The sequence below is a fragment of the Paenibacillus sp. FSL H7-0703 genome, from assembly GCF_038003485.1.
GTDB classification, from domain to species: Bacteria; Bacillota; Bacilli; order Paenibacillales; family Paenibacillaceae; genus Paenibacillus; species Paenibacillus polymyxa_B.
This window is the reverse complement of record NZ_JBBOPF010000001.1, coordinates 4,743,988-4,799,496: the sequence shown is the minus strand read 5'-3', so window position 1 is coordinate 4,799,496 and position 55,509 is coordinate 4,743,988. Positions and strand designations below refer to the sequence as shown.

The window sequence follows — 55,509 nt, the reverse complement described above, 5'->3', positions numbered from 1 at the left end:
CCGTCAATGTTCGCAACTTTCTGCAAGTCCATTTCTCGGCCCTCAACCAAAGTCCGAACATTGAAGCTAGAAGGCGTATCGATGTCAGCCTGAATTACAATTGAAATATCATTACCTCTCACGCCTCCGTACTTCGCTGTAGCAACAAGATTGCCGCTTGTGACTGTAGCTTTTGTCCCTTCGTTTAATCGGTACACCAGTAGCGTTTTGGCGCGCTTAAGAGCCTCCTTAACCAGCAGAAGGCTTGTGTGTGTAACATCGTATCCCAATGCTTTTGAGATATCGTCGCCAGCATCGATAGTAATGATCTGTTTTGCTGGCCCCCAGCTTAATGTCAACGGCAGGGTGACGGTACCACGATCACTTAACGTGCCTAGCGGCTTAGGCTCAGAAACAACGTTGGTATATACGCCAGGCAGCTCCTTGTTCTGTGTAACCCAAGTACCGGCCATTATTTAACCTCCTTCACTAACCATTCGGTAAGAACACGTTTAGCTTCACCGATGGTGTAATTCTGTCCGTCTTCAAGTAGGACGCTTAGTGTATCTTTTTCAATTTGCGTAAATTGCTGCGAATCTTGAAATTGCTCTTTGGCAAAACGGGGTTCTACCGAAGCTGCAGACGTTGCCGTCTCTTTCTTCGTAGGTGCCACAACAGGCGTTGCCCCGGTTTCTGTTTCTTGGTTATCAGCCACGTATACCAGCCTCCTGTTTTAAAGTCCTCATTTTTGTTTCTGGTCCCTTTGGATGCATTAAATGAACATTCACATCCAAGAAGAAATGCAGCACATCATCAACGATTTGGTGTTTCAGCCCAACCGCCCTGTACAGGCTGCCTTCCCACTGGATGTATTCCAGTTCCTCATATAGGCGATCAGCCACCGCTTCGCATTCACGGCGCTTCTCCGGGTTGTCTGGGTCTGGGAAATAGTGAATGTCGAAACTATCAGTCCGCATGTAGCGGCGGTTAAATTCCCGGTTCTGCGCGCCGTCAATGATCAACACAAAAAAGCACGGTTCATGAAAACCCTGCTCAATTCTTTCGTCGTACACCGGGACACCCGTTTGAAAGGTGCTCAGGTACTTCAATATTCCGTTTTTTACATCTTCCATTGCATCACCTCAAATGGTCCTCTATGAAGCGTTTTAGCTTACGATCCATGAGCGCAGGCAATTCGCGTTCCAACTCTCGTTCAGAGATGGTAAGCATGAATCTACCTTCCACCCAGCCCGTGTGTAGCCGTGTACGGTGCCCATATTCCACATAAGGCGCATATTCGATAGGGTTAAACAATTCGATGTTGTAACCCCCTCCTACACGCTCTACAGGTCCCAGTTGCCAATTACGCCGGAGCATTCCCGTATCTACGGGAGTCCTCGCTACTGTCTTAGCTAAAAGCCTGCTGGCAAGTTCTCTTATACAATCCTCCACAAAGCGAGGATAATCGGCTTGCATCTTTCGCAGGCTCTTGCCTAGCTGTTCAAACTCTGAAAAATCAAATTCAGCAAAACTCATGCTTTACCAACCCGCTTCATTTTTACTTCTTGGTGGGTCGGGTATATGAACGGCTCACCTGACTGCTGAAACTCATAACTCATACCGTCCTGCGTAACAAAAATACGACTTCCGGACGGAATAACAATATCAGGCGAGATAAACAGTTTGCCATCATATGCGACATCGTTGTTTGTGTCCATCTGTTGAGCGCTCGGCAAGGATGCTTGAGACAATGCACACGGCTGGTTGTCGAATATAACGCCTTTGCGCGGTCTCTCAGTGCCTGTTACCGGGTCTTTGTAGGTTATCTGTCCCTCTACCCTGCAAACGCCCGTATAGGTCATTTCAAGCAGCCTGCGTTCAGTTGCTGGATTGCCCAGTTGCATGCTACCACCTCAATCTGCGGAATGCGTTAAGTTGCGCGCCATACGCCTTAATAAAGGCCGTACCTTCCACACCCTGTTTGGCATCCGCAAAGAAAGTAAATTGCACATCGCCGCGCTTGATGCTTTGAACATTCTTCTCACCTTCACCAGCCGCGGCCGGAGCCACAAACTGGTTGAGGTAATAGTCCTTAGCAATCAGCAGCATCGTATTTTCCAATTGCTCCGGTATGTCGGATATATTGCAGTAGTTCTTAATGCCATCAATCGTAAAGTTGAGGGCAAAAGACAACTGCACATCCTTATCTGTTTCAGTCACTGGCAGGCCCAGCAGAACCTTAAGCTTAGTGAGTAAGGCTTCGAGACGCTTCGGGTCCATATCGCTCACCAGCCTATTCGGTTTTATTGGTGCTATCTGCTTCAGCTTTATTTGCGCTGTCTGCTTTCTTTGCTGGTGTTACTTCTTCGAGTACGCCTTTTTCAACTAGTTTGGCTCCATACTTATCATCAAGATCGATTTCGCCAGAATTCACAATAACCCCGGCTTGAATCACCGGGGATAGTACCTTGTATTTTTTGTTTGCCATGATATAAGTTCCTCCTATTAAACCGACAGACGGTAGATTTGAGATGGTTTTTGTACAGCTACGAAAGCAGATTCACCAACGTATACTTCTTCAGATGGTGGCGGGCCTTGCTTAATGATAGGCGTAACGTAAATGCCTGGTTCGAAGTTCTTTTCAATTGTCGGGCCCTGTACAGTGATGATTGGTTTTTCCCCCAACAGTGCCACGGTGCGAGCTTCCAGCAGCCGCGTTGGTGCCGCACCTTCCAAGGAAACCACATCATCGTTCACTCGGATTGTAATCGGAGCATCTGCAATTTGTGTAATAATTGCTTGCACTTGTTCCCGAGTAGGTAACATAGCACTGTTGACTCCAAACAACGCCCCGCGAGTTTGATTGTTAAGAGCCAGATCCAACATGACATCGCCGGAAATATCAATATAACGTGGTGCTTGGCCTGCATTGATATCCTTGTATGCTTTAATCGCTGCCCTCAAGTCATCCAAAGGGGTGGAAGTTGCACGGTCAGACCATAGAACTGTTGGCGTTACCTTAGCCGTTAGACCAAAGTTTACATTGATCTGCACATCATTTTTGTTATACACGATAACCCCGTTGTAAACTGCCTGCGCTCGCAACCATTCCTCTGTATCGTTTACACCTTCAATTAGTTCGTCTGTTTGATCGTAGACTTTTTGAATAGCCCGTTGACGTTCGTTTTCAACACGCGGATTAGTAAACTTGAGTTGTTCGCCCTCATCCAAGCGGAAGCCATGTTGAATCTTAGCAACCTCTTGAGTGAGTGTTTTTAACCCTTGTTTGTCCCGCAACGGAGCACCCGAGTTCCACCCAGTAATGGAGGCGCTTGGTGCATAGGTTTGTGTAAACACGTCATAGTTAAAAGTCAAATCGTAGCTCGTATCGGTAGCACTGATAGCTTTAAGAAGATACTGTTTTGGTATAAGCCGGTTTTCCACATACCCCATGAATTCCGGTTGTTTAAATTGATCTAATGAAAGAATACCCATTTATATAATCCCCTTCCCTTATCCCTGTTTTAGTAGTAACGGTAACGTCCGGCTGCTGCTGTTTTAAATGCTGCTGTAACGCCTGTAAGCTTGCTTTCCACAACCAAAGCTTCCGCCCATGCGCCTACGATCACGTTCTGCGTGGTTGCATCGCCCGTGAATACGTCATGTGATGTGAGATAAACCTTGCCTGTGTCTGCGTCCGCAAATGGTTTAGCCAGCCCGTTAGCTTGGATGCTGACCGCCGTACCCGCTGGAACAAGTGTGTTTACAGCAAACTTGGTGCCGTCCAACGTAACACCGCCGATCTTCTCAATGGAGCCCTTTACGACGTACAGAATCTCCTTTTGTGATCCATACTCTTTAACACGTGGATTCAAATTCATTTTTACTCACTACCTTTCCCGTTTCTTTGCTCGGCAATTGACTTGCCTGCGTCATAACCTTTCAATGGCGCTGGTGGATTGCCAGCCCCTGCACCTTCTGCTGGTTTAGCACCTTTGAAAGTCGGTTGCGTATTGCCTTCCTCTTTTGGCACAAACAAAAAGCCCTTGCTTTCGCGTAGGCCAGTGAGTTGGTCGTCCAAGCCGCCTTTTACAGCGCCGTTGTCGTCCAGTTCGATTTTCGTTTTGTCCAACAGCCCAGCTACAATGTCCGGGTCATGTGCTTGACCGTTCAACGCCAGTTTGAGCGCCGTGTTCAGGCTCATTTCTTTCAGCTTGGCTTCATACTGTTCTTGGGTGGTTTTATTTTCCCCCTGAAGCTTTTCAATCTGCGTCTTCAATTCCTCGGAAGCTCCAGCAGACTTCTTCAATTCCTCCAGTTGACCACCTACGCTGTCCCTGTCCTTCTCAGCCTGCTTCTTTGCATCGTTAACCTCGTCGAATCGAGCTTTAGGAACAAACCCCTTTAACTCTTCCGCCGATGCTGTAGCCGCCTTTGTAGCCAGTTCCTCGGTCAATCCCAATGCGACAAATTGCTCTTTATTCATTGCATACCGCTCCTTCATCTTCGTTTTTTAACCTGGTCTCGGCCAGTGATGTCTTGTGTTTTACGCCCACAATACCAAACGGCGGTGATTTACCTAGAAACTCAATAAGGTAGTTCCGCTTTTATACTCGCCCATCCAGTAGGAGATACGCACAATGTAGTCAATTCAATTCGCGGATACTCATGTTTGTTTACCGCTACTTTAAATTTATTAATCGGCTCCCACGGGATGAAAAAGGCTATTGCCAAGTCAATGGTTATTTGTATTGCTCGTTCGTTGTCATAAAGCGTAACCCGATCATCAATAACCAACTTTCCAGTCTTGTTTAGTTCATACTGCCACTCAAATGTTCGATGTAGGTTTTCCGGCAAACCCTATTTTCTCTTTTAAGATGTCAATGACCTCAGCACTGGAAAGTGCGTCTGCCTTTACAACTCCACTCATGTCTGCCCCTCCTTGTATTTTTCGCAAAATAAAAAGCCTGCTGCATCTAAATGTGCAATCAGGCTTTAATCCTTACTATTTTGTTTTTCAAATGGCTCTTTGACTTGCCTTAGCATATCAGCAGCAATTTCTTCAGGCGATTTAGTAAAATCCAACTTCAGCGGCGTATCATCGATTAAACCGATAGTCCGCTTTGGCTGCTTGGAAGTCTTCGACATACGTCCACCCCAGTTCCTTGATTATTAACTGTAGCCATAGATAATCCATATACTCATTTCTTGCTGTTTCTGACATTGTAGCATAGTTCTCGCTGCTTTGTAACTGCTCAAGAGCGGTCAAAGCAGTGGATTCCAGCACATTATTAAACACAAGCAGATCGGATGATTTACCATTGGATGACACTCCACTTACTCCGCCATCATGTCCAACTGCAAGCAGACTAGATATAGCCGGATAAATCGCCATGTTGCGAATATCCTTAACGTTTACCCTCGTCCCTCTCGGGTGGTTGTGAGTCAGGATTACGCTATTCGGCGGTGCCTTGATAAGCGATTCGTGTATCTCGGGAGTAAATGTAACTTTGTTTATGATACCATCAGCTCTACCGATTTTCTTGCCTGCTGTCTGATCCATAATGACCATGATTTCTTTGCCAGCTTTGTGACCTTCCCGAGCTAGGCTACGGTTAACCTCAGCCAACTTTTCCAATACCGGTTCTGATACGTTTGGCAGATCAACATGGTAAGAAGCTTTAGGATTGTACTTCCGATTAAAGCTGCCTCCAGGTTCTTCAACCTCAGGATCTGGCACGTTGCTTTCTGTGGGTTCATTCGGCGCGCTCGGCTTAACGTATTCCTTTTCCCACTGCTCATAGGTCATATCACCCGGTACAGCCTGATTCTTGCCGTCTTCGCCCCTCGCAACTCGCTCTTGGACATTGTCCTCATAATGCGGAATTGTGGTAGAACGGCAATAAGCATGCAACGGTGGGTAGTTGACTCCCACCTCAGCCTCGGATACCGCAAATACCTCTCCGTCCATGTGTCGGCAGATAGATGATGTACGTTTATCCAGGGTAGCTGTAAACTTGTATTGCTCTACACCTAGCTCCTTATAAGCATCCATACGAGACTGGCCAGCAAAGTAGGCTGATTCAGTTTGGATGATCCGTGCCGCCGCTGAACGTGATACCCCCATACGGTCAGATAGGGCGTTAATCATCTTGTCCGGTGTATCGCCGCGTATCATGCCTTGTGTAAGCACAGTTTGAAGCTCATGCACCAGTTTGTCACGGTCTTTCCAGATCCGTGCTGAAAAGTTTGAACCATCTGCAGCCCAAGGTTTCGATAAGACCGCCTCAATCTGCCGTTTGTCCAGTTTGGAGAATGTAGCACCTAGCCCTGTGCCTTTATGGAGCTCGAAAATGGAATGATAGTACCCATCCTTGTATATGTCTCCCATAAGCTCTTTAGCGCCTGCCTGACGCTTTCCGGTTAGGACTTCGACATGTTGGCGCAACTGCAATTTCAAGGCCTCTAAACGAGTCATACGCACTCTTATGGATGCATTCTCAAGTTCCTTCATCCATCGTTGGTCCAAAGCGTTTTCTCGGCCTGCCTTGATGTAATCCTCAACGGTCCACTTAAACTCTTTGAGCTCCCCCGCTTTGAGCACTTGCCGTGCTTCCGCTAGGCTGATCTCGTTGTTTTTCGCAAACCGCTGGTAAAACACGTCAATATCTTTTTGAATGGACGCATTGGCCTTTGCATACTCCAGTTCCATCTTCCTAACGTAGGCATCACCTTTACCCAGTTGCGCCTCGTTTAGGGCATCCATGCGTTTAGACCAGTATTCCTCGGACTTCATGACGGAACATCCTGTTTAGGTTCTGTCCCAGCAGGATTGCCACCCGTACCGCCATAAGGCTGGTCTTCTGCCACAGTCATAGCATCGCTCTTTTCCTTTTTGAGCCTGTCCAGTTCGTCCTGCACATTGGTTACCCATGGATGATTAGCCACAATGGTTTCGTCAGAAATGACGCCTACACTGTCTTTGGCATTTGTGACGGCTTCGGTTTCGTTTATCAAAATATCACGATTAAAGATGAAATCGACCTCGTACTCCGCGTAATCATTTCCTGTCGTGTTAGCAAGGTGCTGATCTACGAACCATAGCAACTGTTCGAGGCTGGCTTGAAACTCTGTCTCGATAATGTTCGCGTCCATATCCAAGTCGCCATACAAGAAGCGCAGCGCAATACCAGACGGACTATTACCAAACTTGTCCGACTGCGTATCAACTCCACGGCCAAACTCATAAATGCTCTTGCGGAGCTTCTCCATATGATTACTGAATGCTTCAGTATCGATGTCCAAACTAAGTGTATCTACACCGCCCGGGTCCGCCACTTTGACCACGCGCAACTGAGACAGATTACGCCGCATTTCACCCACATCTGTACCATCGTAATTCTTGATGACATAAATGCTGTTGGGTAAGTCCTCCAAGTTATTGGCGTTCTCCGACATACGTTTATCGTAATCATCAACAAGTGTCTTGAGTATTTCCACCAACGGCATTTCTTCGTCATTGTACTTAAATGGGACGAACGGTACACGCTCCCAGTTCAATTTCTCCTGACCGTTCTTCGTTTGCGCTGTGAAATGCTCTTTTAATTCCTCGTAAAGCATAAGATCGGTGCTGATTGTAGTATCCTGTACCCACTTCATCACACCGTCAGTATCCCACAACTCTACAATATGAACAGTCTTTTTCGTCTTGGCCTCATAGACTTCCATCGGATAGAATCGGATCATCTTGTCTAGCTCCGTATGGGCACCATCTTTCCACAGCGGAACACACTGTTCTGACGGAATCACTTTAAAGCTCAACTCACCTTTTTCGGAATAGTAGACTTGCAGCCAGCCGATACCTTTATTAATAGCGTTTTTCCCAAGATTCTTGAGTTGACGCAAAAATGGTTTGCCAAAGAAACTATCTAATTGTTCTTTGTATTCTTTCGGACCATCTGTTTGTATGCTGATCGGCTTAGATAATAAATACCCGGTCTTTTGATCAACTAACTTACGGACGAATCCGTGAACCAATTTATTGTTAGCCAGGTTCTTGGCTTCGACTTGGGCGCCGCCCTCTCCGATGATATACCGTTTGTGTTTAAGAATCTCTGTCTGGTTACGGTAGTAAGCTTCCCCAGTCAGCATCCATTGATAACGTTGTGTGAGTTTGAAGTCATTTACCTCTTGCTGCGCTATCTCACGGTTGGTCATAGGAGCATTCTTTTCAAGGTTGTAGATTACTTCTTCTGTGTTGGTCATATTAGCCTCCTTTCTTATTTACTTTTTTGAGAATTAGAAATAACACCGTCATAATCATTGCATCGTAAGCAGCGCGGTAATTACCTGTGAATCCATAGAATATTGAGTAAGCCAAGAACAACAAATAAACATTGTCAGTAATGGCATCCAACCACTGTGACAATGTTTTAGGGAATTTCATATCATGCACATCCTTAAAACTCAAATGTAGGCCCTCTACGCATCCCCTCAACCGAATACCGAAGAGCAGCCATTGCATCATCAAAAAAGTTGACCGGTTCATCTGTATAGGTGTTTGTTTTAGGGTCATGTTTCCATTTCCATTGTTGCATTTCCTTAATTGTGTTAATGCAGCTTGGATGGATGTGTATCTTATGCTTCTTGAGCCAGTCAATTTGGGCGTTTACGCTGCCCGGTTCCTTCACCACGGCCTTAGCCTTATACCCAGCATTGCGCCACGTCTTGATACGGTCAGGCTCGGCAGAGTCGCAATACATCGGTATCCGTTTATCCAGCTTCCCGTCAGCTAAAGCTATAATTTCGCCTGTATCTTTCTCATGTACGTATATTTCGTTGCAAATAAAAATCTCACCATCTTTGAAGCCGACAGTGAGGATCGCGTTCGCATGATTGAAACCGAAGTCTTGCCCGAATGTCATACTGTCAAACATGGCGAATGATGTATCAAAATCATGCACTGTATAGTTAGACAAGATCGTCCCACCTAATTCGCCCCACTCACCAAGACCATATATTTTATATCCGTCTGGGTCCCGTTCTTTACGGAGCATCATACGGCGGTGGTAAGCATCATCGATGAAACGGTTCATCAGGTACGTGCTATGATTCGTTATGATATCCTCATGCTCAGTGTCAAAGTATTTTCCCTTGATCCAGTGAGTGGCGGATACCGGGTTAAATGTGAAAGTCATCTGATAATACAGATTCGGGTTATCCAATATTCCCCGCAGCCGGTCATCTAGTATATCAATGTCTGATTCTTGGAGTTCGGTTGCTTCCTCTACCCATATCCACGTCAATTTTCCATGAGCAAAGTTGATTGATTTAAGTTTTTCCCGGTCCCTGGCATCGTTAACACCACGGAAAATGACTTCATTGCCAGTAGATTTATGTTTTATACTCAAGCGCGATTGAGGCATATCCCAATAATCATCCACTTGGTCACCATAAATGCGATTGATTGCAGCCTGTAGCTCAGCGTATGTGCTGTTTCGGTTAGTGTCATTGACCTTGCGGATACAAAGAAGATTGGCGCCCTTATAACGTGAATCTGAAAGCTTGATAACGAAGTCTTGAGCCACGTTTACGGACTTGCCAGAACCAGCAGAGCCTTTGAATACTCTGTAACGCTTTCGAGTGAAGTTCATTTCCTTGAAATTCGGATTGAACGAAACGGTTACCGCAGTCATGGCGCATCACCATAATCAACTGTAATGTGTATAGGCTGCTTCTTCTCTTCGCCACTGATCTTCTCGACTTCACCCTTGAGTTTCTTGATGCGTAGCTGCTGTTCTTCATCGGCATAACCAAGCCTGCACATTTCCTCATACCGCTTAATGAGTCCTTGTAGCGTGGTCATAGCGCGGCTCTGAGCATTCATGAAAGCAGCGTGTTTATCCCAAGCGTGCTGGTATTCCCACTTCTCAGATCCACCAAAGGCATTATCGGCAGATTCAGTCAGAACCTTGGTCACATCTTCCTTATCCTCAACATACATAATCGGTTGGGCGGCTATAATCGCTGTGTAATGAATCATAATGCTGTCCCATATTAGATCAATGGGTTCGCGTTCTGCTATGTGCTCCATGATCTCAAGCGTGCGGGGCGGGAAGTATTTTCGAAAGAACCCATGCGTCACAGCCTTGTCATTCCCATAAGGGCCACCGGGACCACCTTTATTGCCAACTGCATTCTTATTACCCTTCGGAGCACCATGCCCCGCTGCGTTTCTGCTACCCTTGGGCGGGCCGCGTCTTTTTTGGGATGCATCTTTAACGTTGGACGCATCTTTTATGGATTCGGATGCATCTTTGCCCCAACCTTGCCGCTGTTTCCGACTCTTGATGGTCGGATACTTGATACCATGTTTATCAGCTAGGTCCGTTAAGGAGATATCCGTTGTTTCGTATTCTTCTCTAATTGCTGACCAATCCATGACTACATTTCACCACCCCCGGCATGTTATTTGAGTTGGTTTTGCGCTATTGTGGAGAATCAGGAGGTTTTTCAGTGCGCCACTGCAATTCATGTGTGATGTACTCTATATTGTTCGAACCGCAATTCATACACACTTCTTCCCAATAACATATTTCTTTCCTTGCCAAAAACGCACTTAAAGTCCGGTCCTCAGCAAAAAGAGGTTGGATTCTCCCTTCCATGAATGTATATCCACATGCCCCGCATTTCTTCATGGATGTTTCCTCCCTTATCTGGTCATTCTCCATAACCTAGGCCGTTTACATCCACCGTCAGGAGAAAAAATCCCTATTTTTCTTTATTACCACCGTTCAATCCTCGAACGATAAGTTTTACTTCAGGACCATCGCTGTCTGGAATTTGGTCAAGTTTCTTATCAAGTGAAGGCTTTGTTTTTCCAATGAGCGTCATGGGAGTGGTTTTGAGCGCTTTGCAAATGTCACCTACGTTCTTGCTATTGTTATCATCCAATAAGTAGGCAAACAAACGCTGTTCTTTCTTATTGAGCCCGTACTCTTTAGCGATACTGGCTGCGACTTCTTCACATGTCATTTCAAGTTCTTCCGCTATTCCCATTGAATTCACCCTTTCAGCAAATAAAAAAGCCGCCTATTGGCGACTCACTAAATTTTTAATTTATCTCTCACCTGAGAAACTATTGCTTTCCTAAATAGATCTACCTTTTCTTCACTACTCGGTTCTTTTTTTACCCAAGATCCAACTTCGTTGTACTCACCAGAACTTTTTTTTATGTCAGCATATTGGATATCGAACTTTAAAATGCCTATATCCCTGACGTCCAACTGCACATGCCAAGTCAAAGGAGAGTCAGTTACATTCTCTACCTTGCCTTGAATCCCTAACTCCCTAAAATCCTTAAGTAACTCATTCAAGATGGCAACGCCTTCCTGTCTCGTGGATAGGAATTTTTTAATGTGAGAATCTACTTCTTTAGCCCATTCCATTTTTTGTCCCTCCTCTAATAACGACTTATAACCCAAAAATATTATCACTCACTCTGCATTGATCATAACAATTTCTAGTTCCAAGTGTTCATTTTCTTTATCGTACTGTTTATTGTGGTTTTCCATAAGCTCCATATAAGACTTGAAATAAGCTTTCCCATCGTCCTCTTTTATAAGCTTAGCATTTTCCCCACCAAAGTTCGTTGCGTTAATCTCTCGCGGCTCCACGCCCTTAAACTGCTCGAGCGGTCCAAGTTCTTGTTTAAATTTAATTCCGAAGTCAACTTTCTTCCACCCTTTGCTTTCCGCATATTCAACTGGATTCAAATCAATCACCCCCATGACTCATATTTCGACATATTGGGATGTTTTTCCTCCATAAAGAAAGAGCAAATGTTCTCCTTATCCTCTTCGCAGATATCATTTTGTTTTTTTGCCTCAGTTGTATGTATATCACTTAATAAGACACAGAGCGGAATCGAACCGCTATAATCCTGTATGTGTCAAATAAGGTAAGGTGCGTTATGCACCCGACCTATTACATTTAAATGGTATGTGTTCCTTCCACGCCCCGGGCTTCACGTTCCAACGTCCGTTTTCTAAGCCACAGAAGTGCTTCTTCCAGCTTTGTGATTACGACTGCATTATCACGGCATCGAAATTCACTGTTTTGGAATCCTTCAAGACGTGCAAGAACCATAGCAATTAAATCTTCGTTGGTTACTCCATTTACTCCAGCTTCTTGGATTGGTCCTTCTTGGAAATGAACAATCCCTAGGACATTACCGCCATGGTCATGAACCTCAAAATAGTGCGGTGCGTTGTACTGGTAGTCCTTTTCATGATGAACTGTAGTATACTTTTCAGTCAGCAATCCGTTCTTTACCTTTACCAGTTCCAATTTGTGCCCTCCTATTTGAGTTGATCTGCCAGTTGCTTAATTACAGCCGGCGTACTGATACGTTGTCCATCTTTACGGTTACCTTTGATGTATGCTGCATCCTCATTACTGTAGTAGACTACACCGTTGCCCTCTACTACTGGATAGCCGCTCTCATCTGCTTGCAGTTCAGTTGCTACATGCTTACCATGTTTCGCCGCCTCTTGTTGGTTATGCAGATGTAAGATGCCGTACTGATCGAGATACGCGTAATTCTGTGCCATCGTTTGTTTCCTCCTGTACATAGCAAAAAGGACACCGTATACCGATGCCCTTATGCTTGCTTATTTGATATTGCCCGTAGTTCTACCGCGCCCGGGCGGAGCGCCTGGAAAGGACTCTAACCTATTCCCTCCCCGCTTCCATACCGCCGCAACATCTAAAAGCTACTTGTGCTACAGCTCTCCACCTTTACGCTCTGATCCGCAACAGGCTTCAACGCTGATTCAGTATGGACGAGTCCTGCCGTGGTAAGGGACAGCAGGGACACCCGGGCGTTAACCCTATGTCCCTACTTTAATTCCGAACTACAGACACCATGCCGACATACTACAGACGTACTACAGACGCGAACTAATCTTTTTATCTGCGTCTTATCTATTCTTCAACATGATCTACCTTCTTTTTTTGATATATCTTTTTAGGAAACTTTATTCTATTTTTAAATGTTAGGTAACAAACGATTATAAACATTAAAGTCACCATCACTGTAATTATTATAATTCCATTATCTAATTTATTTAGTAAATAGCTGATAATAGAGCCTATGTAAAGAAATAATATCAATACAGATTGAATAATTATAAATAATAAATTTAATATTGATGCTTTTCTCTTTTTCACTACTCCATCTTCAATTTGTAATATAGGATAAGGAACAATATCCCCTTTATCCTTCAATACATTAGGCAAACCTTTGACAGTACCAATTAAATTAGGTCTGGACTTAGTGTCAGTATGAACTATTTCTATAATTCCTCCATCTTTTGAATCCAAAAACTCAAAATTAATTAACACTTCATTCTCACTGTTTTTATTCAACTCAATCCTATTCACATTTCTAGATTGGGTAACAATACTCATACTCAGTATTTTGCTGTCTTCGGAAAACTTTGCTCTTAGCTGATCTCTTTCTACTATATCTTCTCCTTTTATGGTGCCAAATCCAGAATTCCAGAAAGCAATCTGGGTTTTTGATACTGCATCTACCTTTTCTCCCTCAAAGAAAATTTCTAGTTCATCTTGCTTAAATTGTTCTGAGTATCCACCTATTACTTTTAATGTCGATGTTTGATAACAGAATCGGGGTCCTATTTTCTGTTTACGGAATGTATAAACCGAGTAAATAATCCCAGTAATCCCCACTATTGATCCGAACCAACCAGTATTAATAATTTGAAAAATACTAATCATGCCCCTATCCCCTTATTTATATATGATAAAAGTATTTTACATTTTCAAAATCGGGATTAGAAGCTTTTTTTCGTGGGTTTATCCTAATTAATGCTAAAAAGGCTCAGCATTCTAAGCTGAGCCTTCAATTTTTTAATATAAATTATTCAAATAAGACCTATCAGCTTTAACGTCTCAGCCACGGATTCTACTCCTCGTACAATTCGCCTATCAACTGATCGATCTGTTATACTACTGAACCGACTCACAGTACCCCAGCGTGTATTCCCTCTGATAAATCGGAACTCCATTACCCGGCGAACGTTGTCATCCATAATAAGGCTCACAGCCATTTCTACAGCCTCTGTTTTCCGTCTGTATTCCTCCATAACCAGTCGTTCTTTCTCACCTATTGCATTCCTAGCGGACAGGCTATCAACGGTTTTACGCATCCTGGTGTACCGATTCAAAAGGCTCCGAGTTGCCTGCATGTCTGACCTGTTTGCTGTCGGGAATAATTCCATCTGCATCGCCTCCATCCATAGCCCTCCCATTGTAATTTACATAAAATCGAATATACTTGTCTGCCCCTCACGCGGCGAATCTGCCGAGTCCTGTATTAATCCATCGTCCAGCATAAACTTAGGAGCCTCATAGAGATATCTTTCATGGATTGGATCTCCTTCGCGAGAATGCGCTGGGTTCTTTATTTCTGCTTTCTTCGTCCAAACCCAAAAACTCTTAGCAGTTACCATGTCGTTGTTATCTGACATCCAAAATCCTTCCTTCGCTCAATTTATTCTGTTCAATCCTCTCAATCAACATATACCTATCTACTTGCACTACACCTATAAACAACAGTACAGAAGCTAATATAGAGGTATAGGCTCTTATCATGGGGTGTCTCCCGTGCCGTGAGTGTAGAGTATTTGCCACATACACTCTGCTGCGGCTCCTGGCTCTTCATGAAGCTCGTATTCAGCTATAGCTTTTTCAATTCCACTGCGTAAACTGGCTATCTCTGCATCCTTTTGTTGTATAAGGGATTCAGCGGCGGTTAAATCATCGTTCCAACCCTTAGCCACCTGTTGAAACCGTTCGTATTCCCTTTCAAGTGCTGCATATTGTTGGAGCCAGTATTCAAGTGGTTCATAAGGGGGTTCTATACTAGGCATAGTCTGATACTTTGGAATATTCACGCAGGATCTTGCATGCTTGAACGCATTAACCTTGTCCATATCCTCTTGCCAGTTACGTTCTGTCATTGTTGTCCCTCCCCATCCTCTTCGCCTTCATATTCGTCATCCAGGGATTCTACGTACCGTGTATGATCATCTTCCGAACCGCCTACATACTCGTCGTTAATGTAATAGCTGTACGATGTGTATGGATGGGCCTTGACGCAATCCGTGCAGTATACTTCATCATTAATTTCATAATGTTCCGTTTCTGGCGGCATGTCTGTTTTGCAGTTGTAGCAAACTCTTGCCATATCTATATATCCTCCCTTAGTGGGTGTAGTACACCCTGTATTGGTTTAATCCCTATTTGATAATGTCATATAAGCAGCCTCTGCTCGTTGCCTTGGGCTGACATTGAGCATTTCGGCAACCCTATAGTTTGGCATGTCTGCATACACACGTCCCCACATAGTCTCTTGGAGTGCTTGGATGTACTCTTCTGGACATTCATTCAAGGCTACTGCCTGTACCTCCAGAGAGGCGGCAGGATCATTGCAGTAGTCTGGGGCTTCGCACCACGCTTCATCTTCGGTTCCTTTTCCGATATGCTGGCGTTCCTCTGACGGTTCATTCAGTACCCAGTAGGCTTTATTTCTCCACCACTCCGGGTTCAAGTTAACAACCCTGTACCCCATCAACTCAGCCAACGACCGATTAATCTGCTGGTCTGTCATATCCTTTACCGACATATCTATCATCCTCTCATCCCTGACCCACCATTGATTCCAACATTTCGTTATCTACTTCCAGCATCTTGATTTTTGCCTGTTGTATGTTCAGGTTCCTGCGTGCCTCTTCCAGTCGCTTGGTAAGCTGGGCTATTGTCCGGTCCCTCTCTGCAAGCTGCTCACGGAGAGCGTCCCGCTCTGTCCCGCATTCACCCAGCCATGTTTTAAGTTGGTCCCTTACTGATTCTAACTGCTTAATTGTCCAGTCTTTCTCCGCAATCTGCTTGCCTCTCTCCGCAGCCGTTTGAAAGTTAGCTAGGCTTTCCTCATTCAAGCCATTTACCTGCTGTTGGAGTGAGTCTACAAAGCCAAACAACTCTTTTAAAATTGACTGTTGTGTTTTGACTACAATTGCGCCAGTAACAGGATTGTAAAGAAACAACCTGCCTTTCTCGCATATGATCTCCCGTCCCGAGGGTAGCTTATATGTCCGTTCACTCACCTTTACCGCCTCCATCCTCGTTCTCAAAATACCAGGTGAATTGATCGCCTATTTCCTGCCACACCCACTCTTTATATTCTTCCGTTATTTCTGCCTCGGTCACATCGTCTTCAAATTCAATGACTTGCGTGTACGGCTGGCTGCCTGTCCCTGGATTGCGGTAAAATACTACTCGTTTCATTCCTTGTTCCCTCCTTGGGGCTGTAGCAGCTCCGGGTTATCGTGTATGAAATCGTCCTGCACACGAGATTTAGGCAACCGCATCACCGTGAATGCCCCAAAATCCCCCAGTGCGTCCGCACCCTTAATCGCTTCTTTGGGTATTAAAAGTTCACATTTGATGCGGAAATGATCTTTGTATTTACCTTGTCTTGCAGGCGCGAGGGTAGTAATTTTCCCTGCAAGCGGAACTAATACAAGCAAGCTATCGTTGTTTCTTTTTTTTATTCCATCCATTAAACCGCCAATGAAATGTTTAGATACATCAAAAATCACACTCTTATTCAATCCGTTCACTCTCCTTATATATAGGGGTATGAAACTCTTAATCCCAACTCATTAATACAGCCTTACCACCAATTTCTTCGCCTTTATCGTCCAGTACCCACTCAGCTGATGCACTTATTACAAGTTTCCTACTCATCGTTTTCCCTCCTTCTTATCCCCTATGGGGCTTAATCCGTTATGCCTGGCACCTCAATGCCTGCAATTTTAAGCGCCGTGATAAAGCCAGCGTGGAACCCGTTTGCTTCCGCCACAATATCTCCGTAAAAGCATCCATCATGAGCCGTTGTTTCCTCGAAAGCCACCTTCATCCGTTCTTCCATCGTTAATTCCACTTCATAACCGTTATAAAGAGCGCGTATAAGCAAATCCAATTCCATGCCGTTTGCACCTTCAAAGTCTTGCGACCATTTTTCAGGATACTCAACATGCATTCTTACAATGGACGCCTCAGGATGCACTTTTTTAAGCAATTCCACAGCCTGCGCCTGAGCTTTTGTTATTTTTGCTTTATCCATTGTTATGTCCTCTCTGCCCTTGGGGGCTATATATTTAATCCTCTGGAAGCAGCTTGTTAAATGCTCTACGGTATAATTCAGCTACTTTTACTCTCTTTTTCTGCCCTCCATAATGAACGTTCACCATGTGATTGCTCTCTTTTACCAGCACCGGAAAGCCTGTCCGTGGATGGGAAGCAAATACTTTTCCGTCTTCATCAATTCGATATGGATAATAGCCAGGGATATATTTAAGAGTCTTGTTCTCCATTTCGAACACTCCTTTATACGTTGTTATATGAATTATTTATATTATTCCTTGCGCTTCCTCACCAATCTGCCATACCTTTACCTCGATCTCTGGATGGTCAGAATAATACTTCCGTGTGATCAAGGCGACCACCTGTGAATCGTCCTTCCACGCTATTTTATTAAGAGCATCGAATATACCTTTTACACAGTTGTCTATATCCGGTTTAATCGTCGGCAGTTCTTGAGACTCTAGCGCCTCTCTTAACCTCTTTTTAGTCCATGACTTAGGGAATGGGTATCTGAATCCTATTTCTACCGCCACGGGACCTTCTAGTGGCTCTGAGAATTGTTTTCTCGCTGAGAATCCGATCCTAGATTTGTAAGCTAGATACCTCTGTGCGCTTTCGCTTGTCCATTTGCCCCGTTGTGTCATTCTTACTGCACCCATAGGAGGTTCGTTTATCACGAAAGTAATCATGCCATCGCCCCCAATGCTCCGCCTGGGCGTGTTTTTATTTTTCTGTTTTTGATTCGATCCAACGCTAATATCAATACCTCGTCTGGGTCCCGGTTGAGTACATCTCCTATTTGCCGGATACTTTTCCCTTCAGACCACATAAACTCAAAGTCATCTACATCTTTCCGCTTCCAAGTGAAGTCCATTTCCTCACATGCCAAGTAAATAGATCTACGGTCTTTCTCAATCCCTTTTGATGCCATCCGTTACACCTGCCCTCCGGTAGATTTCCTTAGTCGCTTCAATACGGTAATCATAGTCGACGTCCAAATTGTTTGCTATTAGCTTTAACTCCACGTCAGACACGCTCTCAAAAGCTCTCATCGGCTTCCTGCGCCTCCTTTTCAGAGATTCCATACGTTTCCCTTCCTATACGCAGAAACTCGTCATAATCCTTATCAATGAGGTCATAGGGGTCTATTGGATTCATGGGGTATCCTCTCCTTTCAAAAGGGGCTGTGATTTTATTCGGCTGCCGCTTCGCTAGGCTGTTCGGTCGATTCGGGGGCCTACGGCGTATTAATTCTTGAGTAGTGCGTTACATTGTTGATTCTGTAACCACCAATGCCGCACCAAACATATCCATCACTAACCAGTGACTTAGCATGTTGTGCAATACTGCAACCCCCTGAACTCGTTATAACCAAGTGGTCTACGTGACTTTCAATCGATCTATCCTTCGGGTCGTATTTAGTCCATAGGATCATTCCTCTATCCCCTCTCCTTCAACCGATACCGACCAACCGCATTTGCAAGCCCGAAAAAATGAGTCCTCTTCGATTCTCAGGATGCCTTCTCCGTTCCCTACATTTTCATTTCCGCACTTCGGGCAGATGGCGTATTCCTTTGTTAACTCCAGCGATTTTAAAATATTCACTCTGTTATCCCCTCTCCTTGGGTTGAAGCCCATCCCTGTAACCTTTTGTCATTTCCAAGTTACAAGGCTCACCTACAGCTTTCGATGTTGCCATTAGACCTTTTGCCATGAATTCAACCATTTGGATAAACAGATGTTCTCTCTCATCTTGAGGAAATTCGACCACCAAACTGCCGAGCGTGTAGCTCATGGCACCTAACGTCTCTGTAAAATCTCCCATCGTCTTGCACCATGCCGTAGCTTCCAACACCTTATTAGCTACAAATTGTTCCCGTTCGCCTTGATTCATCTTTCTTCTTCCCTTCTTATTGGAGTCTATCCCTGGCCTTTTTCTCACGCCGATCAGGGCCAATCATTTCAATCCGCTGAGCTTGTCCAACAATCCGGCTGGCAATCTTCCGGCCATTTAGCGGTAGTCGCTCATGTATCCGATCAGTAGAATAATTGCTGGTTATAATCGTTATCATGCCGTTCTGCATGCGTTCATTCAGGATGCTGTACAGCTTACCTTCAGACCATTCGGTATAAGAAGCCGTAAACAGGTCGTCTATCATCAGCACAGGTACGTTATAATAGCGGCTTAGGACCTCGTTCTCGCTCTCTTCGCTGTTCCGGCTGTAAGTAGACTTGATATCCCCGAAAAGCGTCTCCTCGGTCACGTAGAGGCCTGGTATGCGCCGTTCTGCTAGAGCATTGGCAATGCAGTCCATTAAAAACGTCTTGCCAGTGCCGTAAGCGCTCTGATTCCCCTTAATCCGGGTTTCGTCCCCGAAGATATAAAGCCATGTTCCGTCTTCTTTGTGAGAGTCGATATTGTTAAGAAAATCAGTTGCTATTGCGAAGTGTTCAGCGTTTTTTGCGTCAATCACAGCATTTTTGAAGGTATTCTGTTTTTGCTCATGGCTGAAGCTGCTGTTTGCTGTGTATTTTTTGAGTTGTTTGTCCAGTAAGCATGAGCACGGTTCTACCTGGGCGACCTGGACCTTCATAGGAGCCCCGTACTTGTCCGTGTAGCCCTCTTTCTCTATCCAGCGCATTACGTTGATGGTTCCTGTGTAATCACACTTAGCGCAGCCCTCAGGTGCTTCTAATTCTCTGTAAGAGTTCTTCGGAAACAGACTCTTCTTCTGACCCTGCTTTTCCAAGGATGAGGTCTTCTGTTGAGCTTTCATAGCTTCCACCCGTTTTAGCAGCTGTTGCATAGCTGGCTTTACGCTGTCCACGTCCACCGCCTCCCTGTGTTTTCATTTTGGTTAAAATAGCTATATAGTGTTTTCGTAGATTATCAGGACTAAATATGATGGTTCGATAAAAAGGTTCCGATAGAGCGTACTTCACTACATCTCCAATTTCGGACTCATGTACATTATCTCTTTCAAACATCAGTCGAAAGGTATTGGCCCAGTTTTGGAAGTTTGGTTTTTTGATCAAATGAGCGGTTCCGGCATCTTGAGCATTCTTATAGGCCAGTTCATGGAACCTTTTAGCTAAGCGATAATATAAGTCGTCCTCTGAATAAGTCCGTTTTGGACTTTTCGGAGAAGATGGTTTTTTATTTTCATTATTCTGTTGTTCTGTTATTACATTATTGTTTGTGTTCACTTGTTGTTCAGTTGTTGTTCGCTTGTTGTTCACTTGATGTTCATTTTGTTGTTCACTCTCTTGGTACTCAGACCATGAAACCACTGTTACTAAGCGGTTTTTGTTTCCGTTTTGTTGTTCAATTTGATGTTCACTTTCGAACGATTTTAGTATCCGTTGTACCTTACTTTCTGAAATGTTTAATTTCTCTGATATCGACTTTCTACCGGTTATAAGCTGTCCGGGTTGAAGGATAACCTTCTTCCCGGAGAACAGCGCTGGATACTCGGTATGAGTGGCGTTCAGAAGCAAATACATCCATACCGCCATGTAGTCGCCATCTTTACATACAACCGGATTATCCAGCATTTTACGGTGTACGCTGATCCAACCTTTCCCGGACATTTCACCACCTACTCATTTGCTTGATCGTATAATTGCTGCCGGAACTCTAAAGCCCATTCCCGGCCATCTGCCGTATAATCAATCCAGTTATGGCATGTCCCACTGTTTACGCTGGGACCACATAACATAGCTACATCGTTTACTGTTGTTTCTCCGTCTATCTTCCAGCGCCGTATAAGGTGAGCGCACTGTAATCCCTCTACACTCCCACAACGCTCACAGCGACCGCCTGAACGCATCACAGCCTTGTTATATACATCGCTGCTTATCCGTCCACGCCTTTTAGTAGTAGGCTTACGGCGGCGATATGAAGGTTTAGGAGCTGGATTAAGTCCGTACTGTATCATGTATTAGCCTCCTATATCCGAGTGGTATTTCAAGATAGTTTGGAGTGCCGAAACCTGTACTTTAATTGCGTCCGCTGCTTTGATGCCCGCCTGAAACTTTGCTTCGGCAAAATCCCGTTCGAACAGCTTTTCCGACACATTTCCTTTGGCGATATCAGGAATGAGTGTGACAGACATTCCCTCATGTTTAAGCTTGAGCATTTCTTGTGCCAGCAAAGAACGGTAATCCCGTTCCGTTTCAGCTTTATTCCGTCCAAGAGCGAACAAGGCATCTGCCGAATTGCCAAGGCGATTGGATGCAGCGTATAATTCCTTGCTTACGTCTATAAGTTCCATAAATCCCCCTTAAAATGGTAGATCTAAATCCGCTGGATCAATCGGTTTTCCATCATCATGGAACGGGTCTTTGTCATAATGGCGGCGATGGTCCGGCTCGTTCGGGTCTCGCTGACTATTGTCCTTATTCCCCTCCAGAAACCGCACATTATCCGCTACAATCTCAGTTACATACACCCGCTTGCCTTCGTTGTTCTCATAGTTACGCACCTGTACACGGCCCTCTATGGCGGTCAGACGACCTTTTTTAAGATAGTTGGCGCACGTCTCTGCAAGCTGGCGCCAAGTCACAATAGGTAGGAAGTCCGTTTCCCGTGCACCGCCTTGACTGGTAAATGGACGGTCTACAGCCAGGGTGAAAGTCGTTGTAGCAATTCCGTTCGGGGTATATCTGAGTTCAGGCTCTTTGGTTAAACGGCCGATCAATATAACTCGGTTAAGCATTCGCCGCTTCCTCCTCTGCTTTTTTCTCGTCTATCTTGGTCAAAAGGGCTTGCTCCATGTCTGAATAACTCCATCCTTTTTTTGTTTGCTGAACAACCCAATCATCGAAGCCGTCAAGCTTACCACCACTCAGCATCTTCCACTTAGCCCGTAGTGCAGCTGGCGGTTTCTTTGCTTCTTCCTCGCGCTTTCGCTGCTTGTCGTCCAGTTCAGCGCTACTCACCTTATCCGGGTCCTCACCTGTAGGGATAGCGAACGTACGTAAGAACAAATATTTATATGAATAGGTCATAGCCTTGCCCACTCCCTTATCTTGCGTGTCAGCCCCCGTACCAGAAGAAACGATAATTTCAAAATCTCCTGTATCAATGTCGATGATTTTGTATTTAACATCGACGGTTGACAGATTACCTGACTTTGTGTGGATTTGTTCAACTGGAATAACAATAAGACCGTGTTTAATGAGACTAGCGCGTACCGTGGCGGTTACTTTTTCTTCGCTAATTGCTTTATATTTGGTGTTGTTAAACTCTACCTTGTCGTCTTTGGAAAGGTACTCTACATCCCGCATGACGGCGCTTATTTTTTGGAATAGACTAAGTTTGACTTCATCGGACATATTTACATCCTCCTAGAAATGTGATATTGTTTCCGTAAATTGTTATTTAAAAGTTTCTGATTCGACTCCGGTTGCCGCCAGAGTCGTTTCGCTTTCTAAGGAATTACGCACGTCATACAAAGCCTCTAAGACATATTGCAATTTACCATCCCGAAAGATTAGCAAAGGCTCTACGATGTTATTGAGCGATTTACCACGTATTTCAGTTTCGGCTTGAAGCTCCTCCAGAACCCGGATAGCTTGTTCTAACGGCGTTTTCACGTTTGGCTCCCTCCTTTTGTTCACGTCTAATCCGACGATATTCCTGATATGTTACATCACTGCTGAATTTGAAAATCACAGTTCCATTCGGATGCTCTATGGCTTGTCCGCCTACTTGGGATAACGCGCACAGATCCGCGTAACTACTACTGCCTTTGCACCTTACTTGCATATGCATCGTCTATCACCCTCACCAAGACCTGATTTTTACATTCCACAGCGTCCAGCATGCATTCCTTACAATGTGGTTCCTCATGTTCGTATACCAGATACTTTGCCTCAGCTCCGCATCCGCAAGTAATCATGAGACCCCCAATACAATGCGTAAGTCCAAAATCTCTTTAAGCATCCATCCAAAAGATGCTTGCGACACTTCGGGATGTACCCAACTTGGATTATTTGCCAATGTATCGTACATATCTTCAAGTTCGTCAAGCCGTTGTTTTGCGTATTTCATAATCATTCTCCTTTCTTAATAGGACGCCAGTAGGTAATGTAGTTCAGGACGTTCTCCAGTTCTTTCCGAAGTACATCCTTATACGATGTCACTTGCCAGCGATCTTTGATTTCTCGGTGAAGTTGTTGGAATAGCTCGCCTCGTGCGTCCTTATCTGGCTCAATGGCGTACACCTTTCTGGAAATTGCTCTTTGCAGCGTTCGTTGTTGACCGCTGTTTAAAGTAATCTGCTTGTCCAACTTCTGTTCAATCTCAACCAGTTTAGTGCCGTGTTCTGCTGTCGTGGCTTTCACCACTTCAACTTCTTCCGCTACCTCGGCTGTAAGTTTAAGAGACTGAATAATTGCTTGGCGTTCTGTTAGTACAGGAACAGGTGGCTTGCTCAGTGTTTCCTTCATGCGGTTAAACTCTGTGATGTACATTTCTTTGAAACGTGCAGCTTCCTTCCCGGTGTAACTCATTGCGAGGAATGAGAATCCGTCTTGAGAGATAATGAATTTAGCCACGTTTTTACCTTGAGCCGACTTGTAAGAGGAAGGCACGAAATTGTGCTCTCTAAATTCTTCGCTACATTCCAATTCCCGAATATCCTGCATAACTCGCCGATGTTCTTTTCCAAATACCTCAGCTACCGTGAGGCTATCAGTCACCGTGTTTCCATTTTCGATAAATACTAATTGAGTCATATTGTTTCTCCTTTCGATTATGCAATTTGTTTGAGTAGATCATTTTCATATTCAAGAAGCCATTCTCTTCTAATCCTCCATCTACCCCCTTGTTTATAGGCCTTCAACTTACCTTGTTTGATACGATTGATCACAGTATATTTGCTGACTTTTAGATATTCTGCAGCGTCAATAACATCCAATGTTGGTTTTAAATCAACAGTCATCAAGGTTCACCATCCTGTTGTAAGATTCTTTCGATTTCTCCATTTTAGTGTCTGACCAACTCATCGACCGTGCACCCAAGAGCATTAGCGAGCTTCACTAGTGTCTCAGCATATGGACCTTGTTTTTTCTTACCGATGTTGTATAATGCGGATACTGTTACTCCACTTTCTTTAGAGAGGCGATAAATCGTCCAGCCCTTTGCATCAATCAATCTTTGAACATTTGCCTCAATTGCTTGCCCCATCATGTTCACCTCCTGATCACATAATAATACTCATACGAGATATATTCAATGCCTGATATAACTCATACTAGTCATAAAATAAAGCATTTCCTCTATCTTCCTTTACATTGCTTGACAAAGCTCACTGATTCGAGATACTATAACTTCATTGAGATATAACTAATCTGAGTTATAGAAAGGTTGTTTCCTGTGAGTATTGCAGAAAGAATCGAACTAGTTATGAAAGAGCGCAACGTGAGCAGATATAAATTAGCAAAAGAAACTGGAATCCCGTACACAACAATCACTCAAATATTGAACGGTAGAACAAAAAATCCACAAATAGCAGCACTTCAGAAGATAGCAGATTATTTTAATACTCCACTTGACCATTTCACAAAAAGTGATGATGAGCCCGATTCTACCCGCAATGCTCCTGACTGGGCTACATCCAGAGATATAACCGACATAAAACGAATTATTGAAGAAGACCAGCCTATACTTTTTGACGGTGTACCTATCGAAGGCGAGAAACGCCAAAGAGTCATGGACATGCTCACTGGTCTGCTTTGGGAAGCAAAAGAACTAAACAAAAAAACCTACGGCAGAAAAAAGAAGTCTTCTAAAGACAACGAAAGCACCCAAGAGTAGGTGATGTTTTGGACGATATTATTCGCAAGTTAGTTAGACGATTCAAAACAAACGACCCTTTTGTTATAGCCACGGGGCTTAATATATTAATACGTCATGTAGAATTTGATGAAGGGACTCGGGGCCTGTATTACCGTAAATTGCGAAGGCGGTTTATCTGCATACATAATGGCCTGTCTGATGAATGGCAGCGTATAGTATGTGCTCACGAGCTTGGTCATGACCGTCTACACTCAGGTTTAAGCCAATTTTGGCTAGATGAGCACACTTTCTTTGCAGTCGGGAAATACGAACGACAAGCAAACCTGTTTGCTGTTAAACTACTGACAAATTCCGTGGAACGGGAGCCGTGGGAAACGCACGAAGCTTATCTATTACGTTGCGGTATTCCGAAACAACTTCATGATTATTACATATAACTTTGTGCTTTCCAGCTGCAAGGCTGTTTAAATATACCCAAAATGAGAACATATGTTCTTGTATTTCTAAAAGAAAGGAGTTAAAACTGTGAAAAAGAAAGAAAGTTACACTAAAAGGAAGTTACCGACAAATGTAAGGGAACGTGATGGCAAGTATACTTACCGCTACTACATTCCCACTACCAAATTTATTGATGGGGAGGAAAAGAAAAGCAGCAAAGAAATGGAGTCGCCTAGGTTTGACACAATTCAAGAGGCAGTTGATTTTGGGATCTTGATTGAGGCGAAAAAGATACAGAAAAAATTGAAATACACAGACGACCTAACAGTACGGACTTGGAGTCAGACCTGGCTTAAAGCATATATCATAGAACGAGAGCCAGCTGGCAATACGATCAAAAGTCGCGTGTATGGACTAAATGTTCTGTTGGAGCAATTTGGTGGCTTTGCGCTCGCAGACGTGACCGCGAGTCAATATCAGGATTTCCTTTATAAGCTAAAAGAAGAGGGTAAGAGCCGCAGTACTATTACCACTATACACACAGCAGCTTCACTTATGTTTGCACACGCTAAACGAAATGGCTTGATCGAGTTCGATCCGACCACTGATGCAGTTATACCAAAGGAGAAAAAAAAAGCACGGAAAGCAGGAGAAAAAAGACAAGTCCTCCCCAAATTTCTTGAGAAGGACGAGCTAAAAATTTTTTTGCAATTATCCAGGTTTATGCTTACAACCAACATGTGGGCTTTTTTCATTCTACTATCCTACACAGGCTTACGAATCAGTGAAGCAGCAGGACTTCAGTGGGACGATATTGATTTTGATGCACGAACGATTGATGTAAACAAACAGCTTTACGGTACAAGCGTTCTTAAGTATTCCTTTATTCCTCCAAAGAATGAACAGAGCGAACGCATTATAAGCTTTGGAGATACTGTAGCCAAGGCTCTCGGATTTTTGCGGGAGTGGCAAAAGGATGAGCGCCTTTCTGCCAAAAAATTCAACCCGAAAGACAATTTTGTTTTCTGGTGTCCCTCTTATCCTGGATATCCAGTTCAAGTCACAAGGGTGGGCGACTATATGAAGAAAGTTCTTTCTAAAGCTGAATTGTCGACAAATCTTACTCCACATAGTTTACGCCATACCCATGTATCGTTACTCGCTTCTAATCCGCGAGTCGGACTGCCAGAGATTCAGGCACGAATCGGACACAAGAGCAATTCTAAAGTTACAGAACTGATCTATCTCCACGTCACAAAAAACCGCCAAATCAAGATTGCTGATGATTTTGAATGGGCAATCAACAATTAGAAGTGCGGGTAATTTGCGGGTAGCTCGCTCGAATCCATAACCTTGAAAACCCTTGCCACATAAGGCAATTTGGCTATATAACTAGCTTCTGGTTAAATATAGAACATGTAATTGTCCAATTCATCATGTTCTTGGTATGTGATCAAGTCCTTAAGTGTAGTAGAATCCAGCACTTCAGCGATGCTGTCACGAATTCGCAGCCACAGCTGACGTTTTGCCGGATCGTCTTCTTCCGTGAAATCGACCGGAGAAATCGGACCTTCCAGTACACGAATGATGTCTCCCGCTGTTACTCCTGCCGGTTCATTCGCCAAAATATAACCGCCGTAAGCACCACGGATACTTTTTACCAAACCTGCATTACGCAAAGGCGCGATGAGCTGTTCCAGATAATGCTCTGACAGCTGATTTTTTTCGGCAATACTTTTCAAAGAAGTTGGGCCTTCGCCAAACCTGGCTGCAAGTTCCATCATAATGGTCAGGCCGTAACGGCCCTTCGTTGATATTTTCAATTGTGCCACCTCACTTATAGTAACAATTCCGTTAAACACGCGGAATAACTGGTGTTGTAAACCTCTCTATTCCGATCCTAACCCTCAGCTTATGTTAACATATTAGGGCAGGTAAAGGGAAACATTACGGTAACAATCTTAAAAAAAGTTGCTTTCGGGCGATTTGGAACAGATTTAGCCCATTTTATATAGCTTTCTTCCATCGTTCGCCGTGTCGTTGGATCGTCCAAACATCGTATCTTATTATCGTTTATGTTACAATAGGTGGGTTCTACAACAATATTGAAAGAATTGGGTGATGACCATGGCTAAAGCCAATCATGAAACCCGTGTCGTCGTCGGGATGTCCGGTGGCGTCGACTCATCCGTTACCGCGCTGCTGCTGAAGGAGCAGGGCTATGACGTAATCGGCATCTTCATGAAAAACTGGGATGACACGGATGAATTTGGCCGTTGTACGGCTGAGGAGGATGCGGAGGATGTGCGCCGCGTCTGTGAACAGATCGACATTCCTTACTATACCGTCAATTTTGAGAAAGAATACTTCGATAAAGTATTCTCCTATTTTCTTGATGAATATAAAGCTGGACGCACACCCAACCCGGATGTCATGTGTAACCGTGAAATTAAATTCGGCGAGTTTCTAAATAAAGCGCTGGATTTGGGAGCAGATTATGTTGCTACTGGACATTATGCACGGGTTGTGGAAGAAGACGGCCACTTTACCTTGCTGCGAGGTGTGGATAGCAATAAGGACCAGACTTATTTCCTAAATGCATTAAGCCAAACACAGTTGTCCCGAGCCATGTTCCCTATCGGTCATCTGCCGAAACCAGAAGTGCGTAAAATAGCGGAAGCTGCAGGACTGTATACGGCCAAGAAGAAAGACAGCACAGGCGTATGCTTTATCGGCGAGCGTAATTTTAAGGAGTTTCTGAGTGGATATCTGCCTGCAAAAGGTGGAGACATGGTGGATATCGCTACTGGTGAAGTCAAAGGACGCCACGATGGTCTGATGTACTATACACTGGGTCAACGACAAGGCTTGGGCATTGGCGGCTCAGGTTCAGGTGAACCGTGGTTTGTAGCGGATAAGGATCTGGAGAAGAATATTCTATATGTGGTACAAGGTGATCGTCACCACAGCCTGTATTCTACCAGCCTGATTGCAACAGATGTGAACTGGATTGAAGGCGCAGATACTCGTCCGTCCGGCGAATTCCGTTGCACAGCCAAGTTCCGTTATCGCCAACCTGATCAGCAAGTAACTTTACAATGGCTTGCTGATGGAACCGTGCATGTCATATTCGATGTACATCAAAAGGCCATTACGCCTGGACAAGCTGTTGTATTTTATGATGGGGAACGCTGTCTGGGTGGAGGAACCATTGATAAGGTTGAAAAACTTCAGCCTGAAACAGTTTAAATGAATGACCATTTTTCATTGATATAGTAGGAATTAAAAAAAGTCGTCTCTCCAGATTTGGAAGGGGCGACTTTTTTTTATGAAAGATGTTTTTATTTAATGATTGAAAAAGAGTTCATAATCTGCTCTTTATGATGTCTGTCATGCTAAGCAAACATTTCTCGCAAAAAATTTTCCATGGTGTATACACGTCCCTTTTAATCCATTGGTATACTTTCCATTTTAAATAGAAAACGTCATATTTAAATAAGAGCGCTACAATGGACTTCTAACTTATTGCCTATGTAATCCTTTTCGAATTAACTTGAAAGATCATTAATACATAAGGAACTTTTGATAACATCCTCATTTGGGTATATGATGTAGACAAGATCATACTTCAATTGAAAAGGAGCGTGCCTTTATGTCTGATTCATTAGGAATGCTGACACCGGGTAAAAAAGTTTCTTTGAAAGAATGGGACCCTAAGGATACGAAGAATATCAAAAATAAAGAAGAAATCCGACAGGAAACAGATCAATTGAAGGAACGCTTCACGGAATTACAAAGCAAATTATTTACAGAGAAAAAACAATCCGTTTTGTTTGTATTTCAGGGTATGGATTGCAGCGGCAAAGATGGCGTCATCAAACAGGTGTTTTCCAACCTTAACCCTGCGGGGGTGACTGTCCACAGCTTTAAATCACCTACGGCTGAGGAATTAAGTCATGATTTCTTGTGGCGTGCTCATAGCGTTACCCCAGGACGTGGATATATTGCAGCATTTAACCGTTCTTATTATGAGGATGTGCTGATTACACGTGTTCACGGACAGATATCCGATAAGCAGGCCAAACGGAATATTAAGCATATCAAGCATTTTGAACAGTTGTTGCTGGATAATGGTGTAAAGGTGGTTAAAATCTTTTTACATATTTCAAAGCAATTTCAGTTAGAAAAGCTGATCGACCGGATTGAAAAGCCCCACAAAAACTGGAAACTCGATCCAAGTGACTTGCAGGAACGAAAATTTTGGAAGCAATATACCCAGTATTATGAGGATGTATTAGAGCTAAGCGCAACCAAACAAGCTCCTTGGTATGTCGTTCCTTCAGACAACCGTTGGTATAGGGATTATACTGTGCTACGGATTGCCGTCCAAACGCTGGAGGAAATGAAGTTGTCTGATCCTGATCCAAGACCTGAACTTGAATCCCTTTTACCTGAATTGTACAAAGAACGAGATAAAAAATAGCTGTATAGGTACAGCACTAAGCTTCCAAACCTTATCACGGCTGAGAATGCCTTGAGACGGGATTGGAAGCTTTTTATTGCATTTTTACGTGTTATCTCAAAAATGTATAAGCTTAACTGACTCTGTACCCGATAGCCGCAGCTACAACTCCTACCACGACAGAGGACAGTACATACGTAGCCATGCGTCGGTATTCTTTACGCTCCATCAGTTGAAGAGATTCATAGCCGAATGTGGAAAAGGTGGTGTAGCCGCCACAAAAACCTGTTCCTAGCAGCATCCAGAGTGCCGGAGACAAATGGTTTTGCGTAAACTGGCCATAGAGCCAGCCTAACAGCAATGAACCGCTGACGTTAATGATCCACGTCCCCCACGGGAATACGGTACCGAACCTCTTTCCGGCCCACATGCCAAGCCCGTATCTCGCTAGTGTACCCATAATCCCGCCTGCCGCCGCCCACCAGATCATAAGCGTTCCTCCTTGGGAGCAGCCTGCGTCATTTTTGTACCTAGGCGGATACCTGTCCATGTCAAAAACAGCCCTCCGCCTACGCTAAGCAGCAGGTACAACACAGCCGTCAGCATACGATCATGAACCGTGAGGCGTACAGCATCTACTGCAAAAGTGGAAAAGGTGGTAAAGCCCCCTGTAAAGCCTGTTCCGATGGCAAGTCGCAATCGCGGCTTGATCCGCCATGATCGCAAGGTTACCGTAAAGAACCAACCAAGAAACAGGCAGCCGATCCAATTGATTAGCAGCACACCAAGTGGAAAATCCGCACCCGCCGCAGGCAACAGCGATTGCAGGCCATAACGGGTAGAGGTTCCAAGCGCTCCGCCCGCGGCAACGAATAGCACGTCTTTCATCTTTTTATCTCCTTCTTCGCTCTTGCACGATCATGGTGTAACGTGACGATATCGTACACACTCTGTATATGAAGTCACACATATATATCAAGACTGTGAATCCCGCCAGCGCTGGTTTTGCCTGATTTTTGACTCATTCCCCTGCTCAGTAGCCTGATAGAAGGTTTGGTCTGCTATCGAATCGGGCAAATATTGCTGCTTCACATAATGATTCGGATAATTATGTGGATATTGATAGCCAACATGACCGAGCTTTTCCGAGCCTTTATAGTGTGCGTCACGCAAATGGAGTGGCACCTCGGCCGATTTGATATCGTCCATAGCCGACATGGCCCGTGAAATTGCCGTATATACGGCATTCGATTTTGGGCTTTCCACAGCAAACAAAATGGCCTGTGCAATGTTCAGTTTGGCCTCGGGCCAGCCGTTATTGCGATAGGCTTCAAGCGCACTCACCGCTTGCACCATTGCCTGCGGGTTCGCTAGGCCAATGTCCTCACTGCTCGCAGCGATGAGGCGGCGGATAAAGGTCATCGGGTCCATGCCGAGCTTTTCTACGGCGTACAGAAACCAGAACAGCGCGGCGTCGCTGGAGCCGCGAATGCTTTTGTGAAAGGCCGACAGCACGTCATACTGCGTGGATTCATCTGCTTTGACAATCGGGCGACGGATGGATTCCTCTGCGACTTCCAGTGTCACGTGAATCGTGCCGTCTGCCAGCGGAGGCGTCGTGAGCGCCGCCAGTTCCAGCGCGTTCAAAGCGCGGCGGATATCACCGTTCGCCATGGACGCGATGTGAGCCAGTGCAGCTTCATCTACCTGAAGCTGCATGTAGCCGAGCCCTTTGTCCGCATCGCTCAAGGCACGGCGCATAGCAGCCAGCGAATGCTCCTGCGTTAGCGCTTCAAGCTGGAACAACGTAGAACGGCTCATTAAAGCGCCGTTGACGTAGTGAAAGGGATTTTCAGTGGTGGCGCCAATAAACACGATCGTGCCCTTTTCCACCGCAGGCAACAGTGCATCCTGACGCGAGCTGTTAAAACGATGTACCTCGTCGAGAAACAAAATGGTTTTTTTGCCATACATCGATTTATTCGTCTGTGCCCGGTCAATGACTTCTCTTACGTCTTTCACAGATGCTTCTACAGCATTCAGACGTACAAAATCGCCTTGCGTGTGTTGCGAGATGATATGTGCCAGTGTTGTTTTGCCGCACCCCGGCGGTCCGTACAACAAAATAGAAGAGACCTGATCTGCCTCTATAGCTCTTCGCAGCAGCTTACCTGGACCCACAACATGCTCCTGTCCAATATATTCATCCAGCGAAGTCGGACGCAAGCGATCCGCAAGCAACCGATTGCTTGGCGTTGACTCTTGGGAATATGAAAATAAGTCCATTTCATTCACTTCCTTATGGTTTATGAACGAACACTTTCTCTTTTTCTTTGAAAAGATACTATACTATGTTCGCTCATACGGTTGAAAATCATGAAAATTCAAGTCATCTATAATCCTGATACGGTATAAACCGCCTCTTATTCTACCATATCCGTTAACAAGTTGCAGATAGCATGGTCACGGCACGGCTGTAGATCTACAAGTCAGTCGCCTACAAAAAAAAATAAAGAACAGCCTTAGACGAAAGATGAATTTCGTGGCTGTTCTTCGACTGGCATAACTTCATAATTTCCATCACTAAGATAAACAGTACAAAAAGGAATACAACAACTCAGGCGATGCTTTACAACGCTTTTTCTGCTTACTCCGTCTGTGCCTGTACGTAACTAGGAAGTGAGCCATCATGCAATAGCCACAGCTCATGCAGCGCACGGGTACATCCTACATACAGCAGTTTGGCATCCCATGCCCGTTCTCCATAATGCTCATGGTCGGCATCCGCCACAATAACTGCATCGAACTCCAGACCTTTGGATAGGTACACAGGCAGTACCGACAAACCGCCTTCATATTGCTTTTTACCACCGTCAATCAAATTCACATCCAACCCCGCGCTTATGAAAACCTCATGCAGTTCCATAGCCTCTTTTAAGGTGCGTGTCAGCACAGAAACAGTACGATACTCCTTGGAGGACAGCTCTTTTAGAGCGGTGAGCAAACTCTGCTCACGCACGGATGAGTCGTAAGACACGGTGCGCACCGGATCGCCACTACGAAATACCGGAACTGCCGTAATACCGCCGCGAACTCCCTGCTCCAAAATCGTGTTTGCAAATTCTATTATTTCCAAGGTTGATCTGTAGCTCCGCGTAAGTGCAAAATACCCGGTATGTTCCGGCGCAAAAAGAGAACTCATTTCCTCCCACGCATGTACACCACGGTATTCATGGATGCCCTGCGATAAATCGCCCAATATCGTAAAGGAATGCCCTTTCACGAACAAATCCAGCAATGCGATATGAAAAGGTGAAAAATCCTGTGCTTCATCAATGACCACATGGTCAAAACGTTGGGATGATTCTACCTCATGAATCAGCACGTGAAGATACACTAACGCAGTCAGATCTTCTTCACGGATAATCTGTTTTCGCAGATCCGACTGTGTGGTCTTAAAAATAGCATGCGGCAGAGAAGCCTTCATCTCCGCAGCCGTATCTGCGGGTAACCCTTTAGCTGCCTGAAAAAGCTGCTTATAGAGCGTCAGTGCGTCGTATTGTGGCCATTTTTTAGCATATGCCTTTTCCCGTGCTCCTGCCTTTTTCTTGCGTTCCTTGAGCGCTGCCGCCGAAGGCGACTTTTTCAGTTCCATTTCAATCCAGCGGTGCACTCTTGCCAGCACACGCTCCTTCCGCTTCGCGAGCGGATAAGGCTTATATTCCTCATTAAACCAATTCAAAATCTCAGCTTGTGGCAGCACCGCTCCATCCCATGGTGAAAAATCCCCCTCAGGCACGGAGATGGGCTCCAGTCGTTCAACAAAAGCTTGAAGCAACTCCATAAAGTGAACCGAGCCCTTGAATCTTCCCGGAGCCTCATCCATGGATTCCTTTCTCAGACTGCCACTCTCAAACCAATAAGATAATGTTTCGGCAGGATCAGCCAAAGGTAAATCCAAACCCAATAAGTCCAGTGCCCAGTCTGCAAATGTACTTTGCTGAATATTCCCGACCCCCAGCTCTGGAAGTACATCTGAAATATAGTCAAGGAACATATGGTTTGGTGCGAAAATTACCATTTTGTCCGCTGATACCTGATCCTTGTATTGATACAGCAAAAATGCGAGCCGATGCAGCGCTACCGTCGTCTTGCCACTACCCGCTACCCCCTGAATAACGAGGGCTGTATTTTTGGCCGCGCGGATGATCTGATCCTGCTCCGCCTGAATGGTAGATACGATATCCCGTAAACGGTTATCCTTGTTTTCTCCCAAACGATAAACGAGAAACTCATCAGAAACGGCAGGCTCGTCGCTTTCACGATTATATGTATCGGCTACCCGTTCCAGGATTTTTTTCCGAATGACAACATTACGCTTCAGATAGACCAAGCCCTCAATGGTTCCCTCAGGAGCTTCGTAAGACGCGGTTTCTTCACCACCTGTAAACGAATAAAACAAGCTGGCAATCGGTGCACGCCAATCAATCACCAGCGGATACGCTGACGTTTCTTCACGCTCCACTCCAATTTTACCGATATAAAGTGGCTTCCGCTGCCCTCTGCCACGTTCGTCAAAATCCATACGACCAAAATAAGGCTCCTGCGAGCTTTTGGCCAAAGCCTGACGTTTTTCCTCCCGTGCCGATTCTAGCACTTGCTCCGTAAAATCATGCCCGGTGTACACCGGCGTATTGCGAAGCCGTTCCAATCTCCGATCAATTTCCTCCATAGCAAGCGACAGCCTGTGCTGTTCTTCTTGATAGGCACTTTGAAACTCATTCTCCATTTCAGTTACCTCCTAAGAATATCAAGTCTCGATTTCTGCATCGCAACCACTTGCTCCGACACAAAAAAAGGAAAGTAAGCGTAACACATTTAGCCATAAAAATCCAACCTTATTTTCTTCATACGCCTGTTTTCATATAAGAAAGACCTCTAACTAAAACACAAACGAATAGTTTACATAAAAAAAATCCCCCTTACAGCAGCAGGTTTTACAAATGAACCTGTCTGGTGTAAAGAGAACCTTTCACTTTAGGGAAGACAGCCCTTTTATATTAAAATGGGTCGCTATGAACCGCATTGCCGTTATATTGCAATGGCGTTAGATATAAGTTTTCCAACATGATTGTGACTGCCAGTAAATCAGCGGAGCCACCAGGACTAACATTTTGCTGCACAAAATCATCGTTCATCTGATGAATCATGGCTACACCTCTTTCAGACAAGATACCGCCCGCCTCTAGCACCTGCTTGGCATATTGCTGGACATAGGCTAGCATCTCCCGGTCGTGTCTGCCAACAATATTCGTATCTTCGTTGACAACCATCAGTTGTAAGAGTGTTTGAACACAGATATCATTCACATGGTAACGTTGTGATGACTTCAACTCACGATAGACGGGCAGAGCATACGCTCGCACGGTAGGAAAGCCTGCTTCCACCTCGCCACGTATGCCCATCATCCCCCACTCCTTATACAACCGTTCGCCGACCGTTAAGCCTGTTGATTTTTTTAGGGATGCAAGCTCTCTTGCACATAAACCTTTGGTCATCTGAGCAATGGTCTCACAAATGACTTGTTCATCCAGCCTGCTAGCAGTTGCTCGTGTCGTACAACAATACGCGGCGGCGGCACAAATAATGCCTAGCGAAAAAATAAGACCTTTATGTGTGTTTACCCCATCGGTTGCGGCAAACATAGCCCGTTCCGCTTCCTGTCCCAAGGGGCGCAGGTTCTCAAATAGTATACGGAGATCCTGTCCATGAAAGGAACCTCCCGCCTTAGCACATCTTTCAAAATAGCCGGAAAGTGAGGCCGCACTAGACATAAACGTAAAGAAGTCCATATCCTTGTGGGCACCACAATCCAATCGGTCTACCAGTCCCGGTTTTGGGCTGGCGGAGACCTCTGTTAGCAGCGCAAGGACAGCCTGTTGAGCAAGGCTTTCACTTAATAGGCTTGTTGGCATCATAGTTGCTCCTCGCCGATCATACTCGTTTGACCACTTGACGATTTCGCGTATAACTGTCCACCAGCGCTTTGATAGCTTCCAGTAATTCAGGAAGTGCGTGCGCTCTACTCCGTCCACATATATGCGCAGCTTGCTCGCACATGAGGCATTTTCGCTTGTCCAGGCCAAGCTCATCTCTGGAGATTGCCCTTCCATTGGGTCCAATCACATCCAGATCCAGTAATCTTCCTAGTGGATGTTCATCTTCAATCGCAATGGCCCACTTTTTCAATATTTGTGTGTCTGCCTGAACGGCAATATATGCTTCTGGACCTGTCGGCAGATGATACGCTTCACGGTGCAGCGGTGTCATTTGGTTCACTGCCAGTTGACACATCAAAATACGATAGCCTTCATGAAAAGCGTATTTACTAGTTGGAGAGGACTTCTGTGGTCCTGGGATATTGATCGTCATGCTGAGCAAAGGTACCGCGTACCTACTGATCAGCTGTCTTTGTCTGTTCGCCCGGTTTTCGCGTGCCTGTAGCATTTCCTCAAGGGTAACCTCATACGAATACATGTTATGACATCCTTCTAATACGCCTGATGATTTCTCCAGCTTCCCCTGACAATAAAAACCGATAGGTTGTGTCCGGTACAAGCTGCTTCACTTTTTCCATGTGACCCAGACGAATATAATTACGAACTGCAGAGGCGCTAATGTCCTCCCCTTCCCATAGCAGTCGCGGTATTTCCTCTACGTCGATTCCAGCGGAAGGCAGTAATTTTTTCATGATCGTGTTGTACCTTCGGGTCAAGACACAGTTTGTCTCCTGACCAATATACCGTTTTTGAATATTTAGCAATGGAGCTATATATTGGATAAAAATTTTTAGATCAAGTGATATATGCGTGCTTGCCGCCTCTTCATCATTTTTAAAGAAGTAAGAAGGAAACGTTGCGCCCGAGATGATATAGTCTTTGCCTTTGTGCAGGACCACATTGTCCAAATGCCTTACGCCTTCTTCAACTAGTCTGTATCTAGCAGCTGATGGAAAAATGGATCGATCCTCCCAGACTACAAACAGATGTACCTTTTCCCAAACCGCTGCTGCATACTCGATTAAGTGCAAATGTCCCAGTGTGAATGGATTACAGTTCATGACAATCGCAGCCGAAGGCACGAGATCGCCCGATTCCTGCAAAAGATCTTGCTGATACTGCCTGACACCATCCCAACGGTTTTCCAACAGGACAGCCTTGAAGGATTCCTCCATGATTGGATAAAAGCCGAGATCCTTGAAAATTTGTTTATTTAGTGGCTTTGTATAAATAAACAGGTGATCCCTTCCCCGCCTATATTCTTCATTTACTAAATGGCTAACAATTTGTGCCGATAGCCCCTGATTTTTATAAGCTTCATCCACAGCAATACACTTCAGTACACTGCCTGAAAAGGAACCCGTAGCGGCAATGTCGCCGCCATCTACAATTTCCATCGTATATTCAATTGGATGGTCTATTCTAAGACCTTGGCGCTTAAGGAAATCGCGAAGCTTTCTTTGAGCGTCTTCAGAGGCAGGATTTATAATCTCTTCACGCAAATGTTCCATCCACATAGCCATCATGATCACCGTTTTTCTCGATGGTTTTATTTTCTTACGACACCGCTTTGTTCTGCGACGATTTTTACTGCTTTACTAACCGCAGCACTTACTCTTTTGTCAATCGCATCTGGAACGATATAGGTATCGTCAAGTTCCTCATCTGTTACCAGAGCTGCGATGCTGCTGGCTGCCGCTAATTTCATTTCCAGCGTGATGTCCGTAGCTTTGGCATCAAACGCGCCTCTGAAAATACCGGGGAATGCCAGCAGGTTATTGATTTGGTTGTGAAAATCCGATCTGCCGGTCGCAACAATTCGTGCTCCGCCTTTGTATGCTTCCTCCGGCAAAATTTCTGGAATCGGATTGGCAAGGGCAAAAATGATGCTTTCATTGCTCATGTTTTGCACCATTTCTTTGGTCATCACATCTGCAACCGATAAACCAATAAAGATGTCCTTGTCCTTGATGACTTCTGCAAGGCTGCCTGTTTCTTTATCACGATTCGTCAGCTTGGCAATTTGCTGCTGAGGCTCATTGAGAGAGGTGTCTCCTTCGACCAGGGCACCATTCATATCGCAGAGAACCATATGCTCCGCTCCTGCAGCAAGCAATAGCTTGGCGGTGGCAATCCCCGAAGCTCCTGCTCCATTGATGAGAATTCGCACATCCTCCACTTTTTTGCCCACAAGTTTCAAGGCATTCAATAACCCTGCAAGCACAGCAACTGCCGTTCCATGCTGATCATCATGATAAACCGGAATGTTCAGTTTTTCTTTTAATTTGTCTTCAATATAAAAGCATTCTGGAGCCTTGATGTCTTCAAGATGAATGCCTCCAAAACCTGGTGCGATCACTTCAACCGTGCGCACAAACTCGTCTGGATCAGTGGTGTCGATACAAATAGGGAACGCATTCACCCCACCAAATTCTTTGAGCAACAAGGCCTTGCCCTCTATGACAGGCAGCCCTGCCTCAGGACCAATATCCCCCAGGCCCAGCACTGCTGTCCCATTCGTCAAAATCGCCACGCTGCTCCCTTTAATCGTGTATTCATAGGCTTTGCTCTTATCTTTGGCGATTTCCTTGCATGGTTCGGCAACGCCAGGTGTATAGGCTATCGCTAAGTCCTGTTTACTTACAACCGGTACTGTCCCTGTAATCTCCAGTTTACCGTTTCTGACGCGGTGTGCCTGTAAGGCGGCTTCTTTTATATTCATAAGTTTGTTCGTACTGAGCAGCTGCTCAATACTTCCTCCCCTTGGTTTATAATTTTAGCGTCCTTGTTTCACTTGACGAATGACATCAATTACAGAACCATCACGATATTTAACAACACCTACAATTTTATCTTCCCATTGTATCGGCTCCGGTTTGCCGACAATCCGTGTTGCCTTCTCTTGCATCTCTTCGATCGTGAAGACAGGGAGCTTGGCTGCTTTTAAGTTAGCCAGGAGGTCTTGGCGGATAGGGTTCACAGCGATGCCCTGATCGGTAACAAGTACGTCAACCGTATGGCCTGGTGTGATAATGGTATTTACACGATCAAGAATAGCAGGCATTCTTCCGCGAATCAGCGGAGCGACGATGATAGATACTGCAGCGCCTGCGGCAGTGTCGCAGTGTCCGCCGGAAGCTCCCCGGATGACCCCATCAGACCCGGTAATTACGTTCACATTAAAATTCAAATCAATCTCCAGCGCACTCAGCACAACAACATCCAGTTGGTGAGCAGCACAGCCTATATTTTCAGGGCTTGCATAATATTCCGCACAAATTTGTTGATGGAATTTATTCTTTCTCAGCGATTCTACAGCACGCAGGTCAAAGCTCTGCACGTCCAAAAGCTTTTCAATCAATCCTTCTTCATGCAGATCAACGATTTGTTGGGTAATACCACCTAGGGCAAAGCCTGCTTTGATATTGGCGGCAAGCATTTTTTCCCGCAGAAATCTGGTTGTTGCAAGCGAAGCCCCCCCGGAGCCAGTTTGCAATGAGAATCCATCCATGAAATATCCTGATGCTTCAATCACATCTGCCGCGTTTTTAGCAATTAACAGTTCCTTCGGATTCTTGGTGTAACGGGTAGCCCCTGAGACAATACCCTTCTGATCACCGATGCGATCCACGACGACCACATAATCCACCAGAGTTTCAGGAATGGCGAATGGAGTGTTCGGATAGGGGACCAAATGGTCAGTAATCATCACCACGTTGCGCGCATACTGTGCATCTACCATGGCATATCCCAAGGAGCCGCATGCCGATGGAGCTTCGTTTATGCTGCAAGTTCCGTTTGCATTGCCGTATGCATCGCAAGAAGGAGCGCCCAAAAAGGCGACGTCAATCAGGCATTCCCCTGATGCAATTGCTCTTGCGCGACCACCGTGAGAGTTAATCGTCACCGGAATGTCAAACCATCCGTAGGAATATGCCTGAGCCAGCTCGCCTCTCAGGCCACTGGTCTCGATTCTGCGAATGACACCGTTTCGCACGTGCTCTATCAATGGGGCATGGATATCTGTCAAGGAGCTGGCTGCCAGGACAAGATCACGAATCCCCATTTTGGCGATTTTATCCATGACCATATTCACAATAAAATCCCCATTGCGAAAATGGTGGTGGAAGGAGATCGTCATCCCACTACGCAAGCCAGTAGCTTCAATGGCCTTCTCTATCGAATCAATGATTTTATTTTTGGCAGGATTTTGCTGGCTGTCTTTTAACCGCTCTATATTTTTAAATTGCCCGTAAGTCGATTTGCGATCAAAGGGAGTTACCGCATCAAGCCCCTCAATAGCTAGAGGAATTTCTCTCCCAGCACCGTTTAGCATAACATTCACCTTACTCTACGTTTATTTTTGCCGCTTCCGCCAGGTCAAGTACTCTGCGTGCACGTTCTACAATCGGACGGTCAATCATTTTACCGTCGAGACTGATCACACCTGAGCCATTTGCCTCCGCTTCGAGGCTGGCCTCAATGATCCGCTTTGATTTTTGGATCTCTGGTTCTGTCGGCGTATAGATGCGGTTTACAATCTCGATCTGACGTGGGTTAATAATGGATTTGCCGTCAAAGCCCAGCTGTTTGATCAGCTTGACCTCGTTAGCAAAGCCCTCCTCATTATTTACATCTGAGTAGACTGTATCGACAGCAGCAATGCCAGCAGCTCTTGCCGCAAATAATATAAGGCTTCGTGCTGTCAATAGCTCAATGCCTTCTGGCGAGCGCGTTGTCTTCAAGTCTGTAACGAAATCCTCCGCTCCAATGGCGATGCCGATCAGCCGCTTGCTGGCAACCGCAATTTGCGCTGCATTCAATGCGCCCTTACCACTCTCAACCGCTGCAAAAAGCTTGATCGTCCCAAGCTCCATGCCGATCTTTTGTTCAATTTCGGTAATCAATTCATCCGCCTCCATCACGTCATCGGCGGTCTCTGTTTTCGGTAATCGAATGGCAGTTGGCTTCGCTCGTACAATCGCTTCAAAATCGTCTCTGCCATATGGCGTATTGAGCGGGTTGACCCTGACCAGCACCTCGGTGCCTCCGAAATCAAAGGTTTTCAAAGCCTGGTAAACCAGCAAACGTGCTGCATCTTTTTCGTATAGGGAAACGGAATCCTCAAGGTCGATCATAATCGAATCTGCCCCATAGATATGGGCGTCGCGGATCATCCCTGGGTTATTCCCTGGTACATACAACATGGTCCTTCTCAGTTTCTGCATCTATTCCGCCTCCCATGGTCGGCAGCCACCCTCGACCACTCTGTTTACGGCTGTCATGACTCTAGCCTTAATAGCACAATCCAGTGCCCCTTTATCATTCGCTTGGACATATGCATGTTCAATGCCCATTTCTTGTAATGTTTCGAGAATCACTTTGCGAATCTGGTTCCCAAACTGGTTCTCTACCGTACTTTTCAACTCGATTTCAATCCCCTTCGTGCCGTTCGGCTCGATGGAAATCATAATATCGCTTGATTCCAGTGTGCCGGCCACGCCTACTTGCTGAATAATCAATGTCTACACCTCTTTTTCCAATTGGATGGTAGATACTCTCCATCTTCAGGATTGCAGAACCTTATAAATCATTTGTGCCATATCTGAACCTGCTGCAGGCTTACACATATATTCATCAATGATCAATCTCTCCTTGTATGCCACCACATGATCCTCGACATAACCGGTAATCAGGATGATTTTCATACTTGGATTGATTACCTTGATACGTTCAGCCAATTCCGTACCCGTCAGATAAGGCATAGCCTGATCCGTAATGACCAGATCGTAATGGTTTGGAGACTTTTCAAACCGCTGTAATGCTTCCATGCTGTCTGCTTCTGTCTCAACCTGGAAACCATACAATTCCAGTCCTTTTCTCATCGCTTTCAACACACGCTGTTTATCATCGACCAGAAGGATGCGCTTTTGTTCAGTAAACACAGGGCTCTTATCGATCTCTGTATCTTTGGCTACAAACTCCGTTTTCGGCAGATATACCGTAAAGGTACTACCCTTGCCCAGCTCTGAATCCACGGCAATAAATCCTTGATGTTTTTCGAGAATGCTTTGAACGATATACAATCCAAGCCCCGTACCCTCTCCTGCCGGTTTGGTTGTGAAAAAAGGATCAAAGATTTTCTGCAAGGTTTCGTCACTCATCCCTCTGCCCGTATCGGAAACAGATAAAGTAACGTAATCGCTGACTTCCAGAACGCTCTCCCGGATTTTTTTCACTTCTTTCAGGGGCATGGTATCCAATATAATTTTTAGTTCGCCCCCGGTTGTTTTCATAGCTTGATAGGAATTGTTGCACAGGTTCATAATGATTTGGTGAATCTGTACTTTATTTGCAAAGATAACGGCTGACTCTACCTGTTTTTTGAACACAGCTTTCACGCTGGGCGAGAGAAAGGATTTTATGAGTCCCAGTGCTTCTTCGACCTGCTCTTCTACTTTGACCGGAGCGTTTTTCTTGACCTTCCCACTCTCCAGCCTGCTCAATAGCAGGATTTCCTCGATTATTAATCTTGCTTTCTCGGAAGCATCATAAATCTCACTGACGTAATCATAAATTTCTTCAGTAGGTTCTATACTGCTGAGCATAATTTCTGCATAACCTTTGATAGGAGTCAAAAAATTATTGAAATCATGAGCAATTTCCCCTGATAGCGTACCGATCAACTGCAGCTTTTGCGAGTGCTGCAATTGAAGGTCCTTTTTTCTCAACAGCTCGTTTTTGTTATTCAGTTCCCGCAAATATCTTGTCTCGTATTCCAGAGCCTCTTTATTTTTCTTCGTCTTCATGATGATATAAACGGCACAAGCCAACGTCAGGACGATCATTGAAAAAATCTCAATGGTTTTAGTTCGGTTTTTGGCAATCGGTTCTCTCACATCTTCGTAGTTCATGGCCGCGGCAACCACCCAAAACGAGTCACCGAGATGAACACGGGAAAAGGCCTCAATCTTTTTCGTCTTGGTATAGCATTCGTCCCCCCACCAATACGAATGGTAGAGAGCTGAGCCTTGTTCCTGGGTAAGCTGCATTTTGAACAATTTTTCCAGATCGCCGTAATCAAGCCCCGGGTGTTTGGCCTTCATCGCTGATAGCGATAACCCAATATTTTCTTCGCTTGGGTGCATGAGATAGTGGCCTTGCTGATCCTTGACATGGATATAACCCTTGGTCCCAACGCGAATCGGCTTCAACAGCTTCTCATACACAGCGTTTAGATTTACCACACTGATCAGCGCACCTTGAAATTTCCCATCAAGATAAACAGGCTGAAACAGATGCACAATATAATTGCCTTGCCTCTCCAGCTTGGCCCTTGCGATGAACGTTTTTTTTTCTCGCAGCATCCTTTGAATATCATCCTTGATAAATTCATAGGCTTTAATCGCATCTGTACGATTGCGCTTCGGAAAAGTGTGTACTACTCTTCCTTCCAGGTTCACCTGGCTAATCTGATAGATGCTATCTTTTTTGGCGGTATAATAAGCAGATAGGTTTTCGTCAATCACAGTCTCATTCTTATTGGATATGGCGAGCGACATCTGCTGATTTCCTGCCAATATTTGCAGGGAGTGCATTTGTTCGTCGAAAAAGGACTCAATAGACGTGCTGTTTAACTTGGCAATCGTCAGCAATTGCTGCTGCTGTTGTTCAATTACGGTACGTTCTCCGTCCATATACGAGCCATAGGCCATCCATAGCAGAACTAGAAAAGAAATCGGAAGCACTAGCATAGTGAGAAATGAAAAATGGCTTCGATAATGAAACAGTATCTCTCGTGAAAATCTCATCCTGCTTTACCTTCTCCATCGAGCTAGTAGCCCATCAGTCCCTAGCCCTAGTGCTAGGGCCAGTTCGCTTCCGAGTATATCAGTTATTCACGTTCGTCTACTAAATGGTGTCTCAAGACAACTTCATTGTAATAACAAGATCTTAAAGTACTCTGTAAAATTATTAATTTTTTTTAAGATTTCACCATCTTAGTGTGTAAGGTATCGCAGCAGGAAAATAGCAAGTGTTACCGTTGCTGCTCCCCCGAGACGGGTGGATACCTGGGCAAATGGCATGAGCACCATTCTATCAGCTGCAGAAAGAATCGCAACATCTCCTGTTCCACCTTGGCTGCATCGAGTAGAAGTTATAATTGCGGCTTCAACCGGGTACATTTTCATCCACTTACCAGCAAAATATCCACTCACAACCACAGCTAATACAGTTACTAAAATGGTGATGAAATAAGCAGGGCTAATTACAGAAATCAGTGCCTCCCATGGTGTTTTGGCAACACCTACGGCAAGCAGAAGCGGGTACGTTACAGCGATAACAAAGAAACGTTGCATTTGTTGCGCTCCATCTTCAAGGAATTTTGGCAACCAGCCAAAATATTTTGCCAAAAATGCCGCAAAAAGCATTACGATCGGACCAGGTAGACCAACAAACTCAGCGGCTAAGGTACCTAACATGAAGAACCCGAAAGCTAAAATTGCTCCAGCAGCCATTTGGTAAAGATCAAGCGGTTTTTTGTTTTTATCCTCTGCAAGTTCCAAAACATCGCTATCCCCTGTTTTGAGTAGCGTGCCGTTACCAGTAAGCTCCGGTCTTCTATCTCCCAGTTGTTTCAACAAGCCGGACAAAATAATAGCACACAAGCTACCCAGCATGACCGCAGGAATAACCATAGCAAATTGCTCACCTTGAGTCGAACCTAAAATTTGGCTGTAGCCGATAGAGAGTGGAATTGCACCTTCACCAACGCCTCCAGCCATGATAGGAACAAGAATGTAAAACAAGGTATCATACGCTGGGATTCCCAAAGCCACACCTGTAAGCAATCCGACGCCTGTTCCGACAATAGATCCGACCGCCAAAGGGACTGCCAATCTAACGACCGCTTTGATCATGAGTTCCCGGTTCATGCCAAGGATACTGCCAGCGATAACAATTGCGATGTACACATACAGAAAATTGGTATTATCCATAAAAACAGTAACAGAATCAATGGCTGACTGCGGAAGAAGATGAGCATACACCATGTAAGAAGGAACAAACGTTGCCATAATTGCAGCGCCGCCGATATCCTTTAGAATAGGGATGCGCTTTCCGATTTCCGCCAGAATAAAGCCATATAAGACCATGACAGATACAGCCCCAGGCATATCACTAGCGAGCTTTCCGGTGTTCATCAGCATGTAGACAACAGCCATAAACGGGATGTAAAGGCCTACAGGAATGACCCCTCCAATCTTGTAATTCAACACCTTTTTCCATTTGGACTCTGTTCGTGGCTGTAGCTTAAGTTCTGCGGCTTCTTGTAGATTATTAGTGACCACTTCATCGCCTCCTAGATAATCAATCTGCTTATATCCTCGAATCAATCGCTCGCCCGGGTTTTCACAAGATTTTCAGTAACGCTCTCGCTCATTGGATGATTCGAGATAACTAAATTGTAAAAAGTAAATCTTAAAGTATTCTGAGTAATCCTTAAATGTTTTTAAGAACCCTGTGACAAAAATATGTCAGCGCTTTCAAAGTAAAAAGTCATTATTTGTGTGAGGGTGATGCCACGCTCCAAAGTTATGTATTTCCTTTTATCCTAAAATAGGGATGGTGTTAAAAATCATCACCCATAAAAAAAAGCCCCCCGAACCATCGGCGTGCCTTCAAGAGAGCGTATACAATTAGACAGAAGTATGTAATTAATCTATCTTTCAACGGAAAAACGATATCCGATTCCCCAAACGGTTTTGATATATTTCGGATTCGTAGGATTTTCCTCAATTTTGGTGCGCAGGTGCCTGATATAAACCATAATCGTATTATTATCGACAACCGTATCTTTCCAGATGTTTTGATATAGCTGTTCTTTCGAGAAAACCTGATTGGGGTGTTCCATAAAAAATTTCATGAGTTGTATTTCTTTTGATGACAACGCAATTTCCTGATTATTTTTTTGAAACGTAAAGGTATGATGATTGAATAGAAAAGGTCCCAACGCAATGCGCGGAGCTTGTTGTTTTGATTCCTGAAGCTGGCGATATCTTTTAATCTGGTTCTTTACCTGAGCACAAAGCACAGGAGGACTAAACGGCTTGGTAATATAGGCATCTGCCCCAAGTCCAAGTCCAATGATCTGATCTGTGTCTTCTTTTTTCCCGCTCAGAAAAATGATTGGCGTATGGATGCCCATATTACGTGATTGACCAAGCACATCATAGCCATCAATATCTTCCATCATAATGTCCAAGAGGACGAGATCGAATGGTCCCTCGCTAATCATCCGCATCGCTTCCGTGCCATTTTCAGCCTGAAGTACTACCATCCCATCGGCTTCAAGAACTGTTTTAATCAATTTTCTAACAGCCCTTTCGTCATCAACGACCAATACTCTCGGTTTGCTCATTCTTCTTGACCCATTCCTTTCTAAAAGTCCTCCTACGAAAACCCTTTATATCAATACAAAAACATATCTTTATTATTTATAACCAACATTTTTCAGATATTTGCTATATAAATGAGTTTATTCTCGCTTCTCAATCTCCACCTTTTAGTCTAGCATCATTTTAACTAATCTTATATGTTGTATGTCATACAAGTTAAAAAAACTAAATCCTTGTCTAATATCTTTGTAAACCCTTTTCATTAATATTTTGGAAAAAGATAATTTTATCTCACTTGTTGTTGTGAATGGAACATCTGCTATCTACCCAAGTATGAACCTTGGAGACATCAATGAAGCGGGAGGTTTGAAATCCGAAGAAGCGAAGCGTTCGCCTTTACCTCTAAATCCCCCTTGTTCTCATTACAATCAGAGGAATTCAGAGGCAACAGCGATCGGAGGATCATATCACTCGCGCGTAGCAGTCTCTAAAGCTCCACTTTTTCTCCCATCTCCACAAACTGCTTTTGAGCCAGCTCACGGTACACCTGATGGGACTCTAATAACTCAGTATGAGTTCCTGCACCGGTCACCTTGCCCTTGTCCAACACGATAATCTGATCGGAGTGAACCACTGTAGACAAACGATGAGCAATGACAATTGTCGTGCGTCCTTCCATCAAGTTCGCTAGGGCCTTCTGTACCTCATGCTCAGATGAGCTGTCCAAACTAGATGTAGCCTCATCCAGCATGAGAATGTCAGGGCTACGAAGAAGCGCACGTGCAATAGCGATCCGTTGACGCTGTCCTCCGGACAGCTTCATTCCCCGTTCTCCCACCTCAGTATTGTAGCCTTGAGGTAGATCCATAATAAATGTATCCGCATACGCCATCGTGGCTGCTCGTCTCACTTCTTCCAAGTCAGCTTCGCGCCCCAAGCCATATGTAATGTTATCTCTGACCGTTCCAGTCATCATTGAGCTTTCCTGCGATACATAACCAATTTTGGAGCGCCAGGAGGAAAGTGTATATGACGATATCGGTTCGTCTCCATAACGAATTTCACCTGTATCTGGCACATAAAAGCGTTCCAACAATGAAAACAAGGTGGACTTCCCACTTCCGCTCGGCCCCACGAATGCTGTCGTCCGGTTAGCCGGAATGACCAAGTTCGCATTATGAAGGACCTCTTCCCCTTCGGTATAAGAAAAGGCAACATCACGAAGTATGATATCTCTGCTCTCTTTTGCCGCTTCCTGCTTCAACTCGAGCGGTTCCTCTTCATGATCTAAAATCGTCTGAATCCGTTCAGTAGCCCCAACCACCTTTTGCAGACGTGAATACAGGGTCGTGAATTGTGCCATCGGTGTGATCACCTGAAACAGCAGCAAAATAAAAGCCACCAAATCCCCAGCGGTCAGCACACCCGATGCGACACGAACACCACCAACACCCAATATAATGACCAGCACTGCAGTCAGCAAGAAGGTAGAAATGGGACCTACAAGGGCCAGGATACGTGACTCTTGCAAACCGAAGCGGAACATCCGGTAAATACGATCCTCACCGGCCTGAGCCTCTCTGCTTTCGGTTCCGTAGGCCTTCACCAGTCTGATTTCGCCGATAACCTGACTCAACACTGAGGTCAGATCTGCCATCTCATCCTGCTGTTTTTTGGAGATGCGGTACATTTTTCTGCCTACCGGAAATAAAATCAGGGCTGTTAGCGGAACAATGGCCATAATAATGAGCGTCATCACCCAATCAAGATAAAATAACAATGCAATACCACCAATAATTGCGATCACATTAGAAATCAGATTGACTAGATACTCCGTAATTAAGTTCATAATCAGGCTTGTGTCATTGGTGACGCGACTCATCGTATCTCCTGACCGATTCCGATCAAAGTAAGGGATAGGTAGAGATAAGATTTTATGCCATAAACGTTTGCGCAAATTAGCCACAATCTTATGCCCGGCATAGTTCAACATATAGATAGAAACCGCCGAAGCCACCGCTTGAAGCACAAAAGCGCCAAGCAGACCAACAATGACCATACGGTTTAGTGAAGAAAAGGTCAAGCCATCAATCAACCCTTTGGTCATCATGGGTACGATTAAACCAGCAATGGTCTGAATCAGCGTCAGAACCAGGGCGATGATCAGAATAGCCTTGGGCGGATGCGCACTCGCAATCAATTTGATAAACCGCCCCATGCCAGCCTTATCCGGTCTTTTACCCGGTTTTTCCTTCATCTGGTCCTCCTGCTCATCTTGGTGTGTATGATGTTCTTTTTCCATATACCATCAACCTCGCTTCCTGTCTGACCATTCTTGTTCAAACAACAACACCCGCGCTCTGCGCGGGTATGAACAGTACAATCTATCTTCGAGTTTACTACACCAGAGAATGAAGCACAAAGTTAGCCACAAACAGTACAGAAATGATATATAATGCAACAGGCACTTCCTTGCCCCGTCCTGCTGCCAGCTTGGCTACGGGGTATGCAATAAAACCAAATGCCATCCCGTCTACAATACTGTAAGTAAAGGGCATCATCACCATGATTAGAAATGCAGGAAACGCTTCAGTAAAATCACCGAAATCCATCTCTCGCACATTTTGCACCATTAGACCCCCAATGATGATCAACACGGGCGCAATGGCACTGTCAGGAATATAAGCCAACAGAGGAATAAAGAAAAACGTCGCTCCGAATAAAATAGCAGTTACCAGCGGTGTCATTCCCGAGCGTCCCCCCGCTGCAATGCCAGCCGTCGATTCCGCAGCGGCTACTGCCGGACTGCTACCCAAAATACCGGCAAAGATATTGGTTACAGCCAACACACGCAAGCTGTTTTTAAATAAATCCGGTCTTCCAATCATGTTGGTTTGTGCAGTAATCATACCAATATTCTCGAATAGCACAATGAGTAGGAGCAAAAAGACAGCGATCCAGAAAGCTACCGAGACAATGCCTGAAAAGGAAAGCTCTCCAAACAATTGCCCATACTGTCGTACCGTTTCAGAGGTTCGTACCGTGCTTGTAGGCTCTACAGCTCCCAGTATATAAGCAAGTCCAGTTCCCGCCAAAATGCTAATTAGTAAACCTCCCTGAACGTTACGCACAAACAATATAATAGCGAGCAGCAACGTTACACAAGCCGTAATTACCTTGGGATCATTAAAATGGCCAATAGCCACAAAAGTCGTCTGATGAGCAATCACGATGCCGCTTTTTTGCAATCCGATAAAGGTTAAAAACAATCCAATGCCCACCGTAATTCCGTGCTGCAAATTATGGGGAATCGCTTGGCTAATCAGCTTGTACAATGATGTAAAAGCCACAATGGCGAATAAAATCCCTGTGACGGCAACCACCATCAGCGCTTCCTGCCAGCTCAGCTTCATAGAATGTACGAGCGTATATGTGAAAAAAGCATTAATTCCCATCCCGGGTACAACGACCATTGGAGATTTCCCACCAAAAGCCATAAGCAGGCAGCCGATCATCGATGTCAGCAGCGTCCCGAGCATTGCCCCTTGGAGGGGAATCCCGGCATCTGCCAAAATAGTTGCATTAACCATAACAATGTATACAACGGAAAAATAAGAAATGGCCCCAGCGGCTAATTCCTTTTTCCAATGATGCTCGGGCTTGAAACCGAGACTTCTGGACCATAGTCCATCCTTCATACCAAAACCCTCCAGCAAGTTGTTCAATCTTTTTGCAGTAAGCTGCGCTTTTTCAAAACAAAAAAGAGCTGTAGCAACTGTGACACAAAGGATGTGATGCACAGAACTACAGGTCTTAAAGTGAATACATACTGATGTAAATCTACGAATGCACTGCCATGCTATTTTTGCAACTTACACACCAGCGTGTTCTAACAAATCCTTCACGGCTACACTAACCATGATCAGTCCTGCTACCGGAGGTACAAATGCATTGCTTGCAGGTGGCTGCTTCGCCTTCCGGATTTCAGGTGCGTTTGCAGGTACAATTTTTTTTGTAATTTCTTCACGTGGCTTCATGGGTTCCTCATCGGAGAACACAACTTTGACGCCTTTGGTAATGCCTTCCTTGCGCAACTTGGTGCGGATGACACGGGCAATCGGGTCCATTCTCGTCTGGGAAATATCTGCTACTTGAAACCGACTCGGATCCATTTTATTCGCAGCGCCCATACTGGAGATCATCGGAATCCCACGTTTCAGGCATTCCTTAATCAAATGAATTTTGTATATAATCGTATCCGAAGCATCCAGCACATAATCCAAGTCGTACTTGAACAGCTCCTCATATGTTTCTTCTGTATAAAACATGTTCAGTGCAATCGCTTCACATTCAGGATTAATCAGCTTCACACGCTCTACCATCAGATCAGCCTTTTTTTGACCTACCGTCGTTGTCAACGCATGAATCTGGCGATTAATATTGGTGATATCTACAACATCTTTATCAATCAAAATGATGCGTCCAACACCCGTGCGCGCCAGTGCTTCCACTGCAATCGAACCGACACCGCCAATACCCAGCACGGCCACCGTGCTATTTTTCATAACTTCTAGACCTTCAGTTCCGATGGCCAGTTCCGTTCGTGAAAATTGATGCAACAATATGGTATATCCTCCCTCACTGATTTAAACTCTATGCCTGAACTCCAGCATACAAACCACGAACCCATTATCCATATGAGGGTAACGGGTTCATGGCATTCTATAAGCTATCTCATGCCAATGGATGGCACTTGCTAAGCCAAATGTTCGTCTTAAGCTTTAGGCGCAACAGGCTTCGGAGCAAGACGAATATGAAGCTGATCCAATTGAGCTTGATCCACTTCGGCTGGTGCATCCATAAGCAGGTCTGTCGCGCTGGCTGTTTTCGGGAATGCAATAGTTTCACGCAGATTTGTACGACCTGCAAGCAGCATGACAAGACGGTCAAAACCGAAGGCAATACCACCATGTGGAGGCGTACCATATTCAAATGCATCCAGCAGGTAACCGAATTTATCCTTCACTTCTTCAGGCGGCAGATTGAGCGCTTTGAACATTTTTTCCTGAACTTCACGTTTGAAAATCCGCATCGAGCCACCACCCACTTCGTAGCCGTTCAGCACGATATCATAGGCCTGAGCACGAACTTGACCTGGATCTGTGTCCAAGAGGGCCAGGTCTTCTTCCTTCGGACGAGTGAACGGATGGTGCTCCGCTACATAACGTTTTTGTTCTTCGTCATAGCCGAGAAGCGGGAAGTCTACGACCCAGGCAAATTTGAATTTGTTATCGTCGATGAGCCCCAAATGACGGCCAATTTTCAGACGAAGCGCGCCTAATACATCAGCAACTACTTTTTTATTATCCGCAGAGAACAGCAACAGATCGCCTTCTTCGGCTCCCGTACGCTCTTTCAAGGCTTCGATTTCTTCCGGTGTGAAGAATTTAACGATAGGCCCCTTGAATTCGCCTTCTTTCACTTGAATCCAAGCCAAGCCCTTTGCTCCATAACGCGCTGCAAAAGGACCCAGGTCATCAATGTCCTTACGGCTCCACGTGCCACATCCTTTGGCATTAAGGACTTTAACTTCGCCACCCTTTTCAATTACGGAAGCAAATACTTTCACACCACTGGTTGCCACGATATCATTAACATTTATCAGCTCAAGACCAAAACGCAGGTCAGGCTTGTCAGAACCATACTTGTCCATTGCCTCTGCATGTGTAATCCGTTGGAACGGTGTTTCCAGTTCTACCCCAACTGTTTCTTTGAACAATTTCACCATAAGACGCTCCATCATTGGCAGCAAGTCATCCTGTTGCATAAAGGAGGTCTCAATATCGACCTGCGTAAATTCAGGCTGGCGGTCAGCACGCAAGTCTTCATCACGGAAACAACGTGCAATTTGGTAGTAGCGCTCCAGGCCACCCACCATCAGCAATTGCTTGTACAGTTGTGGCGATTGCGGCAAGGCGAAAAACTCACCCTCATGCACCCGGCTAGGTACCAGATAATCACGTGCGCCCTCTGGGGAGCTTTTCGTCAAAATTGGTGTTTCCACCTCGACGAACTCTTCTCCGTCCAGGAAGTCACGGAATATTTTTGCTGCTTTAGAGCGCAGTTTCAAGGTCTGGTACATTTCCGGACGACGCAGGTCCAAATAACGGTATTTTAAACGCAGAGACTCGTCCACTTCTACACCATTTTCAATGAAGAACGGAGGTGTCTTAGACGCATTCAATACTTCGATTTCAGTGACGCGTACCTCAATTTCACCTGTAGGCAGGTTCGGGTTAATCGTTTCTGCATCACGCTTAACAATAGTACCGGTAACCTCAAGCACGTATTCACTACGGACACGATCCGCAATTTGCAGTGCGTCACCGGAATATGCCGGATTAAACACGATTTGTACAATTCCGCTACGGTCACGAAGGTCTATAAAAAGTACGCCCCCCAAATCACGACGAGTTTGTACCCAACCGTTCAATGTAACTGTTTCTCCGATATGCGCATGAGTCAATGCGCCGCATTGATGACTCCTTTTCATAATACACACTCCTGTTTATGTTTAGTAGTTAATGCTATATGACAGCCAGAGGGAAACTTCCCCTGACTGATGTTACATTATTTTTTATCCTAATTCTTCCACCAGCTGATCCAGCTTAACGGTACGCTGCTCGCCGGTTTCCATGTTTTTCAGTGCAATTTCACCCTGAACCAGCTCATCCTCACCCAGAATCGCAGTATACCTTGCTTTAAAGCGATCGGCTGATTTCATCTGCGCCTTCATTTTACGCCCCAGATAATCTCGTTCTGCGGAAAATCCGGCTTGACGCAACTTGAATAGTTGTTTGGTTACTTCCGTTTCTGCTGCTTCTCCCAACGCTACCATATAGATATCTAACGGCTTGGCTTCGTTCAGTTTGACACCTTGATGCTCCAAGATCAGCTGAATTCGCTCCAGTCCAATGCCAAAACCAATGCCCGGCTGATCCGGTCCTCCCAGATCTCCAACCAATCCGTTGTAGCGGCCGCCTCCACCGATCGTGTCTATGGCACCAATTCCTTCGGCTTTGAATTCGAACGCTGTCAACGTATAATAATCCAGCCCCCGTACCAAGCGAGGGTTAACTGTATATTCCACGCCCATGGCATCCAAATTTTGCTTCACTTTCTCAAAGTGTGTGCGGGATTCCTCGTCCAAGCTATCCAAAATCGAAGGTGCACCTCCAAATTTGTCCTGGTCATCTTTGCTATCCAGCACTCGTAGCGGATTACGCTCAATGCGTGCTTGGCTCTCCTTGGTCAACGTATCCTTAATTGGCATCAAGAAGTCTACCAGATGCTGACGATAAGCTGCCCGGCTGGCTGCATTACCGACGGAGTTAATCTCCACCTGTACTCCTTTCAAGCCCAGTTCACGGCAGAATTGATACCCGAAAGCAATAACTTCTGCATCCAACGCAGGATCGACCGCACCAAATGCTTCAATTCCAAATTGGTGAAACTGGCGCTGACGCCCAGCCTGTGGACGCTCATACCGGAACATCGGGCCGATATAATACAGCTTAGTTACATCCGGCTCCCCGTATAGTTTGTTCTCCACATAGGAGCGGACAACCCCTGCTGTTCCTTCCGGACGCAAAGTCATGCTGCGCTTCCCTTTATCCTCAAAAGTATACATTTCTTTTTCCACCACATCCGTCGTTTCACCCACACCTCGAACGAACAAATTCGTTTGTTCGAACATGGGCGTACGAATCTCTCGGTAATTAAAGCGGCGGCTAATCTCACGGGCTTTTTCCTCGACAACTTGCCATTTTTCTACACTGCCCGGCAGCAAATCCTGTGTTCCCGTCGGTTTTTGAAAGGCCATTAACGTATCCCCCCATCGTTGTATTTCGTATTGTGCACTTTCTTATTGCTCCACTTTCAAATAAAACAAAAAATCCCTCGTCCCTGTTAACATTAACAGGGACGAGGGATTGTCGTTTACAAATCACCCGTGGTACCACCCACATTCCGGAGTTTACCCAGACAACCAGCATAAGAATCACTCATTGCCCGTCAGCATTATACTGACTCCGCTCATACGTATAACGCCCGTAACGCGCAGTACGGCTATTATGCAGGACCATCCACTGTCGGCACAGTTGCAATGTACTTTCAGTAGGGTTTCCTCAATTGTTCGCCGCCTGTTCTCGGGGAGGTCATTCATCCGCTCATCAAGGGAATTTTTACAGCCTGGAAATTCCTCTCTGCGCTTGTGGGTTCGGAGTACTTGGTCCCGTCATCAAATCATTTTTCATTATTTTATGATTTTAATGAACCGCTTCGACAAAGTCAAGACATTCTCCCTATAATCGGACAAATAAGGCTTATAAAAAGAAAAAACCTGCGGAAACGGTCCGCAGGTTCAAAAAGATATATCAAAAGGGGGTCATGCTGTTATTATAAACAACGAATATTAAGGAATGATGTTTCGAATATTACAATTGTATTACAGTCACTCTCTTGTAGCTGAATTTCTCAAGTATCGACAATCTCTTGTGTCGGCTCTCAGCTTTAATCCAACTGCGATACATATCCACGATTGGAACGTAGCTTATAAATGACCTCATCATAATCGGCATCATTCACCTTTGCTGATAATACATACCGTAATTCATCTTGATCACCGTTAATATACACATCTGTCGCACGGAGCAACCCTCCGTCATGATTCGTTGTTCCACCCCGATCTTCATTCAGATCCCTTTGGGCTGAGCCAGAGTTAATCTGGTCTTCCTTCGCATCTGGTAGAATATTCTCGCCATAAGCACCCGCCGCAGGGATTGCCGCACCTGCAGAGCCTCCTGTGCTCACAGAACCTGTATTGTTATAGGGGACCAGCGGAATTAAAACTCTCGTCTCCCGACCGAGCGCATCATCCAAAGCACCTACTTCCAAATGTTCAGTTCTATAAGCTTGAAGCGAGGGTCTGGCACCCTCAGCTTCATCTTCTGTGCGAAAATAAGCCTGAATCTGTTTTGCCATATCAAATCCTCCTCGTTTGGGAATTGTACTGGCATTAATCTAAGGAAATATTCAAATTACAATGCTTTTAATAACTCACGCACAAAGGCAGGCTCA

Annotated in this window: 75 protein-coding genes (2 of these 75 cut by a window edge); 5 read left to right on the top strand and 70 right to left on the bottom strand. The window is 45.0% G+C overall.

Annotation, left to right across the window (positions count from 1 at the left end; translation table 11 throughout):
- The 48 genes from MHB46_RS21605 to MHB46_RS21370 form a co-directional block, all read right to left on the bottom strand.
- A protein-coding gene (locus MHB46_RS21605) for a phage tail sheath family protein (RefSeq protein ID WP_341163364.1) crosses the window boundary here: on the bottom strand, positions 1–452 show its 5' portion. It extends 871 nt beyond the left edge of the window; the window shows 452 of its 1,323 coding nt (coding positions 1–452); it begins with the start codon at positions 450–452; the stop codon falls past the left edge of the window.
- Complete coding sequence (locus MHB46_RS21600) at positions 452–694, bottom strand: hypothetical protein (RefSeq protein ID WP_341163363.1); 243 nt, start codon at positions 692–694, stop codon at positions 452–454. The genes MHB46_RS21605 and MHB46_RS21600 overlap by 1 nt, the downstream gene beginning before the upstream one ends.
- The gene (locus tag MHB46_RS21595) at positions 687–1,112 is read right to left on the bottom strand and encodes a phage tail terminator family protein (protein WP_341163362.1); all 426 of its coding nucleotides are present in this window, start codon (positions 1,110–1,112) and stop codon (positions 687–689) included. Before MHB46_RS21595 ends, MHB46_RS21600 begins: the two co-directional genes overlap by 8 nt.
- A 4-nt stretch (positions 1,113–1,116) precedes the next feature.
- On the bottom strand, positions 1,117–1,515 hold the full coding sequence (locus tag MHB46_RS21590) for an HK97 gp10 family phage protein (RefSeq protein ID WP_341163361.1): 399 nt from the start codon (positions 1,513–1,515) through the stop codon (positions 1,117–1,119).
- Positions 1,512–1,883, bottom strand: coding sequence for an ABC transporter ATP-binding protein (locus MHB46_RS21585; RefSeq protein WP_341163360.1), 372 nt, complete (start codon positions 1,881–1,883; stop codon positions 1,512–1,514). Before MHB46_RS21585 ends, MHB46_RS21590 begins: the two co-directional genes overlap by 4 nt.
- 1 nt (position 1,884) lies before the next feature.
- Positions 1,885–2,259, bottom strand: a complete 375-nt coding sequence (locus tag MHB46_RS21580; protein WP_341163359.1) for a hypothetical protein — start codon at positions 2,257–2,259, stop codon at positions 1,885–1,887.
- Positions 2,260–2,272: 13 nt separating this feature from the next.
- Positions 2,273–2,467: a hypothetical protein gene (locus MHB46_RS21575; RefSeq protein ID WP_023987537.1), complete on the bottom strand. Its 195-nt coding sequence runs from the start codon at positions 2,465–2,467 to the stop codon at positions 2,273–2,275.
- 17 nt (positions 2,468–2,484) lie between these two features.
- Positions 2,485–3,354, bottom strand: coding sequence for a major capsid protein (locus MHB46_RS21570; protein ID WP_341163358.1), 870 nt, complete (start codon positions 3,352–3,354; stop codon positions 2,485–2,487).
- 149 nt (positions 3,355–3,503) lie between these two features.
- Positions 3,504–3,860, bottom strand: coding sequence for a hypothetical protein (locus MHB46_RS21565; RefSeq protein WP_023987535.1), 357 nt, complete (start codon positions 3,858–3,860; stop codon positions 3,504–3,506).
- A gap of 2 nt (positions 3,861–3,862) precedes the next feature.
- Positions 3,863–4,465, bottom strand: coding sequence for a phage scaffolding protein (locus MHB46_RS21560; RefSeq protein WP_341163357.1), 603 nt, complete (start codon positions 4,463–4,465; stop codon positions 3,863–3,865).
- A gap of 101 nt (positions 4,466–4,566) precedes the next feature.
- Entirely contained in the window at positions 4,567–4,836 is a 270-nt protein-coding gene (locus MHB46_RS21555) for a hypothetical protein (protein WP_341163356.1), read from the bottom strand.
- A gap of 241 nt (positions 4,837–5,077) precedes the next feature.
- A complete protein-coding gene (locus tag MHB46_RS21550; RefSeq protein ID WP_341163355.1) occupies positions 5,078–6,775 on the bottom strand; it encodes a minor capsid protein in 1,698 nt (565 codons plus the stop codon).
- Complete coding sequence (locus MHB46_RS21545) at positions 6,772–8,244, bottom strand: phage portal protein (protein ID WP_341163354.1); 1,473 nt, start codon at positions 8,242–8,244, stop codon at positions 6,772–6,774. The genes MHB46_RS21550 and MHB46_RS21545 overlap by 4 nt, the downstream gene beginning before the upstream one ends.
- A gap of 1 nt (position 8,245) precedes the next feature.
- Positions 8,246–8,449, bottom strand: a complete 204-nt coding sequence (locus MHB46_RS21540; RefSeq protein WP_341163353.1) for a hypothetical protein — start codon at positions 8,447–8,449, stop codon at positions 8,246–8,248.
- Complete coding sequence (locus tag MHB46_RS21535; protein ID WP_341163352.1) at positions 8,439–9,674, bottom strand: PBSX family phage terminase large subunit; 1,236 nt, start codon at positions 9,672–9,674, stop codon at positions 8,439–8,441. Before MHB46_RS21535 ends, MHB46_RS21540 begins: the two co-directional genes overlap by 11 nt.
- Positions 9,671–10,420 (bottom strand): phage terminase small subunit, encoded by a 750-nt coding sequence (gene terS / locus MHB46_RS21530; protein WP_341163351.1) that lies wholly within the window; start codon positions 10,418–10,420, stop codon positions 9,671–9,673. The genes MHB46_RS21535 and terS overlap by 4 nt, the downstream gene beginning before the upstream one ends.
- 329 nt (positions 10,421–10,749) lie before the next feature.
- Positions 10,750–11,037, bottom strand: a complete 288-nt coding sequence (locus tag MHB46_RS21525; RefSeq protein ID WP_341163350.1) for a hypothetical protein — start codon at positions 11,035–11,037, stop codon at positions 10,750–10,752.
- A 47-nt stretch (positions 11,038–11,084) separates the two neighbouring features.
- Positions 11,085–11,426 (bottom strand): hypothetical protein, encoded by a 342-nt coding sequence (locus MHB46_RS21520; protein ID WP_341163349.1) that lies wholly within the window; start codon positions 11,424–11,426, stop codon positions 11,085–11,087.
- 48 nt (positions 11,427–11,474) lie between these two features.
- Complete coding sequence (locus MHB46_RS21515) at positions 11,475–11,753, bottom strand: hypothetical protein (RefSeq protein WP_341163348.1); 279 nt, start codon at positions 11,751–11,753, stop codon at positions 11,475–11,477.
- A gap of 217 nt (positions 11,754–11,970) precedes the next feature.
- Entirely contained in the window at positions 11,971–12,327 is a 357-nt protein-coding gene (locus MHB46_RS21510; protein WP_341163347.1) for a hypothetical protein, read from the bottom strand.
- Between the two features lie 11 nt (positions 12,328–12,338).
- Positions 12,339–12,590: a hypothetical protein gene (locus MHB46_RS21505; protein WP_341163346.1), complete on the bottom strand. Its 252-nt coding sequence runs from the start codon at positions 12,588–12,590 to the stop codon at positions 12,339–12,341.
- A 373-nt stretch (positions 12,591–12,963) separates the two neighbouring features.
- Positions 12,964–13,779, bottom strand: a complete 816-nt coding sequence (locus tag MHB46_RS21500; RefSeq protein WP_341163345.1) for a hypothetical protein — start codon at positions 13,777–13,779, stop codon at positions 12,964–12,966.
- A gap of 146 nt (positions 13,780–13,925) precedes the next feature.
- A complete protein-coding gene (locus MHB46_RS21495; protein ID WP_322159994.1) occupies positions 13,926–14,297 on the bottom strand; it encodes a hypothetical protein in 372 nt (123 codons plus the stop codon).
- A gap of 21 nt (positions 14,298–14,318) precedes the next feature.
- Positions 14,319–14,531, bottom strand: a complete 213-nt coding sequence (locus MHB46_RS21490; RefSeq protein WP_341163344.1) for a hypothetical protein — start codon at positions 14,529–14,531, stop codon at positions 14,319–14,321.
- Positions 14,532–14,651: 120 nt separating this feature from the next.
- Positions 14,652–15,023, bottom strand: coding sequence for a hypothetical protein (locus MHB46_RS21485; RefSeq protein ID WP_341163343.1), 372 nt, complete (start codon positions 15,021–15,023; stop codon positions 14,652–14,654).
- The gene (locus MHB46_RS21480) at positions 15,020–15,250 is read right to left on the bottom strand and encodes a hypothetical protein (RefSeq protein ID WP_341163342.1); all 231 of its coding nucleotides are present in this window, start codon (positions 15,248–15,250) and stop codon (positions 15,020–15,022) included. Before MHB46_RS21480 ends, MHB46_RS21485 begins: the two co-directional genes overlap by 4 nt.
- Before the next feature lie 45 nt (positions 15,251–15,295).
- On the bottom strand, positions 15,296–15,688 hold the full coding sequence (locus tag MHB46_RS21475; protein ID WP_341163341.1) for a hypothetical protein: 393 nt from the start codon (positions 15,686–15,688) through the stop codon (positions 15,296–15,298).
- 13 nt (positions 15,689–15,701) lie between these two features.
- Complete coding sequence (locus tag MHB46_RS21470) at positions 15,702–16,169, bottom strand: hypothetical protein (protein ID WP_341163340.1); 468 nt, start codon at positions 16,167–16,169, stop codon at positions 15,702–15,704.
- A complete protein-coding gene (locus tag MHB46_RS21465; protein ID WP_023987511.1) occupies positions 16,162–16,350 on the bottom strand; it encodes a hypothetical protein in 189 nt (62 codons plus the stop codon). Before MHB46_RS21465 ends, MHB46_RS21470 begins: the two co-directional genes overlap by 8 nt.
- Entirely contained in the window at positions 16,347–16,676 is a 330-nt protein-coding gene (locus MHB46_RS21460) for a hypothetical protein (RefSeq protein WP_341163339.1), read from the bottom strand. Before MHB46_RS21460 ends, MHB46_RS21465 begins: the two co-directional genes overlap by 4 nt.
- Before the next feature lie 167 nt (positions 16,677–16,843).
- The gene (locus tag MHB46_RS21455; protein WP_341163338.1) at positions 16,844–17,191 is read right to left on the bottom strand and encodes a hypothetical protein; all 348 of its coding nucleotides are present in this window, start codon (positions 17,189–17,191) and stop codon (positions 16,844–16,846) included.
- 34 nt (positions 17,192–17,225) lie between these two features.
- Positions 17,226–17,441: a hypothetical protein gene (locus MHB46_RS21450; RefSeq protein WP_235307642.1), complete on the bottom strand. Its 216-nt coding sequence runs from the start codon at positions 17,439–17,441 to the stop codon at positions 17,226–17,228.
- Positions 17,442–17,477: 36 nt separating this feature from the next.
- Entirely contained in the window at positions 17,478–17,900 is a 423-nt protein-coding gene (locus MHB46_RS21445; RefSeq protein WP_341163337.1) for a RusA family crossover junction endodeoxyribonuclease, read from the bottom strand.
- A complete protein-coding gene (locus MHB46_RS21440) occupies positions 17,897–18,142 on the bottom strand; it encodes a helix-turn-helix domain-containing protein (protein ID WP_341163336.1) in 246 nt (81 codons plus the stop codon). Before MHB46_RS21440 ends, MHB46_RS21445 begins: the two co-directional genes overlap by 4 nt.
- On the bottom strand, positions 18,123–18,263 hold the full coding sequence (locus MHB46_RS21435) for a hypothetical protein (RefSeq protein ID WP_341163335.1): 141 nt from the start codon (positions 18,261–18,263) through the stop codon (positions 18,123–18,125). The genes MHB46_RS21440 and MHB46_RS21435 overlap by 20 nt, the downstream gene beginning before the upstream one ends.
- A 379-nt stretch (positions 18,264–18,642) precedes the next feature.
- Complete coding sequence (locus MHB46_RS21430) at positions 18,643–18,816, bottom strand: DUF3797 domain-containing protein (RefSeq protein WP_341163334.1); 174 nt, start codon at positions 18,814–18,816, stop codon at positions 18,643–18,645.
- 4 nt (positions 18,817–18,820) lie between these two features.
- Positions 18,821–19,105 (bottom strand): hypothetical protein, encoded by a 285-nt coding sequence (locus MHB46_RS21425; RefSeq protein WP_341163333.1) that lies wholly within the window; start codon positions 19,103–19,105, stop codon positions 18,821–18,823.
- Between the two features lie 16 nt (positions 19,106–19,121).
- Positions 19,122–19,805, bottom strand: a complete 684-nt coding sequence (locus MHB46_RS21420; protein ID WP_341163779.1) for a DnaA ATPase domain-containing protein — start codon at positions 19,803–19,805, stop codon at positions 19,122–19,124.
- Positions 19,806–19,893: 88 nt separating this feature from the next.
- A complete protein-coding gene (locus MHB46_RS21415; RefSeq protein WP_341163332.1) occupies positions 19,894–20,802 on the bottom strand; it encodes a hypothetical protein in 909 nt (302 codons plus the stop codon).
- 8 nt (positions 20,803–20,810) lie between these two features.
- Entirely contained in the window at positions 20,811–21,149 is a 339-nt protein-coding gene (locus MHB46_RS21410; RefSeq protein WP_341163331.1) for a hypothetical protein, read from the bottom strand.
- Positions 21,150–21,152: 3 nt separating this feature from the next.
- Positions 21,153–21,485, bottom strand: coding sequence for a hypothetical protein (locus tag MHB46_RS21405; protein WP_277511441.1), 333 nt, complete (start codon positions 21,483–21,485; stop codon positions 21,153–21,155).
- A gap of 9 nt (positions 21,486–21,494) precedes the next feature.
- On the bottom strand, positions 21,495–21,929 hold the full coding sequence (ssb, locus tag MHB46_RS21400) for a single-stranded DNA-binding protein (RefSeq protein ID WP_341163330.1): 435 nt from the start codon (positions 21,927–21,929) through the stop codon (positions 21,495–21,497).
- Complete coding sequence (locus MHB46_RS21395; protein ID WP_341163329.1) at positions 21,922–22,548, bottom strand: ERF family protein; 627 nt, start codon at positions 22,546–22,548, stop codon at positions 21,922–21,924. The genes ssb and MHB46_RS21395 overlap by 8 nt, the downstream gene beginning before the upstream one ends.
- Positions 22,549–22,590: 42 nt before the next feature.
- Complete coding sequence (locus tag MHB46_RS21390) at positions 22,591–22,809, bottom strand: hypothetical protein (protein ID WP_341163328.1); 219 nt, start codon at positions 22,807–22,809, stop codon at positions 22,591–22,593.
- A 301-nt stretch (positions 22,810–23,110) separates the two neighbouring features.
- On the bottom strand, positions 23,111–23,266 hold the full coding sequence (locus MHB46_RS21385) for a hypothetical protein (protein ID WP_341163327.1): 156 nt from the start codon (positions 23,264–23,266) through the stop codon (positions 23,111–23,113).
- 2 nt (positions 23,267–23,268) lie between these two features.
- Positions 23,269–23,952, bottom strand: coding sequence for a Rha family transcriptional regulator (locus MHB46_RS21380; RefSeq protein WP_341163326.1), 684 nt, complete (start codon positions 23,950–23,952; stop codon positions 23,269–23,271).
- Between the two features lie 17 nt (positions 23,953–23,969).
- Positions 23,970–24,158 carry a helix-turn-helix domain-containing protein gene (locus MHB46_RS21375; RefSeq protein ID WP_341163325.1) on the bottom strand — a complete coding sequence of 63 codons (189 nt, stop codon included), beginning with the start codon at positions 24,156–24,158 and terminating at the stop codon, positions 23,970–23,972.
- A gap of 44 nt (positions 24,159–24,202) precedes the next feature.
- Positions 24,203–24,406, bottom strand: a complete 204-nt coding sequence (locus MHB46_RS21370) for a helix-turn-helix domain-containing protein (protein ID WP_341163324.1) — start codon at positions 24,404–24,406, stop codon at positions 24,203–24,205.
- A gap of 186 nt (positions 24,407–24,592) precedes the next feature.
- Between MHB46_RS21370 and MHB46_RS21365 the strand changes: the two genes are divergently transcribed.
- The 3 genes from MHB46_RS21365 to MHB46_RS21355 all read left to right on the top strand — a co-directional run bounded on the left by MHB46_RS21365 (position 24,593) and on the right by MHB46_RS21355 (position 26,764).
- Positions 24,593–25,033 carry a helix-turn-helix domain-containing protein gene (locus MHB46_RS21365; protein WP_341163323.1) on the top strand — a complete coding sequence of 147 codons (441 nt, stop codon included), beginning with the start codon at positions 24,593–24,595 and terminating at the stop codon, positions 25,031–25,033.
- A gap of 8 nt (positions 25,034–25,041) precedes the next feature.
- A complete protein-coding gene (locus MHB46_RS21360; protein WP_341163322.1) occupies positions 25,042–25,452 on the top strand; it encodes an ImmA/IrrE family metallo-endopeptidase in 411 nt (136 codons plus the stop codon).
- An 88-nt stretch (positions 25,453–25,540) separates the two neighbouring features.
- A complete protein-coding gene (locus MHB46_RS21355; RefSeq protein WP_341163321.1) occupies positions 25,541–26,764 on the top strand; it encodes a tyrosine-type recombinase/integrase in 1,224 nt (407 codons plus the stop codon).
- Positions 26,765–26,856: 92 nt separating this feature from the next.
- Here the strand turns inward: MHB46_RS21355 and cymR are convergent, their stop codons facing one another.
- Positions 26,857–27,276, bottom strand: coding sequence for a cysteine metabolism transcriptional regulator CymR (gene cymR / locus MHB46_RS21350; RefSeq protein ID WP_013311532.1), 420 nt, complete (start codon positions 27,274–27,276; stop codon positions 26,857–26,859).
- Between the two features lie 304 nt (positions 27,277–27,580).
- On the opposite strand from cymR, the gene mnmA reads away from it, so the two are divergent.
- The gene (gene mnmA / locus MHB46_RS21345) at positions 27,581–28,702 is read left to right on the top strand and encodes a tRNA 2-thiouridine(34) synthase MnmA (protein WP_165178721.1); all 1,122 of its coding nucleotides are present in this window, start codon (positions 27,581–27,583) and stop codon (positions 28,700–28,702) included.
- A gap of 403 nt (positions 28,703–29,105) precedes the next feature.
- Positions 29,106–29,936, top strand: a complete 831-nt coding sequence (locus MHB46_RS21340; protein ID WP_025723903.1) for a PPK2 family polyphosphate kinase — start codon at positions 29,106–29,108, stop codon at positions 29,934–29,936.
- A 112-nt stretch (positions 29,937–30,048) separates the two neighbouring features.
- Here the strand turns inward: MHB46_RS21340 and crcB (MHB46_RS21335) are convergent, their stop codons facing one another.
- The 21 genes from crcB (MHB46_RS21335) to MHB46_RS21235 form a co-directional block, all read right to left on the bottom strand.
- Positions 30,049–30,405, bottom strand: a complete 357-nt coding sequence (gene crcB, locus MHB46_RS21335) for a fluoride efflux transporter CrcB (RefSeq protein ID WP_165178722.1) — start codon at positions 30,403–30,405, stop codon at positions 30,049–30,051.
- Positions 30,402–30,803 (bottom strand): fluoride efflux transporter CrcB, encoded by a 402-nt coding sequence (gene crcB, locus MHB46_RS21330; RefSeq protein WP_023989914.1) that lies wholly within the window; start codon positions 30,801–30,803, stop codon positions 30,402–30,404. The genes crcB (MHB46_RS21335) and crcB (MHB46_RS21330) overlap by 4 nt, the downstream gene beginning before the upstream one ends.
- Positions 30,804–30,890: 87 nt before the next feature.
- Entirely contained in the window at positions 30,891–32,201 is a 1,311-nt protein-coding gene (locus MHB46_RS21325; RefSeq protein WP_023989915.1) for a replication-associated recombination protein A, read from the bottom strand.
- Positions 32,202–32,562: 361 nt separating this feature from the next.
- Positions 32,563–34,704: a HelD family protein gene (locus MHB46_RS21320; RefSeq protein WP_341163320.1), complete on the bottom strand. Its 2,142-nt coding sequence runs from the start codon at positions 34,702–34,704 to the stop codon at positions 32,563–32,565.
- A gap of 271 nt (positions 34,705–34,975) precedes the next feature.
- Positions 34,976–35,893: a triphosphoribosyl-dephospho-CoA synthase CitG gene (gene citG / locus MHB46_RS21315; RefSeq protein ID WP_341163319.1), complete on the bottom strand. Its 918-nt coding sequence runs from the start codon at positions 35,891–35,893 to the stop codon at positions 34,976–34,978.
- 16 nt (positions 35,894–35,909) lie between these two features.
- Complete coding sequence (citX, locus tag MHB46_RS21310; RefSeq protein ID WP_341163318.1) at positions 35,910–36,452, bottom strand: citrate lyase holo-[acyl-carrier protein] synthase; 543 nt, start codon at positions 36,450–36,452, stop codon at positions 35,910–35,912.
- Between the two features lies 1 nt (position 36,453).
- On the bottom strand, positions 36,454–37,500 hold the full coding sequence (gene citC, locus MHB46_RS21305; protein WP_341163317.1) for a [citrate (pro-3S)-lyase] ligase: 1,047 nt from the start codon (positions 37,498–37,500) through the stop codon (positions 36,454–36,456).
- Between the two features lie 23 nt (positions 37,501–37,523).
- Positions 37,524–38,696 (bottom strand): NAD(P)-dependent malic enzyme, encoded by a 1,173-nt coding sequence (locus MHB46_RS21300; RefSeq protein ID WP_341163316.1) that lies wholly within the window; start codon positions 38,694–38,696, stop codon positions 37,524–37,526.
- Between the two features lie 54 nt (positions 38,697–38,750).
- Positions 38,751–40,310 carry a citrate lyase subunit alpha gene (citF, locus tag MHB46_RS21295; protein WP_341163315.1) on the bottom strand — a complete coding sequence of 520 codons (1,560 nt, stop codon included), beginning with the start codon at positions 40,308–40,310 and terminating at the stop codon, positions 38,751–38,753.
- Positions 40,311–40,320: 10 nt separating this feature from the next.
- On the bottom strand, positions 40,321–41,202 hold the full coding sequence (gene citE / locus MHB46_RS21290; protein WP_250270505.1) for a citrate (pro-3S)-lyase subunit beta: 882 nt from the start codon (positions 41,200–41,202) through the stop codon (positions 40,321–40,323).
- Complete coding sequence (citD, locus tag MHB46_RS21285) at positions 41,203–41,496, bottom strand: citrate lyase acyl carrier protein (protein ID WP_250270504.1); 294 nt, start codon at positions 41,494–41,496, stop codon at positions 41,203–41,205.
- A 45-nt stretch (positions 41,497–41,541) separates the two neighbouring features.
- The gene (locus MHB46_RS21280; RefSeq protein ID WP_341163314.1) at positions 41,542–43,785 is read right to left on the bottom strand and encodes an ATP-binding protein; all 2,244 of its coding nucleotides are present in this window, start codon (positions 43,783–43,785) and stop codon (positions 41,542–41,544) included.
- Positions 43,786–43,974: 189 nt separating this feature from the next.
- The gene (locus MHB46_RS21275; RefSeq protein WP_341163313.1) at positions 43,975–45,324 is read right to left on the bottom strand and encodes a 2-hydroxycarboxylate transporter family protein; all 1,350 of its coding nucleotides are present in this window, start codon (positions 45,322–45,324) and stop codon (positions 43,975–43,977) included.
- 371 nt (positions 45,325–45,695) lie between these two features.
- Positions 45,696–46,394 carry a response regulator transcription factor gene (locus MHB46_RS21270; RefSeq protein ID WP_341163312.1) on the bottom strand — a complete coding sequence of 233 codons (699 nt, stop codon included), beginning with the start codon at positions 46,392–46,394 and terminating at the stop codon, positions 45,696–45,698.
- A 464-nt stretch (positions 46,395–46,858) separates the two neighbouring features.
- Positions 46,859–48,673: an ABC transporter ATP-binding protein gene (locus MHB46_RS21265; RefSeq protein ID WP_341163311.1), complete on the bottom strand. Its 1,815-nt coding sequence runs from the start codon at positions 48,671–48,673 to the stop codon at positions 46,859–46,861.
- Positions 48,674–48,770: 97 nt separating this feature from the next.
- Positions 48,771–50,069, bottom strand: coding sequence for an NCS2 family permease (locus MHB46_RS21260; RefSeq protein ID WP_341163310.1), 1,299 nt, complete (start codon positions 50,067–50,069; stop codon positions 48,771–48,773).
- Between the two features lie 174 nt (positions 50,070–50,243).
- A complete protein-coding gene (locus MHB46_RS21255; RefSeq protein ID WP_025720213.1) occupies positions 50,244–50,993 on the bottom strand; it encodes a tRNA threonylcarbamoyladenosine dehydratase in 750 nt (249 codons plus the stop codon).
- A 152-nt stretch (positions 50,994–51,145) separates the two neighbouring features.
- The gene (gene aspS, locus MHB46_RS21250; protein WP_061829369.1) at positions 51,146–52,924 is read right to left on the bottom strand and encodes an aspartate--tRNA ligase; all 1,779 of its coding nucleotides are present in this window, start codon (positions 52,922–52,924) and stop codon (positions 51,146–51,148) included.
- Positions 52,925–53,008: 84 nt separating this feature from the next.
- Positions 53,009–54,253 carry a histidine--tRNA ligase gene (gene hisS / locus MHB46_RS21245; protein WP_023989920.1) on the bottom strand — a complete coding sequence of 415 codons (1,245 nt, stop codon included), beginning with the start codon at positions 54,251–54,253 and terminating at the stop codon, positions 53,009–53,011.
- Positions 54,254–54,942: 689 nt separating this feature from the next.
- Positions 54,943–55,413 carry a hypothetical protein gene (locus MHB46_RS21240; RefSeq protein ID WP_341163309.1) on the bottom strand — a complete coding sequence of 157 codons (471 nt, stop codon included), beginning with the start codon at positions 55,411–55,413 and terminating at the stop codon, positions 54,943–54,945.
- A 56-nt stretch (positions 55,414–55,469) separates the two neighbouring features.
- Positions 55,470–55,509 carry the end of a type 1 glutamine amidotransferase domain-containing protein gene (locus MHB46_RS21235; protein WP_103049309.1) on the bottom strand. 467 nt of this gene lie beyond the right edge of the window, so 40 of the gene's 507 nt are visible here — the last part of the coding sequence; its start codon lies beyond the right edge, outside the window; its stop codon occupies positions 55,470–55,472.

Bases quoted from the DNA above. Each gene is read 5' to 3' on its own strand.
- MHB46_RS21595 (WP_341163362.1), bottom strand. From the start codon at position 1,112: ATGGAAGATGTAAAAAACGGAATATTGAAGTACCTGAGCACCTTTCAA.
- MHB46_RS21590 (WP_341163361.1), bottom strand. From the start codon at position 1,515: ATGAGTTTTGCTGAATTTGATTTTTCAGAGTTTGAACAGCTAGGCAAG.
- MHB46_RS21585 (WP_341163360.1), bottom strand. From the start codon at position 1,883: ATGCAACTGGGCAATCCAGCAACTGAACGCAGGCTGCTTGAAATGACC.
- MHB46_RS21580 (WP_341163359.1), bottom strand. From the start codon at position 2,259: ATGGACCCGAAGCGTCTCGAAGCCTTACTCACTAAGCTTAAGGTTCTG.
- MHB46_RS21575 (WP_023987537.1), bottom strand. From the start codon at position 2,467: ATGGCAAACAAAAAATACAAGGTACTATCCCCGGTGATTCAAGCCGGG.
- MHB46_RS21565 (WP_023987535.1), bottom strand. From the start codon at position 3,860: ATGAATTTGAATCCACGTGTTAAAGAGTATGGATCACAAAAGGAGATT.
- MHB46_RS21560 (WP_341163357.1), bottom strand. From the start codon at position 4,465: ATGAATAAAGAGCAATTTGTCGCATTGGGATTGACCGAGGAACTGGCT.
- MHB46_RS21550 (WP_341163355.1), bottom strand. From the start codon at position 6,775: ATGAAGTCCGAGGAATACTGGTCTAAACGCATGGATGCCCTAAACGAG.
- MHB46_RS21545 (WP_341163354.1), bottom strand. From the start codon at position 8,244: ATGACCAACACAGAAGAAGTAATCTACAACCTTGAAAAGAATGCTCCT.
- MHB46_RS21535 (WP_341163352.1), bottom strand. From the start codon at position 9,674: ATGACTGCGGTAACCGTTTCGTTCAATCCGAATTTCAAGGAAATGAAC.
- terS (WP_341163351.1), bottom strand. From the start codon at position 10,420: ATGGATTGGTCAGCAATTAGAGAAGAATACGAAACAACGGATATCTCC.
- MHB46_RS21525 (WP_341163350.1), bottom strand. From the start codon at position 11,037: ATGGGAATAGCGGAAGAACTTGAAATGACATGTGAAGAAGTCGCAGCC.
- MHB46_RS21520 (WP_341163349.1), bottom strand. From the start codon at position 11,426: ATGGAATGGGCTAAAGAAGTAGATTCTCACATTAAAAAATTCCTATCC.
- MHB46_RS21505 (WP_341163346.1), bottom strand. From the start codon at position 12,590: ATGGCACAGAATTACGCGTATCTCGATCAGTACGGCATCTTACATCTG.
- MHB46_RS21500 (WP_341163345.1), bottom strand. From the start codon at position 13,779: ATGATTAGTATTTTTCAAATTATTAATACTGGTTGGTTCGGATCAATA.
- MHB46_RS21495 (WP_322159994.1), bottom strand. From the start codon at position 14,297: ATGGAGGCGATGCAGATGGAATTATTCCCGACAGCAAACAGGTCAGAC.
- MHB46_RS21490 (WP_341163344.1), bottom strand. From the start codon at position 14,531: ATGTCAGATAACAACGACATGGTAACTGCTAAGAGTTTTTGGGTTTGG.
- MHB46_RS21485 (WP_341163343.1), bottom strand. From the start codon at position 15,023: ATGACAGAACGTAACTGGCAAGAGGATATGGACAAGGTTAATGCGTTC.
- MHB46_RS21480 (WP_341163342.1), bottom strand. From the start codon at position 15,250: ATGGCAAGAGTTTGCTACAACTGCAAAACAGACATGCCGCCAGAAACG.
- MHB46_RS21475 (WP_341163341.1), bottom strand. From the start codon at position 15,688: ATGTCGGTAAAGGATATGACAGACCAGCAGATTAATCGGTCGTTGGCT.
- MHB46_RS21465 (WP_023987511.1), bottom strand. From the start codon at position 16,350: ATGAAACGAGTAGTATTTTACCGCAATCCAGGGACAGGCAGCCAGCCG.
- MHB46_RS21455 (WP_341163338.1), bottom strand. From the start codon at position 17,191: ATGGATAAAGCAAAAATAACAAAAGCTCAGGCGCAGGCTGTGGAATTG.
- MHB46_RS21450 (WP_235307642.1), bottom strand. From the start codon at position 17,441: ATGGAGAACAAGACTCTTAAATATATCCCTGGCTATTATCCATATCGA.
- MHB46_RS21445 (WP_341163337.1), bottom strand. From the start codon at position 17,900: ATGATTACTTTCGTGATAAACGAACCTCCTATGGGTGCAGTAAGAATG.
- MHB46_RS21440 (WP_341163336.1), bottom strand. From the start codon at position 18,142: ATGGCATCAAAAGGGATTGAGAAAGACCGTAGATCTATTTACTTGGCA.
- MHB46_RS21435 (WP_341163335.1), bottom strand. From the start codon at position 18,263: ATGAGAGCTTTTGAGAGCGTGTCTGACGTGGAGTTAAAGCTAATAGCA.
- MHB46_RS21425 (WP_341163333.1), bottom strand. From the start codon at position 19,105: ATGAATCAAGGCGAACGGGAACAATTTGTAGCTAATAAGGTGTTGGAA.
- MHB46_RS21420 (WP_341163779.1), bottom strand. From the start codon at position 19,805: ATGAAGGTCCAGGTCGCCCAGGTAGAACCGTGCTCATGCTTACTGGAC.
- MHB46_RS21415 (WP_341163332.1), bottom strand. From the start codon at position 20,802: ATGTCCGGGAAAGGTTGGATCAGCGTACACCGTAAAATGCTGGATAAT.
- MHB46_RS21410 (WP_341163331.1), bottom strand. From the start codon at position 21,149: ATGATACAGTACGGACTTAATCCAGCTCCTAAACCTTCATATCGCCGC.
- MHB46_RS21405 (WP_277511441.1), bottom strand. From the start codon at position 21,485: ATGGAACTTATAGACGTAAGCAAGGAATTATACGCTGCATCCAATCGC.
- ssb (WP_341163330.1), bottom strand. From the start codon at position 21,929: ATGCTTAACCGAGTTATATTGATCGGCCGTTTAACCAAAGAGCCTGAA.
- MHB46_RS21395 (WP_341163329.1), bottom strand. From the start codon at position 22,548: ATGTCCGATGAAGTCAAACTTAGTCTATTCCAAAAAATAAGCGCCGTC.
- MHB46_RS21385 (WP_341163327.1), bottom strand. From the start codon at position 23,266: ATGAAATACGCAAAACAACGGCTTGACGAACTTGAAGATATGTACGAT.
- MHB46_RS21380 (WP_341163326.1), bottom strand. From the start codon at position 23,952: ATGACTCAATTAGTATTTATCGAAAATGGAAACACGGTGACTGATAGC.
- MHB46_RS21375 (WP_341163325.1), bottom strand. From the start codon at position 24,158: ATGACTGTTGATTTAAAACCAACATTGGATGTTATTGACGCTGCAGAA.
- MHB46_RS21370 (WP_341163324.1), bottom strand. From the start codon at position 24,406: ATGATGGGGCAAGCAATTGAGGCAAATGTTCAAAGATTGATTGATGCA.
- mnmA (WP_165178721.1), top strand. From the start codon at position 27,581: ATGGCTAAAGCCAATCATGAAACCCGTGTCGTCGTCGGGATGTCCGGT.
- MHB46_RS21340 (WP_025723903.1), top strand. From the start codon at position 29,106: ATGTCTGATTCATTAGGAATGCTGACACCGGGTAAAAAAGTTTCTTTG.
- crcB (WP_165178722.1), bottom strand. From the start codon at position 30,405: ATGATCTGGTGGGCGGCGGCAGGCGGGATTATGGGTACACTAGCGAGA.
- crcB (WP_023989914.1), bottom strand. From the start codon at position 30,803: ATGAAAGACGTGCTATTCGTTGCCGCGGGCGGAGCGCTTGGAACCTCT.
- MHB46_RS21325 (WP_023989915.1), bottom strand. From the start codon at position 32,201: ATGGACTTATTTTCATATTCCCAAGAGTCAACGCCAAGCAATCGGTTG.
- MHB46_RS21320 (WP_341163320.1), bottom strand. From the start codon at position 34,704: ATGGAGAATGAGTTTCAAAGTGCCTATCAAGAAGAACAGCACAGGCTG.
- citG (WP_341163319.1), bottom strand. From the start codon at position 35,893: ATGATGCCAACAAGCCTATTAAGTGAAAGCCTTGCTCAACAGGCTGTC.
- citX (WP_341163318.1), bottom strand. From the start codon at position 36,452: ATGTATTCGTATGAGGTTACCCTTGAGGAAATGCTACAGGCACGCGAA.
- citC (WP_341163317.1), bottom strand. From the start codon at position 37,500: ATGATGGCTATGTGGATGGAACATTTGCGTGAAGAGATTATAAATCCT.
- MHB46_RS21300 (WP_341163316.1), bottom strand. From the start codon at position 38,696: ATGAATATAAAAGAAGCCGCCTTACAGGCACACCGCGTCAGAAACGGT.
- citF (WP_341163315.1), bottom strand. From the start codon at position 40,310: ATGCTAAACGGTGCTGGGAGAGAAATTCCTCTAGCTATTGAGGGGCTT.
- citE (WP_250270505.1), bottom strand. From the start codon at position 41,202: ATGCAGAAACTGAGAAGGACCATGTTGTATGTACCAGGGAATAACCCA.
- MHB46_RS21280 (WP_341163314.1), bottom strand. From the start codon at position 43,785: ATGAGATTTTCACGAGAGATACTGTTTCATTATCGAAGCCATTTTTCA.
- MHB46_RS21270 (WP_341163312.1), bottom strand. From the start codon at position 46,394: ATGAGCAAACCGAGAGTATTGGTCGTTGATGACGAAAGGGCTGTTAGA.
- MHB46_RS21265 (WP_341163311.1), bottom strand. From the start codon at position 48,673: ATGGAAAAAGAACATCATACACACCAAGATGAGCAGGAGGACCAGATG.
- MHB46_RS21260 (WP_341163310.1), bottom strand. From the start codon at position 50,069: ATGAAGGATGGACTATGGTCCAGAAGTCTCGGTTTCAAGCCCGAGCAT.
- aspS (WP_061829369.1), bottom strand. From the start codon at position 52,924: ATGAAAAGGAGTCATCAATGCGGCGCATTGACTCATGCGCATATCGGA.
- hisS (WP_023989920.1), bottom strand. From the start codon at position 54,253: ATGGCCTTTCAAAAACCGACGGGAACACAGGATTTGCTGCCGGGCAGT.
- MHB46_RS21240 (WP_341163309.1), bottom strand. From the start codon at position 55,413: ATGGCAAAACAGATTCAGGCTTATTTTCGCACAGAAGATGAAGCTGAG.